Source organism: Ruegeria sp. CF2 (genome assembly GCF_056537385.1).
In genome coordinates this window covers 1-53288 of record NZ_JBQFRL010000006.1, presented here as the reverse complement: position 1 = coordinate 53288, position 53288 = coordinate 1, and the positions used below count along the sequence as shown (strand labels likewise).

Genomic DNA, 53288 nt, shown 5'->3' with positions numbered 1-53288 from the left:
CTTGATCACGCCGAGGAATGCGGCGTTGATGTCTGCTATGAAATTCACCCCGGAGAGGACCTCCACGACGGCGTGACCTACGAGATGTTCCTCGAACGGACAGGCAATCACCCAAGGGCTTGCATGTTGTACGACCCGTCGCACTACGTACTGCAATGCCTCGACTATCTGGACAATATCGACATCTACAAGGATCGGATCCGGATGTTCCATGTCAAAGATGCCGAGTTCAACCCGACCGGGCGGCAAGGGGTTTATTCAGGATACCAAAGCTGGGTGGATCGTGCCGGCCGGTTCCGGTCGCTTGGTGATGGCCAGGTGGATTTCGGGGCAGTCTTCTCAAAAATGGCGGCGAACGACTTTGATGGCTGGGCTGTGGTCGAATGGGAATGCTGTCTCAAACACCCCGAGGATGGAGCGCGTGAGGGCGCTCAGTTTGTGTCGGATCACATCATCCGTGTGACCGAGAAAGCCTTTGATGATTTCGCGGACGGTGGCACTGACGAAGCCGCCAATCGCAAAATGCTGGGGATCGAATAATGGTTACAGGACGCAGTGAAGAAGCCTCGGGTCGCATTCGGCTTGGCATGGTCGGCGGCGGAAATGACGCCTTCATAGGCGGCGTTCATCGCATAGCAGCGCGATTGGATGACAGGTTCGAACTGGTTGCCGGCGCTTTGTCTTCGACGCCCGAAAAATCCATTGAAAGCGGCCGGGCATTGGGTCTCGAACGGGTCTATGAAGACTTCAAACAAATGGCGATCCGGGAAGCCCGGCTCAAATCCGGGATCGAGGCGGTCTCAATCGTCACGCCAAATCACGTCCACTATGCCGCCGCGCGTGAATTCCTGAAACGTGGGATTCACGTCATTTGTGACAAGCCACTCACCTCGACCCTTGCCGATGCAAAAAAACTGGTCAAAGCGGCGGAAAGCGCGAATGCCCTGTTCATACTGACCCACAACTACACGGGCTACCCAATGGTTCGGCAGGCGCGTGAAATGGTTGCCAACGGCGATATTGGCAAAATCCGCGTCGTCCAGGTTGAATACCCGCAGGACTGGCTGACCGAGCAGCAGGATTTCAAACAGGCGGAGTGGCGAACCGATCCCGAACGCTCCGGCGCGGGCGGATCAACCGGTGACATCGGAACCCATGCCTACAACCTCGCTTGTTTTGTGACCGGGCTGAGGGCGGAAAGCCTTGCGGCGGATCTGCAAGCTTTCGTGCCGGGGCGCCAAGTCGATGACAACGCACATGTCTTGCTTCGCTTCGAAGGCGGAGCACGGGGTATGCTGTGGTCCTCTCAGGTGGCTCCCGGCAACGAAAACGCACTTCGGTTGCGGGTCTACGGCGAAAAAGGTGGGCTGGAGTGGGCTCAGGAAGACCCGAACTATCTCTGGTTCACGCCCTACAACGAACCAAAGCGTCTGATCACCCGCAATGGCGCTGGAGCTGGGGACGCTGCCAATCGCTTGAGCAGAGTTCCTCCGGGCCATCCCGAAGGATATCTTGAAGGGTTCGCCAATATTTACGGAGAGGCTGCTGAGGCGATCCAGGCTTTCCGAAATGGGATTTCACCTGAGGCGTCCGTTGTTTACCCAACCGTGCACGACGGGCTAGACGGCGTCAAATTTGTAGCCGCTTGTGTGCAAAGCTCGTCCCGAAACGCGGCTTGGGTCAAGTTGGAGTAACTCTGGCTGTGGGCATCGGGTAGGCACCGGATACTGAGCCAGCCAACCCTTCCCTGCCCCTCGGCTCGTCCAACCACCAGTTTGCCGCAGTATTGAAACTCTGTGGCCGCCAAAAACACAGCCCTACGGCGAAGTAACCCTTCGCCGCATCGTCCACGAATGGCCGCTCTGCGGACGAAGCCGCCAACGCGGCCAGCAAGTACAAGAGGCCGCAAACCGGCCCACAAAGGTACCCTCGGTATGAGCGTCTGTTCAGCACAGCAGCTCAAAGATATCAGCGACCGCTTTTCAGAAAGATCGCCGCAACGGAAGGCGATCAAGGCAAAACTGGATGGGTACGTATAGCCTCTAACCATCACGTATCCGCTGCCGGATTTTGAGGTCTAGGTTTGCGCCTCCTGGCCAAGCAACCGAGCGCGCAAGCCTCCTCGATTTGACGACCCTGTATTTTTTCTGATAGACATCGCGCCCTTTCCCAAAAATAGGAGGACCTGCGGATGTGGGTAGCATTCTCGACGCCCGAGGGTTCGGGCTTTTTCTCAGCCGTTGCCAAGGATGAGGGCGGCAACACCAGCGGGCCTCACATGGGATCCCGCGTCTGCCTGCGGTTTCGCCGCGCACAGGACGCCGAATTGCTGCGCGACTATGGCATGGACGGTCAGGTGATCGAAACACCGGGCGGCGACTACCGTTACCGGGCATTCATACCGCGCAACCACCTCGTGACCGTGCTGATGAACTTGGGCAACCACATGTCTTACCCCAATTTCAAGGCCAGCATCCCAAAAGATGATGTGGCGTTCGAGCGCGCCTGTCACGAGGTTTGGGCGGCATTCGGCGAACTACAGGAAGGCGGACCATATGGAATGGGGTGAAACACCCCATTAAACCCAGCGCGGTTGCCTCGAAGTTGTCTTGAGACAAAACACCTCGGTTTCACCACATGGGCCATACTGACGAAAACACTGTTTTTCGGAAGTTACCAGTGGCGGACCGAGGAGGATTCGAACCCCCGACCCCTTGATTCGTAGTCAAGTACTCTATCCAGCTGAGCTATCGGTCCGCGTTGGTGAGGCGGTATTTAGACCCGGCGTTCGGGACGTGCAACCCGATTCTTCAAAAATAATTCAAAAACCCATCTCCCCCCGTGGGAGCCTTATTTCAAAGACCGTACCCTCGGGGCCGGTGCTGGTCAGCACCAATTCTCCCCCGTGGCCGCGCACCAGTTCCTGCGAAATCGCCAGACCCAGGCCCGAGCCACCTTTGCGCACACCACCCTGAAACGGCGTGAACAGATTCTCCTGCGCTCGTGGCGGCAAACCGGGGCCGGTATCCCGAACCTCGATGACCCATGCGTCCTGATCTTCGCCGGCCGAAATCGTGATTTTTCCTGGTTGGCCGGATGTCATCAGTGCTTGGCGTGCGTTGCGCACAAGGTTCATGATGACCCGGAACATCTGTTCCGGATCGGCCCGAACGACCAGGTCTTCGGGAACGTCGTTGGGAATTTCGATACAGCCACCGTCTACGGCCAGAGCCTCGCTGGACGCTACGTCGGCAGCGATATCGCGCAACCGCACCATGGTCAGGGTGGGCGCGGGCTCTTCGGCCCGCCCGAAGGCCAGCGTACTTTCGCACAGGGACACCGCCCGGGTGATCGAGTTGACCAGCTTGGGCGCCATCCGTCGGACCAGCGGGTCGTCGCTGGCTTCGATCCGGTCAGTGAACAGCTGGGCCGAGGTCAGGATGTTGCGCAGATCGTGGCTGACCTTGGCCACCGCGCCACCCAGCTGAGCCAGCCTCTCGCGCTGTTTCAGGGCCTGGGTCAGGTCGGTCTGCAGCATCTGCAGGGCTTCTTCAGCCTCGCGCAGTTCGGTCACCTTGGATTGGGGCGAGATGATGCCGCGCGCATCTTCGGGTGCACGGGCGTAACGCTGCATGTAGCCCACCACGCTTTTGATCGGGCGCACCAAAACCACCCGCACCGCAAGGAACAGGAAGAACGCGGTGATGATCGAGATGACAAAGGACAGGCCGAGGATGCGCAGGCCGTAATCGATCATCGCCATACGCAGGGGCGCGCTGTCCATGGTGACTTCGATAAGCAGACCCGCATCCCGCACAGGCTGCCCGATGACGCGAATGACCTGGTTCTCGGGCGTGAAGAAACGGATCATCGCGTCCCGAATGAGAACCCAAGGCCCGGCGCCTCGCAGATCATAGGTCTTGGCGACTTGGTCTGGGATAGGGGAAGACAGCATCAGCTGGCGCACCTCGTCCCGGCGCAGCACCACGTTGTAGACCCCGGCATTGGCCAGAAGCTCGGCCTCCAGCTCGTCGGCCAGCATGTCGTCGGCCAGCAGCGCCAGCGAGGCGATCTGGGCGCGTTCCAGCCGGTTCAGCAGGAAATCCTCGCGGAAGCGCGCGATCGACGGCACGAAGATCAGTACCTCGGCCAACATCACGAAGACCGTCGTCAAGATCAGGAAACGACCCGACAGCGAGTTCAAGTGGCGCTCCTTTCCCGATCAGGGGATCCAGCGCTGGATCAGCCTGACCACTCGTTCAACCATCTGATTCTCAAACAGTCTTGGCGAGAAATAGGCGCCCGCCACCCGTTTGTTAAGCTCTCCGATCGTGGGATAGGGCGACACCATCGCTGCGATCTGGCTCATCTTCAGGTTATTGGCCAGCGCCAGAGACCACAAGTTGATCAGTTCGCCCGCCTGATGCCCCACGATTGTGGCCCCCACCGGGCGCCCCTTGACGACCATGACTTTGATGAACCCGGTCGTTTTGCGTTCGGCCACGGCGCGATCGTTGTGGGCATAGTCGAACCGGGCGATCTCGACCCTGTCGCCGTGGCGGTCGCGCGCCTGCGCCTCGGTCAGGCCGACCTGGGCCAGTTCGGGGTCGGTATAGGTCGCCCAGGGGATGTGCGCCGTTTTGGCCTTGGACGGCAGCCCGACCAGGGCCGAACGGATGATGACCCCGGCGTGATACCCCGCCACATGAGTGAACTGCAGCCCGCCCGCGACGTCGCCGATCGCGTAGACCATGCGGTTGGTGGTGCGCAGGCTGTCATCCACCTTGATGCCCGTGCGCGTCTGGTCGATGCCGGCAGCCTGCAGGTTCAGGCGGTCGGTGTTGGCCTTGCGCCCCACCGCCAGCAGCAGGTGCGAGCCCGCATGGACCGCGCCGTCCTCGGTGACGACTTCGACCGCGCCGGCCTTCCCGCGCACCCGGGCCACCATCGCATGTTCCAGAATTTCGACCCCTTCGCCGCGCAGAGCCTCCAATACCACTGCGGCCGCCTCGGGGTCATCCTTGCCCAGCGCCCGCGCGCCTTCGATCACCGTCACCTTGCAGCCCAGCCGGACATGGGCCTGCGCCATTTCCATGCCGATGGGTCCCCCGCCGATGATCAGCAGGTGGTCGGGCTTGTCGCGCAGGTCGAAGATGGTCTCGTTGGTCTCAAACGGCACGCCATCCAGCCCCGGGATCGGCGGAACCAGCGGGGACGAGCCCGTGGCCAGCACCACGCGGCGGGGGGTGATGACGAAATCGCCGGCCTGAACCTGCGTGGGCGACAGAAACGTCCCCCAGTCGCGAATGACGCGCACGCCGAAACCTTCGAACCGTTCCTGGCTGTCCATGGGCTCAATCTGCGCGATCACGTCCCGCACATGATCCTTGGCGGCGGCATAGTCCACCTGCGGCGCGTGGTCGGCAACGCCGAATGGCGCGGCATGGCTCTGTGCATGGGACAGCTTGGCGCTGGCCAGCAGGGCCTTGGACGGGACGCAGCCATAGTTCAGGCAGTCGCCACCCATCTTGTGCCCTTCCAGCAGGATCACGTCGGCGCCCATCTGGCTGGCCCCGGCAGCCACCGACAGGCCGCCCGACCCGGCCCCGATCACCAGGATGTCGGTCTTGAGTTCTTGCATGGATCAAAGGCCCCTTCGGCCGCGAATGAGTTTGAGAAGAATGGGCAGAGCCGCCAGCGCGCACAGCCCCAGTATCGGGCCGATCACGAACGGCTCGGTCAGCAGCGACAGGTCTGGCGTCTCGCCCCGGTCGAACACGCCGCCCAGGCCGACGCCGATCCAGGTATAGACGATGCCGCCCGGAATGATGCCCAGCGCCGTGGTCAGCAGAAAGTTCCGGAACTTCACCCCCACCAGCGCCGGCACCAGATTGGCGACGAAGAACGGCACCACCGGCACCAGCCGCATCAGGAACAGCACCGGGATCTCGTTCTCGCGCAGCCCGTCCTTGATTCGCTTGACGGTACCTTCCGAGGCCTCGAGCCGCGCGGTCAACGCCTCGCCCAACCCCCAGCGGGCCGCCAGAAAGATTGCCAACGCCCCGACGGTTGCGGCAAATACGTTGAACACGGTGCCCGCGAACAAGCCGAACAGGAATCCGCCCGTCATCGAGGCGACGGCCGCACCGGGCAGAGAAAACGTGACGATCAGGACGTAAACCAAGATGAAAACGCCCGCCAACGACCAGTAATTGGCATCGCGCCAGGCCAACAGCGCCTCGCGATTGTCGCGCAGGGTTTCAAAGGTCAGGTAGTCGCCCAGCGCAAAGAATCCGACAGCGGCAACCATCAGGATCACAAGCAAGGGAATATGTCGCGCCAGCCCACTGCGCGGCACCTGGGTAGTTTCGGTCATCTTGTCGTCCGGGTTCGAATGCTTCATCTGCCTCACAAGATGCGCGTTGGGCCTCCTGTGCAACAGGGTCTTCACGCCGGGTTGAACACGCACCGGTTCAATGTGAGAAATCCGCCGTCCTCGGGCTGATTCTGAAACTTTTGCCCAGTCACCCGACAGAATTGTTGCAAAAGGCACGAAAACCGTTGCGATGGGGTTTGACTTGCCCGCCGGTTCCCAGTAGAGGACGGGCTTCGAACACCACGGGCAGGCGAATCCGCGCCGCACCCGACCGCCAAAGATTGGAGACGGAGCGATGAAACGCACCTATCAGCCTTCGAACCTGGTTCGCAAACGCCGCCACGGTTTCCGCGCGCGCATGGCCACCAAGGCCGGCCGCAAGATCCTGAACGCACGCCGTGCCCGCGGCCGCAAGTCGCTGAGCGCATAAACCGCGCGACCTTTCAGGTTTTGAACATGACGCCGCCGGAGGCCCCTGTGGATGGCACTGACCACCCCGGGGATATGCCCCCGGCGGTGTCCGTTTGCGCGCCTGCCCTGTCGGTGCTGCGCAAGCGCAGCGATTTCCTCAGGGCCGCACGGGCGCGCAGACAGGGCACGCCTTCCATGATGGTGCAGGCCCGCAAGCGCGCCCCGGATGAGGCCGAGGGCATTCGTGTCGGATTCACCTGCTCAAAAAAGGTCGGCAATGCCGTAGCCCGCAACCGGGCCAAGCGCCGCCTGCGCGAGGCGGCCCGCGCCGTTCTGCCGGACCACGGCCGGGACGGGTGGGACTATGTCCTGATCGGACGGGCCGAGGTGACCGCCGCCCGCCCTTTTCACGCCCTGCTGGACGATCTGCGCCAGGCCCTGCGCAAGATCCACAGCCCGCGCAAATGACCCTGCTTGCCCATATCCTCGCGCTGCCCGTCCGGGCTTACCGGCTGATCTTCAGCCCGTGGGTGGGGTTCAACTGCCGCTATCAGCCGACCTGCTCGGCCTATGCGCTGGAAGCGCTGGAAAAGCACGGCCCGATCAAGGGCGCATGGCTGGCCGCGCGCCGCATCGGGCGCTGCCATCCCTGGGGCGGCGACGGCTATGACCCGGTGCCCGACGACACCCCCGACGCGCCCTGATCTGACACCCCGTCACGCTTGACCCAAGGGGGGTGCGCCGCTGAACATCGGTTTCAGCAACAACCGTCCGAGGCGCCCATGTCCAGATCCAACGCCCGCCAGTCTCTGCCCACGCATGAGGTGACGAACCAACCGCCCGAGCGCAACGACGTTGACCTGTGGACCTCGGACCCGGTTCTGAGGGACTGCGCCACGCGCGCCGGGGCGCGGGCGGCCTCGCTGGCCGCCTACGGGGCCGCTCTGGGCCGAGCCGAAACGCGCGACGCCGGGCGCGACTCCAACCTGCACCCGCCCGAACTCTGCCTGTTCGACCGGGGCGGCCGCCGCCTGGACGAAGTGCGGTTCCACCCGGCCTATCATCACATGATGGATCTGAGCCAATCGGCAGGCTATGCCGCACTGGCTTGGGACGGAGCGCCGGGCGGTCACGCGACCCATGCCGCGATGGTCTATCTGGCCAGCCAGGTCGAGCCGGGCCATTGCTGCCCGCTGACCATGACCTATGCCGCCGTGCCGGCGCTGGCCGCCAACCCCGAACTGGCCGAAATCTGGCGCCCGAAACTGACCGCCGACACTTATGACCCAGCCCCCCGCCCGATCAGAGAAAAACGCTCGGCGACCTTGGGCATGGCGATGACCGAAAAACAGGGCGGCTCGGACGTGCGCGCCAATACCACCACGGCCACCCGCGACGGCGATGCCTGGCGGCTGCGCGGCCACAAATGGTTCTGCTCGGCCCCGATGTCCGACGGGTTCCTCACGCTGGCGCAGGCGCCGGGCGGCCTGACCTGTTTTCTGCTGCCCCGATGGCTGGAAGGCGAGCGCAACGCCATCCATCTGATGCGCCTCAAGGACAAGCTGGGCAACCGCGCCAATGCCTCGTCCGAGGTCGAGTTCCATGACGCGCTGGCCTATCAGCTGGGGGATGAAGGGGCCGGCGTGCGCACGATCATCGAGATGGTGCATCACACCCGGCTCGACACCGCGATGGCCCCCGCCGGCCTGATGCGCGCAGCCCTGTCCGAAGCACATCACTGGGTCAGCCATCGCAGCGCCTTTCAGCGCCGCCTGATCGACCAGCCTCTGATGCGCGCCGTTCTGGCCGATCTGGTACTGGACTGGGAAGGCGCGCTGACCCTCGGCCTGCGCGTGGCCCGCGCCTTTGACGGGGACACTGCCGAAGACCGCGCCTTTGCCCGGATCGGGGTGGCGCTTGCCAAGTTCCTGTCGAACAAGCGCTGCCCCGTCGTTGCGGTCGAGGCGATGGAGGTGCTGGGCGGCATGGGCTATGTCGACGACACGCCGATGCCGATGATCTATCGCGAAGCGCCCCTGAACGGCATCTGGGAGGGGTCGGGCAACGTGATCTGTCTGGACATTCTGCGCAGCCTTGCGCGCGACCCGCTGGCCGCGCAGACCGTGCAGGCCGAACTGGACGCCGCAACCGGAGCCGACCGCCGCTATGACGCCTCCCTGAAGGCGCATCGCGACCGTTGGCCCACTCTGCCCCCCGAGGCCGAGGCCCGCTGGTTCGCCGAGGCCACCGCGCATCTGCTGACAGCCGGGTTGCTGCTGCGCCACGCGCCCGGTGCGGTGGCCGATGGATACATCGCCACGCGGGTTCTGGGCGAAAGCGGGCGCATACCCGGATCAGTCTCGGGGCTGGACACTGACGCCCTGCTGGGCCGGCTGTCCGGCTAGGCGGGCCTTGCCCGGTCGGCGTATCTGCGGTAGGGGCTGCGCATGTTCGACGAAGCCGACGATATCCATCCGCTGTTTGCCGGTGCGCCCTCGACCACCGAGTTCAAGAAGCTGCGCAAACGCATCGTGCGCCAGACGCGCGAGGCGATCGAGCAATACGGCATGGTTGACCCTTCGGCCCATGACAAGGATGGCAAACCGCCGCGGTGGCTGGTCTGCCTGTCGGGCGGCAAGGACAGCTATACCCTGCTGGCCGTTCTGTACGAGCTGAAGTGGCGCGGCCTGCTGCCCGTGGACCTGCTGGCCTGCAATCTGGATCAGGGGCAGCCGGGCTTTCCTGGCACCGTGCTGCCCAAGTTTCTGGAACGGATGGGCGTGCCGCACCGGATCGAGTATCAGGACACCTATTCCATCGTGGTCGACAAGGTGCCGCAGGGCCGCACCTATTGCGCGTTGTGCTCCCGCCTGCGCCGCGGCAACTTGTACCGGATTGCGCGCGAGGAAGGGTGCTCTGCCGTGGTTCTGGGGCATCACCGCGATGACATCCTGGAAACCTTCTTCATGAACCTGTTCCACGGCGGCCGTCTGGCGACCATGCCCCCGAAACTGGTGAACGAAGAAGGCGACCTGTTCGTCTATCGCCCGCTGGCCCATGTCGCCGAGGCCGATTGCGAGAAATTCGCCAGGGCGATGAACTATCCGATCATTCCCTGCGACCTGTGCGGCAGCCAGGACGGCCTGCAACGCCAGCAGGTCAAACAGATTCTGGACCAATGGGAAAAGAACAGCCCCGGCCGCCGGCAGGTGATGTTCCGCGCGCTGACCAATGCCCGGCCCTCGCACCTTCTGGATTCGAAGCTGTTCGATTTTGCCGGCCTGATGCTGGACCCCGGCAAAAACGGCGAAAATTCGGAAGAAATTCCGCTTCTGCGTTAACGTCTGACTCAGAATGATTTCCTAGCCTCCGATTGGACTCAGTTCGCTCAATTGGAAGGCCGGAATCGATGCTGAAAAGGTTCTCACTCCAGAGTTTTCAGAACGCTCTTCTGACCGTTCTGGCAATGCCGCAGGTGTTGGCATTCGTACCTGCATTGTGCCTCGCTGCTTTCTGGTTGGGCGGCGACACGGCGTTGGTCGTTGTCGCTCTGGGACTGCCTCTGTTGTTTTCGGCTGCCCAACGCCTTCAACCGGGCGCAGGTCTTGGTTCGGCGACGCATATGCGGCCCAGGGGGCTGTTGCCACGTGATGTTTTCTGCACCGAGATGAAGTATTTGCACAGCACATCGCGGGCAACCGGAGAGGATTCAGCCTGCATCGTTGTGTCACTGGATGATTTCGACGATGTCGAAGAGCTGCACGGCACTGCAGCAGCCGACTATGTGGCAGGGCGCTTCTGCGACCGCATTCTGGCGGTGATCCGAAGCGAGGATATTGCAACACGCCTGTCGAGAAACACGTTCCTGATCGGGTTGCGCCCCTCACGGCATCTGGACCTGGAAAGCTGCATCCAAACCTCGGGACGCATACAAAGCACGGTGGAGGAACCGATCCCTTTGGACAATGCCAGCCTCTATCTGTCCTGCTCTGCTGGATTTTGCCTGCACTCTGCCGTTGCCGATGAAGCGCCGGACAGCTGGATCGAGGCCGCTCGGGCCGCGCTGGCCGACGCACAGCGGAACGGGCCTTCCACGATCCGCGCCTACTCCGAGGCCACGCGGCGCAGATCAGTCGTCCATATCAATTTCCGCAAGGAGTTGGAGACTGCTCTGGAAACCGGTCAGATCCGCCCATGGTTTCAGCCACAGGTTTCAACGGACACCGGCGACATCACCGGGTTTGAGGCCCTTGCTCGATGGGAACACCCTTCCAAAGGAGTTGTCGGGCCGCAGGTGTTTCTGCCTTTTTCCGAACAGGCCAAGCTGATGGACAAGCTTGGCCAGACGATCCGCCACCACGCCTTTCGCGCGATGCGTGACTGGGACTGCGCCGATGCCGTCATTCCTCGGATCGGCATCAACTTTTCGTCGGACGAATTGCGGGACCCCTCACTTGTTGACCGGGTGCGATGGGAGTTGGACCAGTTCGACCTTTCGCCGGACCGGCTGGCCGTGGAAATCCTTGAAACCGTTTTTTCGCGCCGCCCCGATGATGTCATCACCCGCAACGTGACCCAGTTGTCCAAGCTCGGCTGTTGCATCGACCTGGACGATTTCGGCACTGGTCACGCATCATTTTCGTCGATCAAACGCTTTGATGTCTCCCGCATCAAGATCGACCGGTCTTTCGTGTCCAATGCGGATCGGGATCCGTCCCAGCAGCAAATGGTCAGCGCCATTCTGATGATGGCCGAGAGGTTGAACCTTGAAACCCTGGCCGAGGGGGTGGAAACCCCCGGCGAGCACGCGCTGATGGCGCAATTGGGGTGTCACCATGTCCAGGGCTTTGGGGTCGGCAAGCCGATGCCGGTCGAGCATACGCTCGACTGGATCAAGGACCGCCGCGTGAAACTAGGAGGCGCACCGCGGATTGGGCGGGAAATGGGCGGGAAATCCTGATTTCGGGGACTGGATTGCCCTACACTCACGATTTCCGGGGCGATTCCGCTTGACCTTTTGGGCTGCACTCTGTTGAACCCTGCGGTGTCTTTCACTGCTCAAGGTGGCTGTCCCAGATGGACGATCAGAACAAGAATCTCATCCTTGCAACCGCGCTTAGTTTCCTTGTGATCCTGGTCTGGTTTGTGCTGTTCCCTCCGCCGGAACCGACCACAACACCTGAGCAGGCTGAAATCAGCGCCTCGGAGGGGGAAGAGATTCAGACGCCCAGCGCCGGAAGCACGACTGTCGGCGAGGCAACCGCCACCGCAGAGGAAACCCTGCCGGAAGCCACCGCGCCGCGGATCCAAATCGACACGCCGCGTCTGTCGGGCAGCCTGTCGCTTTCGGGTGGACGGATCGACGAACTGTATCTGAAAGACTACAAGGTCTCGATCGACGAAGGCGCGCCAATCGTCGAACTGCTGTCGCCCGTCGGGTCCAATTCGGCCTATTACGCCCTCTACGGGTGGGCGCCCGGTGCCGGTTTGGCTGGCTCGGACGTGCCGGGCCCGAATACCATCTGGACGCTGGAACAGGGCGAGACTCTGTCGGTAGACAGCCCCGTAACCCTGAAATGGGAAAATGGCGCGGGCCTGACATTCCGCCGCACGATCGGTGTGGATGCGGATTACATGTTCACCGTGACCCAATCCGTCGAAAACGGCACCGGAGCCGAGGTCGGAATGGCCCCATACGGCATTCTGGCCCGCCACGGCATCGGCGAGGATGGCGATCTGCCGGGGTTGAAAAACTTCTTCATCCTGCATGAAGGTGTGATCGGCATGGCCGACGGGACCCTGTCCGAGGTCGATTATGGCGATGTCCGCGATTTCGACATCGACCCCAACGAACGGGCACAGGCCGAGGTCTATCAGGTCAAGGAAAACGGCTGGATCGGCTTTACCGACCACTATTGGATGACCACGCTGATCCCCGATCCGGGGTCGGCTTTCAAGGCGGCCGCGAAATATGACGCGCGGCGGAAGATCTACCAGGCGGAAACGGTGTTGCCGACGATGACGGTTGCCCCCGGCGAATCCGCCGAGGTTACCACCCGACTGTTTGCCGGGGCTAAGGAATGGGAGACCATCCGCGAATATCAGGCCCAGGGCGTTCAGAAGTTTATCGACAGCATTGACTGGGGTTGGTTCTTCTTCCTGACCAAGCCGATCTTCTGGCTGCTGCACAACATCAACGCCCTGATCGGCAACATGGGTTGGTCGATCATCGGGCTGACCCTGATCATCAAGGCAATCCTGTTCCCGCTGGCGTTCAAATCCTACGTCTCGATGGCGAAGATGAAGGAATTGCAGCCACAGATGGAAGCCCTGAAAGAAGCTGCTGGCGACGACCGTCAGAAGATGCAGCAGGGCATGATGGAGTTGTACAAAAAGGAAAAGGTCAACCCGGCCGCCGGCTGTCTGCCGATCCTGATGCAGATCCCGATCTTCTTTTCTCTCTACAAGGTGATCTTCGTCACCATCGAACTTCGGCAAGCCCCATGGTTCGGTCCTTTCCGGGACCTGAGTGCGCCGGATCCGACGTCGATCATCAACTTCTTCGGCTGGCTGCCATGGGCCGGACCTGAGCCTGGCACGCTGATGGCAACGATTTTCATCGGCATCCTGCCGCTGCTGCTGGGGATCTCGATGTGGCTGCAGCAAAAGCTGAACCCGGCGCCCACCGACGCGACCCAGGCCATGATCTTTGCCTGGATGCCATGGGTATTCATGTTCATGCTGGGCAGCTTTGCCAGCGGGCTGGTCGTTTACTGGATCGCGAACAACACCATCACGTTCACCCAGCAATACCTGATCATGCGCAGCCAGGGCTATACGCCGGATGTGTTTGGCAACATCAAGTCGGGGTTCAAGAAAACCCCCAAGACGGACAAGAAATGACCGGACAAGTCACGCAGATCTGGCGCCATCCGATCAAAAGCCATGGCAGGGACCCCCTGCAGGAAGTCACCGTTATCCCCGGGCAGACCATGCCCGGGGATCGCGTTTGGGCGGTGGCGCATGAAATGTCCAAGGCCGACGGGTCCGAGTGGGCGCCTTGCGCCAATTTCAGCCGCGGCTCGAAGGCGCCCCAGCTGATGGCGATATCGGCTGTTCTGGATGGGGATCGCGTGACCCTCAGCCACCCGGATCGGCCCGACCTGACCTTCCACCCGGACACAGAACAAGACCTGTTTCTGGAGTGGGTCAGCCCGCTGATGCCCGCCGACCGCGCCGCATCTGCACGAATCGTCCGGGTTCCTGGCCGTGGTATGACCGACAGTGATTATCCCTCGGTCAGCCTGTGCAACATGGCCTCGCATCGGGCGGTCGAGCAGCGTCTGGGCCGCGAGCTGTCGATCTGCCGCTGGCGTGGCAACATCTGGTTCGATGGCCTTCCTCTTTGGGAAGAATTTGATTGGCTTGATAAGGATGTGCAGATCGGCGAGGCCGTATTTCACGTACGCGAACGGATTACGCGCTGCATGGCAACGACTGCGAACCCCGACACCGGAGTGCGGGACGCAGATACGCTAGGTGCTCTGCGCAGCTGGGACCATCAGGATTTCGGAGTATACGCCGAAATCATACGCCAAGGCACGATCCGCCCCGGAGACAAGGTGCAGGTTCTATGAAAGCTCTGCCATTTCCCCTGGCGGCCGATCCCGACGAGCACGCAAAAGAGGCCGGCCGCAAGCTGTTTGCCGGGCCGTCCGAATTCGTCAAAGGCGTCGTGGCGATGAACGGCCTGCCCGGCCCCGACCGGATCGAGGTCTGTTTCGCCGGCCGCTCGAACGTGGGCAAATCCAGCCTGATCAATGCTCTGACCGGCACCAAGGGGTTGGCCCGCGCGTCGAACACGCCGGGCCGCACGCAAGAGATCAACTTCTTCACTCAAGGCCCCGAGCTGTATCTGGTTGACCTGCCCGGCTATGGCTATGCCAATGCGCCGGTCAAGGTGGTCGAGAAGTGGCAACGCCTTCTGAAACAGTACCTGAGCGGGCGGCAGACCCTGCGCCGGGCCTTCGTGCTGATCGATTCCCGCCACGGCGTGAAACCCGTGGATGACGAGATCATGAAGCTGCTGGACACCAGCGCCGTGACCTTTCAATGCGTGATGACCAAGGCCGACAAGGTCAAGGCCAAGGACCGCGAAAAGATTCTGGAACAGGTGCGGGGCGCCCTGTCCAAACACCCCGCTGCCTATCCCGAGATCGTGCTGACCTCGTCCGAGAAGGGCGACGGCATCCCGACGCTGCGTTCGATCATCGCCAATCTGGAATGATGCTGCTGATGCGCGTCATTTCGGTGCTGACGCTGGTTGCCGTGATGGTATCCGGTGCAATCCCGATGGGCTGGATGCCCACGCGCAGCTCGGACGGGGCGATTCTGATGGTGATCTGCACCGGCGACGGCCCGGTCGAGCGCTGGATCGACCCGGGCGAGGACGCCCCGGACCACAACGACACCGACGAACGCAGCGCCTGCCCCTATGGCGGGATTGTTCTGGCAGGCCAATTGGCCGAAGTGGGAACGGTACTGCCTGCCGACTGGCCGATTGCCGCGCGTTGGGCGCATGTGGATTTCACTCATCGCAGCGCCGGGTTCCACGCCCGGTATGATGCCCGGGGTCCGCCCCACGTCTCCTGAATCCGCGAACAAGACCTGAAACCTCGGCCGCCCGGCCGGGGATGTTCCGAATTTCTGGAGACTGAAATGGCACAAGACCGCCAAACCGGGGTCGCGCAGGCGGCCCGGCGCGAGCACGCGCAAAAATTCTATAGGGCCGCCTGGCGGTGGCACTTCTATGCGGGGCTTTTTGTTGTCCCCTTCCTGATCATCCTGGCGGTGACTGGCCTGATGATGATGTTCATTACCCAAACCGATGGCCGCGACGGAGAAAAGATCGCGGTCGAGATCACGGGCCAGGCGATGCCCGCATCCGAACTGGCCGATCTAGTGCAGGCCCGCGTTCCGGGCCGCGTGGTCGAATGGATCGGCCCCAAGGCGCCGGATCTGGCAACCCTGTTCCGAGTCAAGGCCGAAACCGGCCAGCGCATGGTGGCGATCGACCAGTATTCCGGCGAGGTGATCCAGGTCTGGGACCGTCGCGCGGGGTGGTACGATCTGGCCGACAGCATCCACTCCACCCTGCTGATGGGCGATACCGGCGATCGCATTCTGGAAATCGCGGCCGGGATGGCGCTGCTGCTGGTGTTTACCGGCCTTTACATGTGGTGGCCGCGCGGGAACGTTGTGGCGGCCCTGTTGCCTGACCTGCGGGCGCGGGGCCGGGCCCTGTGGAAATCTCTGCACGCGGTCACCGGGTTCTGGATGTCGCTGTTGCTGGTCGGGTTCCTGATCTCGGGCATGTCCTGGACCGGGATCTGGGGCGGCAAGTTCGTGCAGGCCTGGAGCAGCTTTCCGGCCGAGAAATGGGACGACGTCCCACTGTCGGACGACCTGCATGCCAGCATGAACCACGGCAGCCAGAACGACGTGCCCTGGGCGCTGGAACAGACACCGATGCCGGCCTCGGGTTCGGAAGCGGGCGTGGCCGGGATACCGGCGGGCGTTGCGGTCAATATCGATGCGATGGTTGCGCTGGGTGAGTCCCTGGGCATGCAGAACCGGTTCCGCGTCGCCTATCCCAACGGTGACACGGGCGTGTGGACCCTGAACCGCGACAGCATGAGCGGCGATTCGACCGACGCCACCGAGGACCGCACCGTCCATATCGACCAGTACACCGGAAAGATTCTGGCCGACGTGCGGTTTCAGGACTACTCGCTGATGGGCAAGGCAATGGCGGTGGGCATTCCTCTGCATATGGGTCTGGCGGGTCTGTGGAACTTTGTCCTGAACGTGGTGTTCTGCCTGTCGGTGATCTTTGTCTGCGTGTCCGGCGTGGTCATGTGGATCAAGCGGCGGCCCTCCGGCGCCAGCCGTCTGGCGGCGCCGCCGATGCCGGCCGAGATGCCCTTGTGGAAGGGCGCGGTGCTGGTCGGGCTGTTCACGGCCATGGCCTTTCCGCTGGTCGGGCTGACGCTGCTTGCGGTGCTGGCCGTCGACCTGCTGGTGTTCAGCAACATACCCGCGGTTCGGCGCGCATTCAACTGACCGGTTCGGGCGGTGCCCCTGTGGTGCCGCCCGTCTGCGTGGCGCGACAGCGTCCCCCTTTTGGCGCGCCACGCAACAAAACCTGTGGCCAGCCCGTTCCGGGCTTGGCAGGTCCGGCCAAAGGCCCTAACAGGGAAGGCCAGAGGGACGACAGCCATGAAGAAACAGGACATGAACCGGGATTGGATAGCCACCGCCGCCACGCTCAACAGCGCCCTGCCCTATCTGCAGCGCTATGACGGAGCGATCGTCGTGATCAAGCTGGGCGGGCACGCCATGGGCAGCGACGAAGCGATGGAGAGCTTTGCCCGCGACGTGGTGCTGATGCGTCAGGTCGGCGTGAACCCGGTGGTCGTGCATGGCGGCGGGCCGATGATCAACGCGATGCTGGACAAGCTGGACATCCAGTCGGACTTCGTGAACGGCAAGCGCGTTACCGATGCCGCAACGGTCGAAGTGGTCGAGATGGTTTTGTCCGGCGTGGTCAACAAGCGCATCGTGCAGGCCATCAATGCCCAGGGTGGAACGGCCGTCGGCCTGTCGGGCAAGGATGCCAACCTGATGACCTGTGACCAGACCGATGCGTCGCTGGGGTATGTCGGCACGCCCGCCGAAATGAACCCCAAGATCCTGCACGACCTGTTCTCGCATGACGTGATCCCGGTGATCGCTCCGCTGGGGGCGGGCCGCAATGGCGAGACGTTCAACGTGAACGGCGACACCGCCGCCGGGGCGATCGCCTCGGCACTGAAGGCCGATCGCCTGCTGCTGCTGACGGACGTGTCCGGCGTCAAGAACGCTGCCGGAGAGGTCGTGACCGAGTTGAAGGCTGGTCAGATCCGCGAGATGACCCGCGAGGGCACCATCGCGGGCGGCATGATCCCCAAGACCGAAACCGCGCTGGATGCGCTGCACAGCGGGGTCCGCGCCGTGGTGATCCTGGATGGCCGCGCGCCCAATGCCGTGCTGCTGGAGTTGTTCACCGAACACGGTGCGGGGTCTCTGATCCGCCCCGACTGACGCGAGCAAGCCCGCCCTTGCAGTTCACATTCACATGCTTAAATTTGAGTGCATGGAGCGTGAACTCATCATCCGCTTGGGCATCTTTCTGACGCTGTTTCTGGCCTTCGCGTTGGCCGAAAGGCTTGCCCCGCGCCGCCCGCTACGCGTGCCTCGATCGCGCCGCTGGCTGACCAACCTGTCGGTCACCCTTTTGAACACACTGACACTGCGGGCGATGGCGATCGGGTTCCCTTTGCTGGCGGTCGGGGCGGCTTTGGATGCCGGCCGGTTGGGCGTCGGAGTTTTTAACACTCTGGACTGGCCCAAATGGGTCGAGGTCACCCTTTGTGTCCTGGTGCTGGATTTCGCAATCTGGGCGCAACATCTGATCACCCACAAGGTGCCGATCCTGTGGCGTCTTCATCGTGTGCACCACGCCGACCGGGATATGGATGTCACCACGGCCGTTCGCTTTCATCCGATCGAAATCGCCTTGTCGATGGGCCTGAAGATCGGTCTCGTCTACCTGCTGGGACCCAGCGCGCTGGCGGTCATCCTGTTCGAAATCCTGCTGAACGGCACAGCTTTGTTCAACCATTCGAACATCCGTCTGCCCGCCGTCGTCGATGCCCCTCTGCGCCGAATACTGGTCACACCGGACATGCACCGGGTCCACCATTCGGTGCTGCGCAGGGAACATGACAGCAATTATGGCTTTGCATTATCCATCTGGGATCGTTTGATGGGGACATATGTGGCACAGCCCGAGGCCGGCCACGACGACATGACGGTGGGGCTGGAATGGCAGGACGATCGACCGACGAAGCTGGGGTGGAGCCTCGCTCTGCCGTTTCGGCGCAAGTGACCTTTGATCAAGTGGTGTCCACATCCGAGGCAGCGGGCCTGATCGTTATGGGCGCGCAACACCCGCGGGTGAGTGGCGCCAAACAGTTAGATGGTGGAACGCTTATTCTGCTCGGGGCAGGCAGCAGCTTTTGGCCGGTCCTCACCGCTTCGGCCGAGTGGTTGGACGGCAAGCCAGACCCGGTCGACCGTTGGTCGCTCCGAGTGGTCGGCACCCTTGCGGAAGACCTGGGCGCCCAGGCGTTGTATCCATTCGGCGGCCCCCCGTATGCGCCATTCATAGATTGGGCGTTGAAATCGGGACGTGCGTTTCAAAGCCCGGTGGGCGCGCTGGTGCACGACACGGTGGGAATGATGATTTCATTGCGTGGAGCCCTGCACTTTGATCACGAGTTCGACATTCCCGTCGCAGACGACCCGTCGCCATGTATCAATTGCCCTGCGCCCTGCGCATCGGCCTGCCCGGTCGGGGCCTTGAACGCCAAAACGTTCTATGACGTCGACGCCTGCCACGGCTACCTGAGAACTCCGCCCGGTCAGGCCTGCATGACACAGGGATGCGCAGCCCGGCTGGCCTGTCCGCTCAGCGCGGGGGCCGGACGTCGGGCCGAGCAATCCGCCCATCACATGAGAGCCTTTCACCCGGAATGACCCGCACGCTTATCCTGACCCGCCACGCAAAATCCAGTTGGGACCATCCCGACCTGCCGGATCATGACCGACCGTTGAACAAGCGCGGGCGAGCTTCGGCCTCCGCCATCGGCGATTGGCTGCGACGCAAGGGGTATAAGCCCGACGAGGTCCTCAGTTCTTCATCCGAACGCACGCGCGAGACCTGGCTTCGGATGGGGCTGAGCGCGCGCAACATCCGGTTCCTCCCCGAACTCTATCATGCCGCTCCCGAGCAGATGCGGCAGGCGCTGTCCAGCGCGACGGGGCAAACGGTCCTACTGCTGGGCCACAATCCGGGGGTCGCGGAGTTTGCGGAACGTATTGTCCAGTCTGCACCGGAGCACCCGCGGTTCCTCGACTATCCGACCTGTGCGACCACGGTTCTTCAATTTGATATGGCGGACTGGTCCGGAATCGGTTGGCACGACGGCCAGGTGATCGAATTCGTCACGCCGCGCGCGTTGCTAGAATGAAAAAAGGGCGGGATCACCCCGCCCTTTCCAACGTCGTATTCAACCCGCGTCAGTGACCCAGAATCTGGCTGAGGAACAGCTTGGTCCGTTCGCTTTGCGGGTTGTTGAAGAACTCTTCCGGCTCGTTCTGTTCCACGATCTGACCGGCATCCATGAATATCACGCGGTTCGCCACCTGGCGGGCAAAGCCCATCTCGTGGGTCACGCAGAGCATGGTCATGCCTTCCTCGGCCAATTCGATCATGGTGTCGAGCACCTCTTTGATCATCTCGGGGTCCAGAGCGGATGTCGGTTCGTCAAACAGCATGATCCGCGGCATCATGCACAGGCTTCGTGCGATCGCCACACGCTGCTGCTGACCACCCGACAGCTGACCGGGATACTTGTCGGCCTGTTCGGGGATCTTGACCTTCTCAAGGAAATGCATCGCGCGCTCTTCGGCCTCTTTCTTGGGCGTTTTACGCACCCAGATCGGGGCCAGCGTGCAGTTTTCCAGAATGGTCAGATGCGGAAACAGGTTGAAGTGCTGGAACACCATGCCAACCTCGGACCGGATCTTGTCGATGTTCTTCAGATCGTTCGACAACTCGGTTCCGTCCACCACGATTTTGCCCTGCTGGTGTTCTTCCAGCGCGTTCAGGCAGCGGATCAGAGTGGATTTGCCCGACCCCGACGGCCCCGCGATCACGATCCGCTCGCCCTGATTGACGGTCAGATTGATGTCGCGCAGCACGTGGAAGGACCCGTACCACTTGTTCATGTTGGTGATTTCGATGGCGACCTCGTCGCTCACCTGCATTTTAGAGCGGTCAATTTCGCGGTCGATTGCAAGTTCAGACATGTGTTGAACTCCTTAGTGATGATCCGTGGCAAGGCGACGCTCGAGCCACTGGGAATATTGAGAGATGCCGTAACAGACGACGAAGAACAGAAGCGCGGCAAAGCCCAGAAGCTCCCAATAGACGCCGTTCCATTCGGTCGACGCCAGGATGGGACCCCGGATCATGCCCACCAGATCGAACATCGAGATGACCGAAACCAGCGTGGTATCTTTGAACAGGCCAACGGCCACGTTTACGATACCAGGGATTGAGATCTTCAAGGCCTGTGGCAGGATGATCAGACGCATCGCCTGCGGGTAGTCCAGACCCAAACTGTCTGCTGCCTCATACTGACCGCGCGGAAGCGCAGCCAGACCGCCGCGGATCACCTCGGCGATATAGGCGGCAGAGAACATGGTGATCATGATCACGACGCGCAGGAACAGGTCGACCGTGCTGTCAGGCGGGAAGAAATAGGCCAGCATCACCGAAGCCACGAACAGCAGCGTGATCAAAGGCACGCCACGGATGAATTCGATGAAGATGACGCAAACCCACTTGATCAGCGGCATATCGGACTGACGACCCAGAGCCAGTGCAATACCCAGGGGCAAGGACAGCGACACACAGGTCACGCCCAGCATCAGGTTCAGCATAAAACCACCCAAGTCACGGCTGGGCACCGCAGTCAGCAGCGCACCTTCGTTGGCGTCTTCGGGAATGAGTGCCCCGCCGACATTCCACACGACCAGCGCCACGACAATGGCCCCAAAGAACCCGGCTGCAAAGCTGTTGCGGCCAAATTTCTGGAACACCACGCCTGCCGCGACACAGCCCAGCAGGGCCACGATGGGCACCATGATGGTTCCACCCCAAATCAGCCAGAAAGCGATAAACGGGTAGAGCGCCGTAAACAGCAGCAACTTACGAGGCAGGTCGAAGAACAGAACAGGTGCCACAGCGACCAGCATCAGCACAAACGCCAGGTTCGGGCGCCAATACGCTTCTACTGGATATTTGAACCCGTAGATCAGTTGATGCCAGCGTTCGGTCAGAACTGCGAAACAGGCCCCGGTCTTGCCGTCCAGAATCTCGCGGCATTGCGCCAGCGAGTCCGCATTCCAAACGCCGTTCAAAATCCACGGCAAGGTGTTCTTGAGAAGCACATAGATCAGCAGAATCGACAGAAGGGTAAGGATCGTGTTTGTGACACCCGAGAAAAGATTCTCACGCAGCCATTTGACGATACCCGTCTGGTTCGCCGGCGGAGGCGACGGAGGAATGGTGCCGTCGGCCACAAATGCGATCGGATTTGTTGTTTGATCAGCCATGGCTCAGCGCTCCTTCAACTTGACGGATGCGTTGTAGATGTTCATCGCCATCGAAATCAGCAGCGAGGCTGTCAGATAGAACAGCATCAGCAGCAAGACGCACTCGATCGCCCGACCGGTTTGGTTCAGCGTGATGCCACCCAGCGTTGCGGTGATATCCGCATAGCCGACTGCAATCGCAAGCGACGAGTTCTTGGTGATGTTCAGATATTGCGAGATCAACGGCGGGATGATGACCCGCAGCGCCTGAGGTAGGATCACAAGATTCATGATCCGACCGGGACGCAGGCCCAACGCGGCCGCAGCCTCGGTCTGGCCTTTTGAAATCGCCTGAATACCCGCACGTACGTTTTCTGCGATGAAGGCGCCGGTATAGATCGACAAAGCGAACCACAATGCGATCAGCGGGCCGCCGACCTTGATACCACCGCTGAAGTTGAAACCTTTCAGTGCGGGGACGTCCCAGGTCAGGCCCATCAAAATCATCAGCAGCGCAAAAGGCACGAGCCAAACTGCAAGTTTCACAAGGCCGGTCTTAGGACGCTCGCCCGTCTGTTCCTGTTTGAGCGTGGCGCGTTTCTCAATTTCACGAGACGCAAACCAGGAAGCGACCAAAACCGCGATGACCAGCAGCCAATTCAGAAAGGTCGAACCGAACAGCCCATTCGCAAACTCGGGGCGCGGGACATAGACGCCGCGGTTGGTAAAGGCGAACAGATCAAACAGCATGCTGGATGTTGGGTTATCGCCGCGGAACTCCCTCGGTCCCGGCAGCACGGCTGTCATGATCGTGAAGATTATGATGATCCAGATCAGGACCGGAATATTCCGGAAGATTTCCACGTAGACCGCCATCAGCTTGGATACAAGCCAGTTGTTTGACAGGCGCAAAACGCCTGCGATCACGCCAAACACCGTCGCAGTGATACAAGCCAGGAATGCAACCAAAAGCGTGTTGAGAATGCCGACGACAGCCGCACGCCCATGCGAGGACTGGCTGTCATATTCGATCAAACGCTGGTTGATGTCATACCCGGACGGATCGCCCAGGAAAGAATAGGAAATGTTGAGCCCTGCGGCCCTAAGGTTCTGGATCAGGTTGTTACCAAGATACCAGATGCTGAGCGCAATAACGATTGCCGCGATCACCTGAAATGTAAGAGAGCGATAGCGTGTATCGTTTATGAGCATCGACAACCGAAAGTCAGCCTTCGGTGGGTCAGTCATAGTCGACATATTTTGGGATCCCCGTGCTTTTCGGACGCTTCCTTCCCGGCAGGGTTTTCCCCGCTCCCGAGCAGCCCGTAGCATTCTGTTCTGCAAAAAAGGGCGCAGGTTACCCTGCGCCCTTTTCCGTGGATTTTAGCGGAACGGCGGCGAGTAAAGCAGACCACCATCGGTCCACTGTGCGTTCAGACCGCGCGCCAGACCGATCGGGGTTTCCTCACCGATGTTCTTGGCAAACACTTCGCCATAGTTACCGCCCGCCTTGATGGCGCTCATGGCCCACTGTGCGTCCAGACCCAGCATCTCGCCCAGGGTGCCTTCGCTACCCAGCAGACGGTTGATTTCCGGGTTCTCGGTGCCAGCAGCCATCTCGTCGATGTTGGCCGAGGTGACGCCCAGCTCTTCGGCCGAGATCAGAGCGTTCAGGGTCCAGCGAACGATGTCGCCCCACTCGTTGTCGCCGTGACGGACCAGCGGGCCCAGCGGCTCTTTCGAGATGATTTCGGGCAGCAGAACGTGATCACCGGGGTTTTCGAACGTGGCGCGGGTTGCGGCCAGGCCAGAAGCGTCGGTGGTGTAAACGTCACAGGCGCCTGCCAAGTACTGCTGCTGCGCTTCGGCGTTGGTTTCGATCGGAACCGGCTCGTAGCTGATGTTGTTCGAGCGGAAGAAGTCCGCCAGGTTCAGCTCGGTCGTGGTGCCGGTCTGGATGCAGACGGTTGCGCCATCCAGTTCCTTGGCCGAGCTGACGCCCAGTGCCTTGGGAACCATGAAGCCCTGACCGTCGTAGTAGTTCACACCCACGAATTCGAACTTCAGGTCGACGTCGCGGCTGAAGGTCCAGGTGGTGTTTCGGGCCAGCATGTCAACTTCGCCCGAAGCCAGAGCGGTGAAGCGGGTTTTGCCGGTGGTGGGAACGAATTCAACAGCGTTCGCGTCACCCAGAACGGCGGCGGCTACTGCGCGGCATACAGCAACGTCAAAGCCCTGCCATTCGCCATTCGCGTCAGGTGCAGCAAAGCCAACCAGACCGGTGGTCACACCGCAGTTCAGCTTGCCGCGCGCTTTGACGTCGTCCATGGTTCCTGCCGCGGCCGCGCCGGCAGCAAGACCGGCAATCGTCGCCGCGCCCAAGATTACGGATTTTTTCATTTTTACCTCTTCCTGATTTCCCGCCCCATCCCGGGACGGATCTTGTCCGACACACAAAGGTAGCCGGATAGGTTACCCCAAAGGTGTCTCCCCTTTAGTGCGCCCGAGTTTGGGCGCATTCATAAACAAACGTCAAGGGTCGGATCAGTGAAAACGATATGTTCCCGGCAAGGCAGCCGCCCAAGCCTCTCAAATCAGGACCAGAAAGGCTCAAACCGATAGATCGTAGAAGGTTTTCGCATGCAAAAAGGCAATCTTCTTGAGTTCGGCGGCTTGGACCGCCTCGTCGTCATCCCCCCATTGCTCGGCCTGCCAAGATTCATCGAGCCGAGAAATGCGCCATATCTCGTCCGGTTTGCGCCAGTTTTGGGCAGCGGCAAAACCCAGAATCAACGAACCCGACAGGCTCACAAGGTCGTGAAACGCCGCCAGACGGAACGCGTCCAGGCCGTGAACCTGCCGACGCAGCCTGTCCAGTGCCTCGGGGGCCTGAGGCTGATGCCGTACGCCTTCGACCGGGATCAGTCTGGCGCCCAGCGTTTCCGCGGCCCAGTCCAGCGCGGGGTCCCATTCGCGGCGCTGACGTTCGATCAGGGCTTTCGGGTGGGTTGCGCGATAGCACAGCAGGTCCGAATCGCCATAGTCCGACAACATGTCGGCAACTTCCGCGTGCTGATGCTGCACCTTGTCGATTGCCGCGTTGGCCGAGCGGGTGAAGGGCATCGCCGCCGGATCGATTTCCTTTTCCTGCGCGTCCCACTCGCGGGCCACCGCCTCGGCCATGGCCCGGGTGGGCAGGACCAGAGCAGCCTTGGCCGGTGTCCGCACCCGGCGGCCATCCAACTCGAGGGTAAAACCGCTATCGGTCGCGACCACGGCACTGGCTGTCCAAAAGCGTTTCGGTTTCCACTCACTCATATCGTTATCCCCAGACTGCGGTCAGGACGCCAGGCAACTGCTCGAACCGGTCGATCACCGCGGTCGCCGCACCCAGCTGCGACCGTTCATGATAGCCCCAGCCCACGCCGATCCCCGCAACCCCGGCGGCCCGCGCCATTTCCATGTCAAAGCTGGTGTCGCCGATCATCACCGCATCACCGGCCGAAACCCCTGTTTCAAAAAGCGCCGTTTCGATCATCGAGGGATGCGGCTTGGAAGGATGATGGTCCGCCACCTGACGGGTAACGAAGACCGAATCCAACTCGTGCGCCTCGAGCAAGGCATCCAACCCCCGCTGCGATTTACCCGTCGCCACGCCCAGAAGGATCTCGGGCACGGCCTGCAACGATCCGATAACCTCGCGCGCGCCGGGATAGAGCGGTGAGCTTGCCGCCCCCATCTCAAGCCGATGAGCGTGATACGCTTCTTTGTAACCCTCGACCAACCGGCGTTGAGTTGCCCGTGACTGATCCGGCGCGAGGCGTGCGATTGCAATCGGCAAGGACAGCCCCACGATCGACAGGATCGCCGCGCGATCCGGCACCGGAAGGGACAGAGCCTGGAAACTGGTGGTCATGGCCGACACGATGCTGGCCTGGCTGTCCACCAGCGTCCCGTCGACATCGAACAGAACAAGGCGCAGAGGCGCGGTCATTGCAACTCCTCGAACGGGTCCTCGGCGGCCAGATCCTCGGTCCAGCCCAAAGTATCCCAGCTGTCCTTCATGTGCGGCGGCAGCGGAGCGTTGATCGTGACCTGCTTGCCGGTCATCGGATGCTTGAACGACGCGGTTCGGGCGTGCAGATGCAGCTTCTTGCTGATGACCCCGCCCAATTGTGCGCCCCAGCCATCGCCCAGATTTTCCTGACCCGAGCCGCCATATTTCCCATCGCCGATGATCGGGTGCCCGATGGCCGCCATATGCGCGCGCAGCTGATGGGTACGGCCGGTGACGGGCTCCATCGCCACCCAGGATGCACGGCTGGCCACCCGATACAGCGTGGCATAGAGCGTGTGCGCCCGCTTGGCGCCCGACGTGCTGTCGATCTCGTTCAGGTGGACGGCGATCATCTTTTCGCCCTCGCCCTGCTTGCCATGACCGGGGGCCTTGACCAGCCCGGTCTTGATCTCGCCCAGATACGGCGTCGGCACACCAGCCACCAGAGCCCAGTAGATCTTGCGCGTATTGCGGTGCCGGAAGGCTGCAGTCAGCCCCTTGGCCGCTTCGCGCGTGCGCGCCATCAGCAGCACGCCCGAGGTGTCCTTGTCGAGCCGGTGCACCAGCCGCGGGTTCTCGTCATAGCCAAAGCGCAGCGCCTCGGCGAAGCCGTCCACATGCCGGGCCTGACCACTGCCGCCCTGAACGGGCAGGCCATGGGGTTTGTTCAGGGCCAGTACGTGGTCGTCGCGATAGATCACGCAGGACTGGATCATTTTCGCATCGGCATCGGTCACGCGCGGGCGGGCCGGGGACGGTTTGTGATCCGGGTCCGGCAGGGGCGGCACGCGCACCACCTGCCCCGCCTGCAGCCGGGTCGAGCCCTTGACCCGCCCCCCGTCCACGCGCAGTTCACCCTTGCGGCACATCTTTTCGATCCGGCCCTGGCTGACATGCGGGAACAGGCGCCGCAACCAGCGGTCCAGCCGCTGGTCGCCGTCGCCCGGCTCGACCGTGATCATCTGTACGCCGCTCATGCCAATACCCCTTGCGACCGGATGCTGCGCGCCCGGAAAATCGCCCGTGTCAGTGCCTCAGAAAACATCCGCGTCTCTCGCGCGCCGCAAGGCAAGAGTCAAGCAGGCTGACGGGTTCGCGGGCCAAGGCCGCTCAGATATCAGTGAAATCCCCGTGCCGCCCGGCCCCATCGCGGAACCGAGCCGCGCCGGATGTGCCCTCACGGCGGATGGCGTCCAGCCCGTTGGCCCACTCGACCTTCAACGCCTCGCGCATCGGCATCCCCCGGGTTTCGATGATCGAGCGGCGGTCGGCGCGGACGGCCTCCTGCGGGAACCGGGCGATCTCGTGCGCCATCGCTTCAGCCGCCTTGCGGGTTTCACCTTGCGGCACGATTTTCTCGGCCAGCCCGATCCGTTCGCACTCGTCAGCCCTGACCTTGCGCCCGGTCAGCGCAATCTCAAGCGCTTTGCCCTGCCCGACCAGCCGTGGCAGCCGCACCGAACCGCCATCCATCAGCGTGATCCCCCAGCGGCGACAATAGACGCCCATATAGGCGTCCTCGGCCATTACCCGGATGTCGCACCACAGGGCCAGTTCCATGCCGCCGGCCACTGCGGCACCCTCGATTGCGCCGATGACCGGCTTTGACAGCTCCAGCCGCGATGGGCCCATCGGCCCAAGCAACGACGGCGCCGCCCCGATCGGAAAAGCGTGCTTGTCGAAATAGGGCTCGCGCAGGTCCGGGTCAGACAGCGTGGCTGCCATCTTGAGGTCCCAGCCCGCGCAGAAATTGCCGCCCTTGCCCCAGAACACGGCAGCTTTGGCCGTGCTGTCCTCGAAGGCGATGAAGGCCTCGGCCAAGGCTGCCGCGTGTTCGGCATCCACGGCGTTTCTGGCCTGGGGCCGATCGTGGATGATGGTCCACACGTCGTCTGTCTTGTCGATGGAAACGGTCATCTGCGCTCCTCCCTGGCGGCATGTTACCTCAGGGAAACCCGGGCGCGCCTTGGGTGTCGCGCAGAACGCGACGGCACGGCCTGATCTGACCTTGCGTCACGACCCGTTGCGTTGACTGCGCAGTTTCGAAAAGTAGTCCAGACGCTTTTTCAACTCGCGCTCGAACCCGCGTTCGACCGGCTGGTACAGGACCGGGCGCTTCATGGTCTCGGGAAAGTAGTTCTGCCCTGAGAACCCGTCCTCGGCATCGTGGTCATAGGCATAGCCCGCGCCGTAACCCTGATCCTTCATCAACCCGGTCGGCGCGTTCAGGATGTGTTTGGGCGGCGGCTCGCTGCCCGATTGCTTGGCCAAGCGCATCGCGGCCTTGTAGCCCACATAGGCCCCGTTGGATTTGGGCGCCAGCGCCAGATACACGACCGCCTGCGCCAGCGCCAACTCACCCTCGGGCGACCCGAGCCGCTCGTACACCTCCCAAGCATGCAGGCAGATCGACTGGGCCTGCGGATCGGCCAGACCGATATCCTCGACCGCCATTCGGGTGATGCGGCGGGCCAGGTACCGCGGATCCTCGCCCCCGGTCAGCATCCGGGCGAACCAGTACAGCGCCGCATCCGGATCGGACCCGCGCACCGATTTGTGCAGCGCCGAAATCAGATTGTAGTGCTCGTCCCCCGACTTGTCGTATTTCGCGGCGCGGCGCATCAGGCGCTTGGCCAGCGCGTCGGGGTCCAGCGGCGCGTCCACCGACCAGGCCGCGATCTGTTCGATCAGGTTCAACAGCGCCCGGCCGTCTCCATCCGCCATTTCCTGCAGCGCGTCCCGCGCCGCGGGTGTCAGGGGCAGCGCCTTGCCCAGCTCTTTTTCGGCACGCTGTGTCAGGCGTTCCAGATCGGCCAGATCCAGCCGTTCCAGCACCAGCACCTGCGCGCGGCTGAGCACGGCGGCGTTCAACTCGAACGAAGGGTTTTCGGTGGTCGCGCCCACCAGAAGGATCGTCCCGTCCTCCATATGCGGCAGGAACCCGTCCTGCTGGGCCTTGTTGAAACGATGGATCTCGTCCACGAACAACAGCGTCCCCTTGCCGTTCCGCCGCCGCAACTTGGCTGCCTCGAACACCTTCTTGAGGTCGGGAACACCGGTGAAGATCGCGCTGATCTGTTCGAAATGCAGGTCGGTTTCCTTGGCCAGCAGCCGCGCGATGGTGGTTTTGCCCACCCCCGGCGGCCCCCAGAAGATCAGGCTGGACAGGCTGCCCGACGCCAGCATCACCCCCAGCGGCGCCTCGGGGCCCAGAACCTGTTGTTGCCCGATCACGTCGGACAGCGCCTGGGGTCGCAGGCGGTCGGCCAGCGGGCGGTTCGGGGCCGGCTCAGAGGGCTGGCCTTCGGTGTCGAACAGGTCACTCATGCGGTCACAGCCTGAACCGCAACGACACGGGTTTGCCACCGCGCACCAGGTCGATCTGCACTCGCCGCCCCGGATCGCGCAGCGCCCGAACGACGTCACGCGGGCGTTCAGCCTTTCGCCCGTTCACGGCATTGATGACATCGCCGGGCCGCAACCCGGCCCGCGCGCCATAGGGACCGGGGTCGACCACGACCACGCCGGTCTGCGACAGCAGCAGACCCATTTTGGCAATCATTGCCGGGTTGATGCGCGCAACCGTCATTCCCGGAAGAACCGTGCGATCGTCCAGAGTGGTTTCCTCGGCCGGAGGCGTCTCGGGCGCGGGGACCAGATCGACGGCGACCTCAGCGCGCCCGCTGCCGCGGAGCCGGGTCAGAACGGATGTCCCACCAACACCCGCCACAGACATGCGGAACTTCATCTCAGCCGGAGAATTCACCTCCTCGCCATCCACGTGGGTCACAATATCGCCAACCCGCAACCCGGCCTCGGCCAACGGGCTGAGCGGATGGAGGTCCGAGATCACAACGCCCTGCGGCAGCGAAAGCCCAAGGGATTCGGCGATGTCGGCGCTCATGGTCTGTCCGGCCATACCCGCCCAAGGGCTGACGAAACCTTCGTTTCCTTCCTGGGCCTGCCGCAGAAACTCTGCGACCAGATTGGCCGGAATGGCGAAGCCAATACCATTGGACCCACCCGACCGCGTCAGGATCGAGGTGTTGATGCCGATCAGGTCACCATTCACGTCGATCAGGGCACCGCCGGAATTGCCCGGGTTGATGGGCGCGTCTGTCTGGATGAAATAGCCCCGTGCATTGCCGGTGGCGGTGCCAGACCGCGCCAGCCCCGAGATGATGCCAGACGACACGGTCTGCCCGACGCCGAACGGATTGCCGATGGCCAGAGCCAGTTCCCCCACCTCGACATGGTCAGAATCCCGCAGACGCAGAAACGGCAGTCCCTGCGCGTCCTGCAGGCGCAGGATGGCGATGTCGCTTTCCTCGTCGCCCAGAACGACCTCGGCCTGGAACTCGCGACGATCCGTTGTCACGACCCGGATCTCGGTCGCGGTGCCGACAACGTGATAGTTCGAGACGACATAGCCGTCCTCGGTCAGGATGACGCCCGACCCCAGCGAGTTTTGAACCCGCGGCCGCGGTGCACCGAACCCACCGCCGAAAAAGTCGCGAAAGAACGGATCCGTGAAAATCGGACTGCTGCGCCCAGGCCGGACGATCTTGGCATAGATGTTCACCACCGCCGGGGCCGCCTTTTTGACCACCGGGGCAAAACCCATGGAAATCTCCACCTGTGACTGAGGAACCCGTGTCTCGGCACCGGCATGGGTGGCCAGTGTCATCAGGCATACGGCCAGGATCGTGCGTATCATGACAGCTCCGTTCATCATCCGCCGAAGATATGCGGAGGTCGGCACGCGAATGCAATAGAGCACGCGAAACCTTGCGGCTGCCATGTCCGCCGTGAGCGAGGCGATCCACAAGAAAAAGCCCCTGACCGGGATATCCGGACAGGGGCCATGAAACGGCAATGCAGCCGGTTCTTATTCTTCGTCAACGTCCACTTCTTCAGCGGCGACGCGGGCCTTGTCCGCTGCGCCTTTGGCGTCGATGTCACGATCAACGAATTCGATGATCGCCATCGGAGCCATGTCGCCATAGCGGAAGCCAGCTTTCAGGATACGGACATAGCCGCCCTGACGGTCCTTGTAGCGCGGGCCCAGAACCTCGAACAGCTTGGCGACGTCCTTGTCTTCCTTCAGCTGAGCTGCGGCCTGACGGCGGGCGTGCAGATCGCCGCGCTTGCCCAAGGTGATCAGTTTTTCAACGATCGGGCGCAGTTCTTTTGCCTTGGGCAGGGTCGTCTTGATCTGTTCGTGCTCGATCAGCGAACCGGCCATGTTCGAGAACAGGGCCTTGCGGTGCTCATGAGTACGGTTCAGGCGGCGGTAACCACGTGCGTGACGCATTTTTCAATTCCTTCTTTCGCGTTTTGCTTTGTCTGGCCGGCGATGCGTGTCACCGGCTCTCCTTGGGGCGGAAATGCCCATACGGTCCCCGGCAGCCCGGGCATTGGCGAAGACGCGTTCAGAACGCGTCTTCGAATTTCTTGGCCAGATCTTCGATGTTGTCGGGCGGCCAATCCTCGACATCCATGCCGAGGTGCAGACCCATGCCGGACAACACTTCCTTGATCTCGTTCAGCGACTTGCGGCCGAAGTTCGGGGTGCGCAGCATCTCGGCTTCGGTCTTCTGGATCAGATCGCCGATATAGACGATGTTGTCGTTCTTCAGGCAGTTTGCCGAACGGACCGACAGTTCCAGCTCGTCCACTTTCTTCAGCAGCAGCGGGTTGAACTCCAGACCATCGTCCTCGTCCTGGCGACCGGCCGATTCCGGCTCGTCGAAGTTGACGAAGATCGACAGCTGATCCTGCAGGATGCGGGCGGCGAAGGCCAGCGCGTCCTCGGGCGTGATCGAGCCGTCGGTTTCGATCTTCATGGTCAGCTTGTCATAGTCCAGAACCTGGCCTTCACGGGTCGGCTGAACGTCATAGGCGACTTTCTTGACCGGCGAGTAGATCGCGTCGATCGGGATCAGGCCGATGGGTGCATCTTCGGGCTTGTTCTTCTCGGCCGAGACATACCCTTTGCCGGTGTTGACGGTCAGTTCCATGAACAGCTCGGCGCCATCGTCCAGGTGGCAGATGACGTGATCACGGTTCAGAACCTCGATGCCGGCGCTTTCGCTGATATCACCGGCGGTGACAACTGCGGGGCCTTTGGCATTGATCGACAGGCGCTTGGGCCCTTCGACTTCCATGCGCAGAGCGACCTGCTTGAGGTTCAGGATGATGTCGGTGACGTCTTCACGAACGCCTGCGACCGAGCTGAACTCGTGCAGGACGTTGTCGATCTGGACGCTGGTGATGGCGGCGCCTTGCAGCGAGCTCATCAGAACACGGCGCAGCGCGTTGCCCAGGGTCAGACCAAAGCCACGCTCAAGCGGCTCCGCAACCAGGGTTGCCTGCCGCGCGGGATCGTTGCCCGGCTTGCCTTCCAGTTGGGTCGGCTTGATCAATTCTGCCCAATTCTTGTGGATCATGTAATCCCTCCATTCCTGTCTGCGCCCCATGACCAATCAGGTGCAGACGCCCGAGGTTTCAAAACGGCGAACCGGGGCCGTGTAAAAACACGGCCCCAGCCTGGTAATTCGATCGGTTAGACGCGGCGGCGCTTCGGCGGGCGGCAGCCATTGTGGGCGATCGGGGTCACATCGCGGATCGACGTGATGTTGAAGCCCACGGCAGCCAGCGCACGCAGAGCCGATTCACGACCCGAACCGGGGCCCTGAACTTCGACTTCCAGCGTCTTGACGCCATGTTCCTGCGCCTTCTTGCCTGCGTCTTCTGCAGCCATCTGAGCGGCGTAGGGGGTCGATTTCCGCGATCCCTTGAAGCCCATGGTACCGGCCGAAGACCACGAAATGGCGTTGCCCTGCACGTCCGAGATCAGGATCTTGGTGTTGTTGAAGGTCGAATTCACATGGGCGACGCCCGATGCGATGTTCTTACGCTCTTTGCGCTTAACGCGTGTCTTGTCACGTGCCATCAGTCAGACCCTCCCTTATTTCTTCTTACCAGCAATGGCCTTTGCGGGGCCTTTGCGGGTACGAGCGTTGGTGTGGGTACGCTGACCGCGAACCGGCAGGTTGCGGCGGTGACGCAGACCGCGATAGCAGCCTAGGTCCATCAGACGCTTGATGTTCATCTGAACTTCGCGACGCAGGTCACCTTCGACGGTGAAGTTGGCGTCGATGTATTCGCGGATGGCCAGAACTTCGGCATCCGACAGTTCATTGACGCGACGGGTCGTGTCGATGCCAACGGCTTCGCAGATCGCTTTGGCCGAGGTGTTGCCGATACCGGTGATATATGTGAGGGCGATTGGTACCCGCTTTGCAGTCGGGATGTTTACGCCGGCAATACGTGCCACGTGTCACTTTCCTTTCGTTGCGGTTCCGTAGTTCCAGAACCTTTTTTCACAACGCCTAACCGTGGCAGTGTGGCCAGAGGGTTCAGCATTATTCGAGGTGGTCTATACATGCGGAACGAATCCCGCGTGCGCGATTGATTCCCCAAAGGGATGGGGGTCGATATGGGCTTTTGGGCTTGGCGTCAAGCCCTTTGCAAGCTTAACCCAATATGGCTGCGATCGAGGCCCGGACTTCCTTGATGTCCGCCAGCCCGTTCACCGGTCGAAGATCGCCCTTGGCATAATAATAGCCAATCAACGGCGAGGTCTTCTTGTAATACTCCATAAGCCGGGTGCGCAGGCTTTCCTCGTTGTCGTCGGCACGACGGACGAAATCGTTTTCCTTACCGCAATTGGTGCATTTACCATCGGCCGGGATCGGTTTGGTCTTGTCATTGTAGACCTCGCCGCAACCGCCACAGGTCGACCGGGCAGTGATCCGTTCAACCAAGGCCTCGTCATCCACGCGCATTTCGATCACGGTGTGCAGCGACTGGCCCAGCTTGGTCAGAAGGGCCGACAAGGCGTCAGCCTGAGCCAAGGTGCGCGGGAAGCCATCGAAGATGAAGCCTGCGCCCTTTTCGGTGGTCAGTTTCTCTTCGATCAGGCCAATCACGATCTCGTCGGTGACAAGCTTGCCCGCGTCCATGATCGCGGCCACCTTCTTGCCCATCTCGGTTCCCGAGCTGCGGGCGTCGCGCAGCATGTCACCGGTGCTGAGCTGAATCATGCCCCGCGTTTCAACCAGGTGACGTGCCTGCGTACCCTTGCCTGCCCCCGGGGGGCCCAGAAGAATGATATTCATCGACGAGCGGGTCCCTTCCTGCCGCGTTTCTTGCCTTTGCCGCGCAACTGGGACTTTTCGATCAGCCCTTCGTATTGATGCGCCAGCAGGTGGCTCTGAACCTGTTGGATCGTGTCCATGGTCACAGAGACGATGATCAGAACCGAGGTGCCGCCGAAATAGAACGGGATGGCGAACTGGCCGCGCAGAATTTCAGGCAGCAGGCAGACCGCCGCCAGATAGGCCGAGCCCAGAACCAGTACGCGGTTGACGACGTATTCCAGGTATTCGGCGGTCTTCTTGCCGGGGCGAATGCCGGGCACGAAACCGTTCTGCTTTTTCAGATTGTCCGCCACGTCATCCGGTTTGAACGACACGTTGAACGTGTAGAAATACGCAAAGAACACGATCATCGAGGCGAAGAACAGCAGATACAGCGGCTGTCCCGGTCCGAAATTGGCCAGCAGCCACGACATTATCGGTCCGTTCGCCGCACCCGACGAGAAGGTCGAGATCGTGACCGGCAGCAGCAGCAGCGAGCTGGCGAAGATCGCCGGAATCACGCCGGCCGGGTTGACCTTGACCGGCAGGTGGCTCGAACCGCCTTCATAGACTTTCATGCCGACATTGCGGCGCGGGTACTGGATGTGGATCTTGCGCAGCGCGCGTTCCATGAACACCACGAAGGTGATAACGGCGATCACCATCACGATCACGCCGACGATCACGGCCGGGCTGATCGCGCCCGAACGGCCCGAGGCAAGGAACTGGGCCAGCGCGGCCGGAACCTCGGCGATGATGCCGACGAAAATGATCAGCGAGATGCCGTTGCCGATGCCGCGCGCGGTGATCTGTTCACCCAGCCACATCAGGAACATGGTGCCACCGACCAGAGTGATCATCGTGGACAGGCGGAAATACAGACCCGGATCGGTAGCCAAATCGCCCGATTCCAGCGAAACCGCCAAGCCATAGGCCTGAACGGTGGCCAGCGCGACGGTTCCGAAACGGGTGTACTGGTTGATCTTCTTGCGGCCCTGCTCGCCCTCTTTCTTGAGCTGTTCGAGCGCGGGCACCATCGAGGTCAGCAGCTGTACGATGATCGATGCCGAGATATAGGGCATGATGCCGAGGGCAAAGATACCCATCCGCCCAAGCGCCCCGCCGGTGAACATCGAAACCATCCCACCGATGCCCTGCCCCGCTTGTTCCATGAACTCGCGCAGCGCCTGACCGTCGATCCCCGGCACCGGAATGAAGGTGCCCAGACGATAGACGATCAGCAAACCCAGCGTGAACAGGATGCGGTTGCGCAGATCGGTGGCCTTGCCCAGAGCAGCCCAGCTTGTGTTGGCTGCCATTTGTTCTGCTGCTGATACCATAAATCGGTCTCTCTTATGAAAACGCCGCCCGGAACCGTTTTCCGGCTCGGGCGGCGTCTTGGAAAACTCTGAGGTCTATGTAAGCGGGTCGGCGCCCGCTCACAAGCGCTTACTCTGCCGCAGCGGCTTTTGTGACCTTCAGTGAACCGCCCGCTTTTTCCACGGCTTCGATCGCCGCTTTCGAGGCGCCGGTCACTTCCAGGTTCAGCTTGGCGCTGATTTCGCCTTTGGCCAGAACGCGGATACCGTCCAGCTTGCGGCGCACCAGACCCGAGGCAACCAGTGCGTCCTCGGTGATGGCCGATTTAACGTCCAGTTTGCCGGCGTCGACGAATTTCTGGATCAGGCCCAGGTTGATGACGGCAAATTCCTTGCGGTTCGGCTTGTTGAAGCCGCGCTTGGGCAGGCGCTGATACAGCGGCATCTGGCCGCCTTCGTAGCCGTTGATGGCCACACCCGAACGAGATTTCTGGCCTTTGATACCGCGGCCACCCATTTTACCCTTGCCAGAGCCGGGACCACGGCCAACGCGGGTGCGTTTCTTGACGGCGCCGGGATTGTCGCGCAATTCGTGCAGTTTCATGTCGCTTCTCCTAAGCCGGATATGACCCCGAAGCGTGATGGGCCAAACACGGCATTTCTTGGTTTTGATTCTCGTGGCAAACACGCCACCGGAGCGCAGTACAGCCTCGCGCCCCGAGTTGCAAGTTTTGATTGCCCTGCCGCAGCGGCTCAGTCGTCGCGGCCTGCAATGGGCGCGTCTTGGGGCACAATTCCATGTTTGGCCACAAGTCGCCCGACCAGGCTGTCGGGATGTGGTATTCCGCCATGGTTCTTGCGCATGATCGCCCGCATCCGGCGCCCGTACAAATGGATCGAGACGGTATCCTCGTGAAAAAACCGGTCAAGATTTTCGTTCGGCCGGGCAAGGGCCCGGCGGCGCAAAAAGTTGATCGGGTAAAATACATGCTCTGGCAGGGCGTATTTTATCTCACCTGTTTCCTTCAGCGCCCAGGTGAATGCCTTTGGTCCCCACACGCCCCACAACGCCTCGGGAACGTTGGTCGGGTTTCCGCTGTCCCGGGCCTCTTCCAACGGTCGACGGTGGCGCCGGGGCAGCCAGGGCGGGACACGGTAGGGATCATTCGTGTACTCGATCAGCTTGGCCAGAGTGTCACTGTCCTGCGGCAGACCCAGAACCCCGATAGCCACCTCACCCTGGAGATAACCGTAGTAGTGACCATTCGCCGTTGAATAGGGTTTTAAACAATAGGCATCGGTATCCGCCCAGATCAGGTCGGGCTCCTGTGCGAGCATTCGGTACCGGAACTTGTCGGAATGCGGCGCGGGGCTTTTGGTACGCTCATGAGTGATAAATTCGGAATCCGGCAGGATCTCGCGGGCATCACGGTGCTCGACACCCTCGGGGATGTTCGTCACATTGCTATAGGTATATAGCCGCACGCTGTGGCCCATATCCAAGTACGACTGGATGCACAGCAGTTCCAAAAAGCTGAGCGGCCCCTCGACCCACAGCATTGCAATCTGGAAGTCCCGTGCCATGTTCTGCCCTCTCTGCCCAATGTGTCCGTGCCTTCACGGCTTGCCTGCATTGGAGTGACCCAATTCCCGGCGCCGCGCAACGTCGCAGTTGTGGTAGCAGCTATTTTCCTGCCCGTGTGGGATCCGTAAACACAAAAGAGGCGCCACTTGGGCGCCTCTGCTTCATATGTTGTCGTCCCGTATCTTACGAGCAGTAGGCGTGCTCGCGGGCGATGTCGGCGATGTCGCACCGGCGGATGCCGATGTCGTTCAACTCGCGGTCGCTCAGACGCTGCAACTCGGTATACGTGCGGGTGTACTCGCTGGCCCGGGCGCGGTTTTCTTTCACGCGCTCGATCAGGTTTGCGATACGGGCGGTCAGGTTGAAGCCGCCATGTGTCAGGGTCGCTGTGTGTGCCATTATCTCATTTCCTTTCGAATGTCGGGGCGTATTCCCCGATGTCGCTTACTTGGTTCCTGTCTTGGACAGGGTTGAGATAGGGACTTAAGTTAACGCTAACAACGATGGTTTTGGACTGGCCGCTATGCATTTTTGGCATGGCGGCGCAAATCAGGAGTGACCGCTACTGGCCGCAAGCCGGGACAGGTTGTCCAAAGCAGCAGACCAGCCACCTTTGTAGTCCTGGAACAGTTCTGGCCCGGCCAGGCTTGTGATCTGCAACGTGACGCGCAGCGTAGTGCCCCGGCCATTCGGCATGATTTCGTGGCCGCACAGCGAGACCGAGACCAACTCTCCTTGAATGACCAGTGTTTCGGTCAATGAAAGAAACTCCGGCGAGACTACGTGGAACAGGCTGGTCGTATTGAACTCGGGCGCCTCTTTCGGTCCACACCGCGTTTCCTCACGGCCTCCGGGTCGACAGTCGAACACATCGATCAAAACTACGCTTTCATCGTCTGGTGCGGCCCACTTCTGGCGCAACTCGCGGTCGGTCAACACCTGAAACAGCCGGTCGGGAGCGCAGGCAATCTCGCGTTCCAGGATCAAAGTTTCGTAATCAGCCATCGTCGGATTCCTTTTCAATTTGCTCGGCAAGTGCGGACAGGCGATCCAGCCGGCCTTCCCAGAGGTGACGTTGTTGTTTCAACCAACCTTCCGCCTCGGCGATCGGGGCGGCTTCGATATGCAACATGCGAACCCGACCGATCTTCTCCGAACGGATCATTCCAGCGGATTCCAGTTTGCCGAGATGCTTCAGAAACGAAGGAAGAGCCATGTCGTGCGCTTCGTGCAGCTCTGACACGGCCGCTGGGCCAGTGATCAGCCGTTCGATCACGGCACGCCGGGTCGGATCGGCCAGCGCAGAAAAAAATGTATCGAGTTTGTTAGCCATTAGGCTAAGTATTTCAACGCGCCGCCCGCGTCAAGAAAAAGTTAGCCGTTTGGCTATGTTTTTAATTTAAAGGTCAGGACAGAGGGCAAAAAAGGTGTCTACCTGTGAGTTCCTGGCCAGGCCTTGGCCAAGTTCAACGCAAAAGGCGGTCTTCCGACATTCCGCGCAGGCGACGGCCAAAAATGAAAACGCCCCCGATCAAATCGGAGGCGTTCATTAGGCTTTCGAAGTTGGCGCTCAGCCGCGCTCTTCGATGATCTCAACCAGATGCGGGATCTTGTTGACCATGCCGCGGATCGACGGAGTGTCTTCCAATTCGCGGGTCTTGTGCATCTTGTTCAGGCCCAGACCGATCAGGGTTGCGCGCTGTTCGGCGGGGCGACGGATCGGGGAACCGATCTGCTTGACGACGATGGTTTTTGCCATTGCTCGCTCTCCTTACGCTTCGGCTTCAGCCGGTGCTTCATCCCGCTTGGGCAGGATATCGGCGACCTTCTTGCCACGACGCGCGGCAACCGAACGCGGGCTCTGTTCTTTCTTCAGGCCGTCGATGGTGGCGCGGATCATGTTGTACGGGTTCTGCGAGCCCAGCGACTTGGACACAACGTCCTTCACGCCCAGCATTTCGAACACAGCACGCATCGGACCACCGGCGATGATACCGGTACCTTCCGGCGCGGTGCGCATGACCACTTTACCGGCGCCGTGACGGCCCTCGATGTCGTGGTGCAGGGTCCGGCCTTCGCGCAGCTGCACGCGGATCATCTGACGCTTGGCTTGCTCGGTCGCCTTGCGGATGGCTTCAGGTACTTCTTTCGCTTTACCTTTGCCAAAGCCCACGCGGCCTTTCTGATCGCCAACAACCACCAGAGCGGCGAAGCCAAAGCGCTTACCACCTTTTACGGTTTTCGACACGCGGTTGATTGCGACCAGACGATCGGCAAATTCCGGTGCTTCTTCACGGTCGCGGCCACGGCCCCGACGGTTTTCACGTTCTGCCATTTGGCATCCCTTTTCTCATGTGGCGCTTGGCGCCGTTTTCTTCAATCCAAGTGAGCCTCGGCTAACGCCGAGGCCCCCGGATCATCGGGGCGGATCGAAACCCGCCCACAGGTCTTAGATTTTCAGGCCGCCTTCACGCGCAGCGTCGGCAACTGCCTTCACCTTGCCGTGGAACAGGAAGCCGCCACGATCGAAATAAGCCTCTTCGACGCCGGCCTTCCTGGCCCGCTCGGCGATGGCTGCGCCCACTTTGGTGGCCGCTTCGACGTTGTTCTTGCCAACAACACCCAGATCCTTTTCCAGGGTCGAGGCCGAGGCCAGGGTCACGCCACGTACGTCGTCGATCAGCTGAACGGAGATGTTCTTGTTCGAACGGTGTACGGACAGACGCGGACGACCCGCGTTGACCTTGCGAAGTTTGTTCCGAACGCGCAGGCGGCGCTTCAGAAACAGGGTTCTTTTGCTGTTTGCCATTGTGTTCGTCCTTACTTCTTCTTGCCTTCCTTGCGGAAGATGAACTCGCCCTTGTAGCGGATGCCTTTGCCTTTGTACGGCTCGGGACGGCGCCACTCGCGGATTTTCGCCGCGGTTTCGCCCACCAGCTGCTGGTCGATGCCTTCCACAACGATCTCGGTCTGCTTCGGCGCGGTGATGGTGACACCTTCCGGAGCAACGAAATCAACATCGTGGCTGTAGCCCAGGTTCAGCTTCAGGGTGTTGCCCTGCATCTGAGCGCGGTAACCCACGCCCTGGATTTCCAGTTCCTTCTTGAAGCCTTCGGTCACACCGGTCACCAGATTGGCGACCATGGTGCGGCTCATGCCCCACTGCTGACGCGCACGCTTGGACGAACCACGCGGGTCGATTTTGACCACGTTGTCTTCGACCGTCAGGGTGACGTCATCGGTTGCGGTGAAGCTGCGGGTGCCTTTCGGACCTTTGACTTCGATGGTCTGACCCGACACAGAGGCGGTAACGCCGCTGGGCAGCTCGACCGGTTTCTTACCAATACGAGACATTGCAGACCTCCTTAGAAGACGGTGCAGAGCACTTCGCCGCCAACATTGTTGGAGCGAGCGTTTGCGTCCGACATCACACCTTTCGGAGTGCTGACAATCGACACGCCCAGGCCCTGACGAACCTGCGGGATGTCATTGACGCCCATGTATACGCGACGGCCGGGCTTCGAGACCCGCTTCAGTTCGCGAATGACAGGAGTGCCTTCGTAGTATTTCAGGCTGATTTCCAGAGCCGGATGACCGTTTTCGCCGGTCGTCTTTTCATAGCCGCGGATATAGCCTTCGTCCGCCAGCACGTCCAGAACCCAGGCGCGCAGTTTCGACGCCGGAGTGATAACGGTGGACTTGCCGCGCATTTGCGCGTTGCGGATGCGGGTGAGCATATCGCCGATAGGATCGTTCATATCTGTCTCTCCCTTACCAGCTCGATTTCACCATGCCGGGGATCTGACCAGCAGAACCCAGCTCGCGCAGCGCGATACGGCTGACCTTCAGCTTACGGTAGTAAGCGTGGGGACGACCGGTCAGCTGACAACGGTTGTGCAGACGGGTAGCCGAGCTGTTGCGCGGCAGTTTCGCCAGTTTCAGACGCGCTTTGAAACGCTCTTCCATCGGCTTGCTCTCGTCATTCGCGATCTCTTTCAGAGCCGCACGCTTTTCGGCATACTGTGCCACCAGGCGTGCGCGCTTCTTCTCGCGTTCGATCATTGCTTTTTTAGCCATGTCTCAATCCTCCCGGCGCTTACGCGTTGAACGGCATGTTGAAAGCTTTCAACAGTGCCTTTGCTTCAGCGTCGGTTTTCGCTGTGGTGGCAATTACGATGTCCATGCCCCAGACCTCGTCGACCTTGTCGAAGTCGATTTCCGGGAACACGATGTGCTCTTTCATGCCCATGGCAAAGTTGCCACGGCCATCGAAGGACGGTTTCACACCGCGGAAGTCACGTACGCGAGGCATCGCGATGGTGATCAGACGGTCCAGGAATTCGTACATCCGGTCGCCGCGCAGGGTCACCTTGGCGCCCAGCGGCATGTCTTCACGGACGCGGAAACCCGCGATCGACTTCTTCGCCTTGGTCGAAACGGCCTTCTGACCGGCGATCGCCGTCAGATCCTCGACCGCGGCTTTCGCCTTCTTCGAGTCCTTCACCGCCTCGGCACCACAGCCGATGTTCAGAACGATCTTCTCCAGCTTGGGGATCTGCATATCGTTCTTGTAGCCGAACTCTTCTTTCAGAGCGGCACGGATGGTTTCAGCGTACTGAGCTTTCAGACGCGGGGTGTAGGTTGCAGCATCAAGCATCGATCACGTCCCCCGTGGTCTTGGCGTAACGAACCTTCTTGTCACCTTCCATGCGGAAGCCGACGCGGGTTGCCTTGCCGTTCTTGTCCAGCAGGGCCAGGTTCGACAGGTCGATCGGCAGAGCTTTGGGCAGGCGGCCACCTTGCGACGTTTGCGACTGGCGGGTGTGGCGAATGGCGATGTTCACGCCATCAACGACAGCTTTGCCGGCTTTGGGGTCGACCGAGGTGATAGTCCCCTCTTTGCCCTTGTCCTTGCCGGCCAGCACGACGACCTTGTCGCCTTTGCGGAGTTTAGCAGCCATGATTACAGCACCTCCGGAGCCAGCGAGATGATCTTCATGAAGTTCTTCGCGCGCAGTTCACGAACAACGGGGCCGAAGATACGGGTACCGACGGGCTCGTTGTTGTTGTTCAGGATGACGGCGGCGTTGCGATCGAAGCGGATCGCGGTGCCGTCTTCGCGACGGACTTCTTTGGCGGTGCGCACGACGACGGCCTTGCGGACGTCACCTTTCTTCACGCGGCCGCGCGGGATGGCTTCCTTCACCGAGACGACAATGATGTCGCCGACGGAGGCGTATTTACGCTTGGAACCACCCAGGACCTTGATGCACTGAACTCGGCGGGCGCCGGAGTTGTCAGCGACATCCAGATTGGTCTGCATCTGGATCATGTGGTTTCTCCCGACCTGTGGGGGCTGGTCTTGTTAAATCCCCCAGGGTTTCGACAAATGGAAAAGTCCCGGAGGCTTAGGCCTCCAGAACCTCCCAACGTTTCGTCTTCGATTTCGGCGCGCATTCGATGATGCGTACGGTGTCGCCGACCTTGAAGGCGTTCTTTTCGTCGTGAGCCCGGTATTTCTTGGACTTACGAACGGTTTTCTGCAGCAGAGGGTGCTTGAAACGGCGCTCGACCAGAACGGTGATGGTCTGTTCGTTGGCGTCGCTGGTCACGGTGCCTTGCAGGATACGCTTGGGCATCTGATTACTCCTCGGATGCCGCGGCAGCGGCCTTTTCGTTCAGAATGGTTTTGACGCGGGCAGCATTGCGGCGGGCCGCTTTGATACCAGCAGTGTTTTCCAGCTGACCGGTGGCCTGTTGAAAGCGCAGGTTGAAGCTTTCTTTCTTCAGGTTGGCCAGTTCCTCGCGGAGCTGGTCCGGGGTCTTTTCACGCAGTTCTTGGGCGTTCATCGCCTTTTCCTTTGCTCAAAACACCAGAAGGCCCCGTACACGGGTCACCTTGGACCTGGTGGATGAATGATAGACATGCGAATCGCCCGACAACGCCGGGAGACCGCAGGATGCCGCCGTATAAGGGTTTGGTGGGTGGGTGGCAAGGGAAAGTTTTGCAACCAGAACCAGGCAACCAACGGGTCACGTCAGAACCTGACCACTTGCGCGTTGTCTTCTGTGGAAACGGGTTTGGCCGAAACTCAAAAGACACGTGAAACCCTTGAAGTATCTTTATCCCGCTGACTTAGGAACGGTAGAAAAAATGGAACTGGTTGTCCTAATTGGGTTCGCGGCACTTCTAGTTGTCTTAATATCAAGAAAACCACGCCTTGTCGCCCGTCATAGAGGCCACCAAAAGCCTCCGCAAGCCTCCACGCGGAAACGCGCAATCCCGCGACAACAGCCGAGTGTTGTTCCCTCCAACCGCGTTCTGACGGGGCGCGCTTATGTGATCGATGGCGACACAATCATTGTCCGTGGAACAAAGATCCGTCTAGCCGGCATTGATGCGCCCGAGATGGACATGCCATGGGGCCTAAAGGCAAAGTGGACGATGGTCGAAATCTGCAAAGGTCAGGAGATTACCGTCAAGCTGAACGGCGAAACATCCTACGACCGGTTAGTTGGAATTGGATACCTACCCAATGGGCAGGACATCGGCGCGGAGCTGGTCAAAAGGGGGCTTGCGCTGGACCTGCCTTTCTTTTCACAGGGAAGGTATAGGCATCTCGAACCGACCGGCGCCAGAGAACGACTGCGGAATGGGGCTTTCGGTCACGCATCGATTTCGGTTCGCAGGACGACGACAGTCGTCGCCTATCGGCGCAGATCAAACCGGCACAATGCGGGCAGTTGAATACGCGCCTAAGGGTTCACTCCCACTTGTAGTTGAAGCTCACCGAAATCCGTTCTTCTTCGGCCATGTTCATCGGCACCTCGTGGCGCAGCCAGCTTTCCCACAGCAGAACGTCGCCGACCTTCGGCTTCATATAAATGAAGGGCTGTAGTTCGCGTCGGGCGCCCTTGCGGCGCACCGGCGCGGCCATCATGCGGCCCGAGCGGGGGTCTTCAAGCTTCAGCGCGCTGGCGCCTTCCGGCATTGACACATAGGTCGTTCCAGAAATCACACTGTGTGGATGGATGTGGCTGGCGTGCATTCCACCCTCGGGCAGGATATTGATCCAAAGATCCTCCAGCTTCAATTCCCGGTCATCCAGATCAAACTCAAGGTCTTTTGCGAATGCAGCCACGTGCTGATCCAACGTCTTCACCAAGTCCTGAAAGATCGGAAACCGCCAGGGCAGATCAGTCAACGAGGCATAGCTGGTGTAACCCGGATAGCCGTTCTTTTCGCACCACTCCTGCCCGGCCTCGTCATCCTCAGCGATGACAAGACACGAGTTCTCCAACTCCTCCGGATCGATCCTTGGTTCGAACTCAGACAGAGCGGCGCGGTAGAGACGGGTAACGAAGAGTGATTCAATCTGTGCCATGGGCGTCCATTACCCCATTCGACGCCAAGGCGCGATAGAGGAACTTTCTTCGAATTTGGAAAACCCCCGCTGCTGTCACAAGTCAATATAGGGCAACGGGTCGCTGTGATGCGCGATCAGCTTCCACGCTCCACCTTCATGGCGATAGACATTCGTGCCGCGCATCCGGATACCGGACCCATCGCCCTGCCCCGACGCCTCGGCGACGTGATGCACAGTGGCAAGCGTATCCCCAACCACAACATGCCGGTTGAGCACTTTGATCGACCCGCCCAGATGCGCCCGACCCTGCGCGACCCAATCCTGATCCGTGACTTTCCACCCGACGTGAAACAGCTCGGGTGACGGCCCCATATAGATGACATCGTCCGCATGCGACCACAGCGCCTCCATCGGCGCAACGTCACCCTCGAACATTGCGTTCAGTGCGGCAAAGAAGCCGTCGTCAATCTTTTCAATCTCTGACGTCGAAACCATTTGAGGCCCCCTGTTCTAGGCTTTTCCGAATATCAAAAGCTGAAGTTCAGCCTAACCCAAACCATCCGAAAAACAAAAAACCCCGCCGGTTCGGCGGGGTTTTCTGAAGTCTTAGCAAGACCGGTTTACCAGTCCTCGCGGACCACCACGCGGGTCTTGATCGGCAGCTTCATCGCAGCCAGGCGCAGAGCCTCGCGCGCGATTTCATCGTTGACGCCGTCGATCTCGAACATCACGCGACCGGGCTTCACTTTGGCTGCCCAGTAGTCGACCGAGCCTTTACCTTTACCCATACGGACTTCGGTAGGCTTCGAAGTCACGGGAGTATCCGGGAAGATCCGGATCCAGACGCGACCTTGACGCTTCATGTGACGGGTCATGGCACGACGCGCAGCTTCGATCTGGCGTGCGGTGACGCGCTCGGGCTGCAGGGCCTTCAGACCGTAGGTGCCAAAGTTCAGATCCGAGCCGCCCTTGGCTTCGCCCTTGATCCGGCCTTTGTGCATCTTGCGGAATTTTGTACGCTTTGGTTGAAGCATATCTTTCCCTCCTTAGCGACGACCGCCACCAGCACCACGAGGTGCAGGGCCGTCCTGGAGTTCCTGTGCTTTACGGTCACGTGCCTGCGGATCGTGCTCCATGATCTCACCTTTGAAGATCCAGACCTTGATCCCGATGATCCCGTAGGGGGTCATCGCTTCGGCATGTGCGTAATCGATGTCGGCACGCAGGGTGTGCAGAGGCACGCGGCCTTCGCGGTACCATTCGGTCCGTGCGATTTCGGCGCCGCCCAGACGACCAGCGACGTTCACCCGGATACCCAGGGCGCCCATGCGCATGGCATTCTGAACCGACCGCTTCATCGCGCGGCGGAACGAAACGCGGCGCTCCAGCTGCTGAGCGATCGACTCGGCAACCAGCTGCGCGTCGAGTTCCGGCTTGCGCACTTCGACGATGTTCAGGTGCAGTTCGCTGTCGGTCATCTGCGCGATCTTCTTGCGCAGAACTTCGATGTCCGCGCCTTTCTTGCCGATGATGACACCGGGACGCGCGGTGTGGATCGTGACGCGGCACTTCTTGTGCGGACGTTCGATGATCACACGGGCGATGCCGGCTTGCTTGCACTCTTTCTTGATGAACTCACGGATCTTGAGGTCTTCCAGCAGAAGATCACCGTAGTCCTTGGTATCTGCGTACCAACGGCTGTCCCAGGTACGGTTGACCTGAAGGCGCATGCCGATCGGATTGACTTTATGTCCCATTAGGCTTGCTCCTCAACTTGACGCACCTTGATGGTGATCTCCGAGAACGGCTTCATGATCTTGCCGAAACGGCCACGGGCACGCGGACGGCCGCGCTTCATGACCAGGTTCTTACCAACCCATGCTTCGGCGACGATCAGCTCGTCCACGTCCAGGTTGTGGTTGTTTTCGGCGTTCGCGATTGCGGACTGCAGGCACTTTTTTACGTCCTGCGCGACACGCTTGTTCGAGAAAGTCAGGTCGGTCAGAGCCTTCTCGACTTTCTTGCCGCGGATCATTTGCGCAACCAGGTTCAGTTTCTGCGGGCTGGTGCGAAGCATACGGGTTTTTGCCATTGCTTCGTTTTCAGCCACGCGGCGGGGGTTCTTTTCCTTGCCCATGACTTACTTCCGCTTCGCTTTTTTGTCTGCGGCATGGCCATAATAGGTCCGGGTCGGCGAGTACTCACCGAACTTCTGACCGATCATGTCTTCCGAGACGTTTACCGGGATATGCTTCTGGCCGTTGTACACACCAAAGGTCAGACCCACGAACTGGGGCAGAATGGTGGAACGACGCGACCAGATCTTGATGACTTCGTTGCGGCCCGACTCGCGCGCAGCTTCGGCTTTTTTCAGCACGTAAGCGTCGACGAAAGGACCCTTCCAAACAGAGCGAGACATGTCTTAACGCCCTTTCTTCTTGGCGTGCCGCGAGCGGATGATCAGCTTCTGGGACGCTTTGTTCTTGTTGCGGGTACGCTTACCCTTGGTGTCCTTACCCCAAGGCGTAACCGGCGTACGGCCACCCGAGGTCCGGCCTTCACCACCACCGTGGGGGTGATCGATCGGGTTCATGGCAACACCACGGACCGACGGACGCACGCCCTTGTGGCGCATACGACCGGCTTTGCCGAGGTTCTGGTTGCTGTTGTCGGGGTTCGACACGGCACCGACGGTGGCCATGCATTCCTGGCGCACCATGCGCAGCTCGCCCGAGCTCAGACGGATCTGGGCATAGCCGCCATCGCGGCCGACGAACTGGGCGTAGGTGCCCGCTGCACGCGCGATCTGACCGCCCTTGCAGGGCTTCATCTCGATGTTGTGCACGATGGTACCGATCGGCATGCCCGAGAACGGCATCGCGTTGCCGGGCTTGATGTCGGCCTTGGCCGAAGCGATGACTTTGTCGCCAACCGCCAGACGCTGCGGCGCCAGGATATAGGCCTGCTCGCCGTCGTCATATTTGATCAGTGCGATGAATGCGGTCCGGTTCGGGTCGTATTCGATCCGCTCGACGGTTGCCGCCACATCCAGTTTGTTTCGTTTGAAGTCAACGATCCGGTAGAGACGCTTTGCGCCACCGCCACGGCGGCGTGAAGTGATCCGTCCGGTGTTGTTCCGGCCGCCCGATTTGGTCAAACCCTCAGTGAGAGACTTGACCGGACGTCCTTTCCAAAGCTCCGAACGGTCGATCAGCACCAGCCCGCGCTGGCCCGGCGTCGTCGGTTTGTACGACTTGAGTGCCATGCTTTCTGTCTTCCGTTTAGCAAGCGCGAGGATCAATCCCCGCTATGTGAGAGGCCCCCGTAGGTGCCCAGGTTATAGGGCCCCGAAGGTCCCCGGTTGCAAATATCAGAGGCCCCGGAACGAATCCGAGGCCGCAAGATTGGGAGCGTTTAGCAGGGTTGGGGGTGGGGGGCAATAGGGGTTTCAAATTTGCTTGCGCGGATATCTTTTGAAGCCGAAACGTACAAGGTGGAACAACCCCAAAGGCAGCCTTGCCGCAGCCACTCAACGAATCTATCTTTTCGGTGTTTGGCATAAGCGGTAAATTATCTGAAAACAGGAGCTTAAGTGAAAATTTTGAAAACGCTATTCAGTAAGCCAGTAGAAGCAGTCGATTTGCTGCAACAGATTTCAAAGCGGGCCGAAGATCTGACGCCTGAAGAACAGGCTAAAAGCTTCGTTTCGATCAGAAGAATAGATGGAGCCCTGAAGAGTCGCGACAGCCGGATAATTTTTGGCCGCAGGGGCACCGGGAAAACACATATTCTTTCTTATGTTGCCAATACGGTGACCGCTAAGGGCGATCTGGCGATATCCATAGACTTGCGGACTTTGGGATCCAACAACTCTATCTATTCCGATAGGAATCTTGATGCCGGGGCGCGGGCCACCAGGCTTGTTCGTGATTTGATTTCGACCGTACACGAAAAGCTGCTCGAAAGAATAACTGATCCGCGTTCTAAGTATGGCGGCAAGGCGATCGAGCATTCTTTGGATAAGCTCGCAAATTGCGTAAAGACAATATTAATCTCCGAAACTCAACAAGTTCGCCGCCAAACAGCAAGCGATCGATCTGTCAAAGCTGAGCTCAAAGGTTCGGGACAAATTAGCCCGACGACGGCAAAGGCTAAGGCTTCCGCAGGCCTTTCTGCCTCATACGACGATCACAATAAAGATGAAGTAACCGTAAACGGCGAACCCAGGCTATCTGTAAATATGGGTGATGCAGCATCCGCGCTCACGGATATAGCTCAACACATTGACGGACGAATTTGGTTGCTTTTGGATGAGTGGAGTTCCCTTCCTGAAGATCTTCAACCATATCTCGCCGATTTTGTCCGCAGAGCTATCCTGCCAATTCAGAACATTTCTGTGGTTATCGCAGCGATTGAGTTCCGATCTATTTTCCGAATTGACTTCGATAATTACAGAGTAGGCTTTGAGCTTGGCTCAGATATCTCCGCAGACATCAATTTGGACGACTATTTTGTCTATGACGTGAGCGCTCAGACTGCCGTTGACTTCTTTAAGAGTCTGCTCTTTCAACACTTGGAAGCTTTTGCGGGCGACCAAGGGTTGAAGGAGAGTAGTCCCAGCCAAGTTGTCAATTCGATATTCTCACAGGATCGCGTATTCGCAGAACTGGTACGAGCATCAGAAGGAGTCGCTCGTGACTTCATTAACATCCTTCAACTTGCTGCAATGCGATCCGACCAAACAAAAATATCCATGAACGAAATTAGAACTGCGGCAAAAGATTGGTTCGAGCGCGACAAACAAAGAAACCTAGACACAAATAAGTTCGCGCAAAGCCTGCTCCACTGGATTCGTGACGAGGTAATCGACCGAAAGCGAGCTCGAGCATTCCTTTTGCGCACAGACACTAGCGACCCAACAATTGAGTTCCTATTTGACGAACGAATGCTTCACATCGCAAGGCGATCATATTCTGCCCAGGATGAACCCGGTGTTCGCTATCAAGTCTGGAAAGTGGACTACGGATGCTACGTAGACCTTATCAATACGGTTAAGTCCCCGACAGGCTTTCTTTTTGAAGGCATGGAAATTTCTGATACCGGAAATATCGAAGTGCCTGATGACGACTATCGCTCGGTGAGAAGAGCTGTGTTAGAACTGCGTGATTTCTACGAGTCTAGTGGATTTTCATAGAAAAACCCCCGCCTTTCGGCGGGGGCTTTCATCTCTCTCCAAAGACGGGTCCGATCAGAGACCGGTGGTCACGTCGATGGTGTTGCCCTCTTCCAGGGTCACATAGGCCTTCTTGACGTCTTTCCGCTTGCCCAGCTGGCCGCGGAACCGCTTAACCTTACCTTTGGTCACGGTGGTGTTCACCGCCTTGACCTTCACACCAAACAGCGCCTCGACGGCCTCTTTGATCTGCGGCTTGTTGCTATCGATCGCCACTTCAAAGACAACCGCGCCGTTTTCAGAGGCCATGGTCGTTTTCTCGGTGATGATCGGCTTGCGGATCACGTCGTAGTGTTCTGCCTTCGCGCTCATTTCAGTCGAGCCTCCAGTGCTTCGACACCCGCTTTGGTGAGCACCAGGGTGTCACGCTTGAGGATGTCATAGACGTTTGCGCCCATCGACGGCAGGATATCCAGACCTTCGATGTTGCGGGCTGCGCGGGCGAACCCTTCGTTCACGGTGGCGCCGTCGATGACCAGAGCGCGCTTCCAGCCCAGGCTTGCAACCTGCTTGGCCAGTGCGGCGGTCTTGCCTTCGGCTTCGGCGCTTTCGATCACGACCAGCTCACCGGCTTTGGCCTTGGCCGACAGTGCGTGGCGCAGGCCCAGCTTGCGGAACTTCTTCGGCAGGTCGTGGCCGTGCGAACGCGGGGTCGGACCCTTGTAGATGCCACCCTTGCGGAAGATCGGCGCGTTGCGGTCACCGTGACGTGCGCCACCGGTGCCCTTCTGGCGATAGATCTTCTTGGTCGAGTAGCTGGTTTCCGAGCGGGTCTTCACCTTGTGGGTGCCGGCCTGCGCGTTGTTGCGCTGCCAACGGACCACACGGTGCAGGATGTCCGCGCGCGGCTCCAGGCCGAACAGGTCCGCATCCAGCTCGATGTTGCCGGCTTTCTTGCCGTCCAGTTTGATTACATCAAGTTTCATGCTTCACCACCTTCCGCGGGTGCTTCTTCCGCAGGTGCTTCGGTTGCAGCCGATTTCACAGCAGCCGGGAAAGGCAGGCCTTCCGGTGCTTTCTTCTTGACGGCGTCCTTGACGGTAACCCAGCCCGATTTCGGTCCGGGAACGGCGCCTTTGATGAAGACCAGACCACGGTCGGCGTCGGTTTTGACAACCTCGAGGTTCTGGGTGGTAACACGGGCAGCACCCATGTGACCGGCCATCTTCTTGCCTTTGAACACCTTGCCCGGGTCCTGACACTGACCGGTCGAACCGTGCGAACGGTGGCTGATCGAAACACCGTGCGAGGCGCGCAGACCACCGAAGTTGTGGCGCTTCATTGCACCGGCAAAACCTTTACCGATCGAGGTGCCCGAAACGTCAACTTTCTGACCAGCCAGGAAGTGATCTGCCGAGATCTCGGCGCCCACTTCGATCAGCGCGTCTTCAGACACGCGGAACTCGGCCAGCTTGCGCTTGGGCTCGACCTTGGCGGCGGCGAAGTGGCCGCGCATGGCCTTCGAGGTGCGTTTTGCCTTGGCGGCACCGGCGCCCAGCTGAACGGCGGTGTAGCCGTCTTTGTCAGCGGTACGCTGTGCAACGACCTGCAGGTTGTCCAGGTGAAGAACGGTCACAGGGATCTGCTTGCCGTCTTCCATGAACAGGCGGGTCATGCCGACTTTTTTTGCGATAATACCAGAGCGCATCATCAATACCCTCCGATCTTACGACTGCAGCTTGATCTCGACGTCCACACCAGCGGCCAGGTCGAGCTTCATCAGCGCGTCCACGGTCTGGGGGGTCGGATCTACGATGTCCAAGAGACGCTTGTGCGTGCGGATCTCGAACTGGTCGCGGGATTTCTTGTCAACGTGAGGGCCACGGAGAACCGTGAACTTCTCGATCTTGTTCGGCAGCGGGATCGGGCCGCGCACGTTCGCGCCGGTCCGCTTTGCAGTGTTGACGATCTCTTGCGTGCTGGCATCCAGGACGCGATAGTCAAATGCCTTCAGCCGAATACGGATGTTTTGGCTTTGCATATTAACAGCCTTTTTTCAGGCGTTGGAGTTGAGAGGAGGACGGGCGCTCATCGCCAACCCTCATCGAACCCAAAAGGCGGGAATCACCCCGCCTTCACGTTCTCACCGAGAACTCGCGCGGTTTAGTGGGGTTGGCGCTGTTTGGCAAGGGGGAAATGCCACCCAGCTCCAAATGCGGATTGTCCAACAAGTGATAGGCCGCCGCGCTGAATCTTGAAGACCCTACCCGGCTTCAGGATCGTTTTGGGATTGCCCCAATTCCGCCAGCTCTGTCCAGACCGCACCCGGGATAGACCAGTCGGCCCATTCGAATGTCTGGTCCACGTGCTGCGGCCATGTCGCGCCGCAGATTGTCGAAGCTATATCTGCGTTTTTGACCGAGAATTGCAACGCTAGCGCCCCCAACGGGACATCGTAGCGGGAACAGATACTCTCGACCGCACGAACTGGGCCCAGAACGGCTTCGGTTGCAGGCTGATATACGTAGAAATGATGAGCGGAACTTCCCTTGGCCAATATTCCTCCGGAATAGGGCGCCGCATTCAGAACGGTCACTCCCTTGGAACGCGCGAGTTCAATCAGCGGAGCGGAATTCACGTTGACGACTGTATGCCTGTTGTGCGTCAGAAGGACGTCGAACTCACGATCGCGCAGCATAGGCATCAGGACGTCAATTCGACCACCGGCAAGCCCCACAGCTTTGGCCAAGCCTTCTTCCTTCATCCGAAACAGCTCGTCAAGCGCGCCGCCCGTGCCGGTCACTTCGGAAAGATCTGCGGCGTATTCAGGGTCATGAAGGTGAAGAATATCCACCTGGTCGACGCCAAGGGCTTCAAGGCTTGCTTCAAGCGACCTTCGCGCTTGTGTCGCATCAAACCTGTTACTCTCCATGTCCCGGTCCAGCTTCGTGGAGAGAACCCGACCCTCGGGCCACCCGCCCAGCTCGCGAATGACTTGCCCGATACGTTCTTCGCTTCGGCCCAACGCATACCCGCGCGCTGTATCAATGAAGCCGTCCGGACGCTGGAGAATTGTCCTAATGGTATCCAGTGCACGGCTTTCGTCTACTTCGTATCCATATATCTGTGGAATGCTTCCCAGCCCTGTTGAACCGAACCCTATTTGCGGCAACCTGACCCCAGTCCGGCCGATTTCAACATGCGTGGTCATCCCACCATCCTCCCCTACTGGACAATTCTGACTGCAATTGTGTCGAGGGGCGCCGCTCAACGCAAGCTTGGCGTATTCGCGTGCAACACCAAGATGTGCGCAACCAATGTTTTGGGGACTTAACGAAAAAGGCCGCCCCGGTTTGGGACGGCCTTCTTTGGTTTCTCACCAAGTTGCTTTCAGCTGGCTTCGCTTTGGAAAACCACCTGCCGCAACCGGGCGCGACAGGCGCGCCTTACTCGATGATTTTGGACACGACGCCTGCGCCGACGGTGCGGCCGCCTTCGCGGATGGCGAAGCGCAGACCGTTTTCCATGGCGA

The 53288-nt window shown here is 60.4% G+C and carries 68 protein-coding genes and 1 tRNA gene (1 of these 69 running past the window's edge); 20 read left to right on the top strand and 49 right to left on the bottom strand.

Features of this window, described 5'->3' with window-relative positions; all coding sequences use genetic code 11:
* From ACR0IR_RS18205 to ACR0IR_RS18195, 3 genes are all read left to right on the top strand, one after another.
* Nucleotides 1-540 carry the 3' portion of a sugar phosphate isomerase/epimerase family protein gene (locus tag ACR0IR_RS18205; RefSeq protein WP_170366380.1) on the top strand. The gene continues 516 nt to the left of window position 1, outside the view, so the window shows 540 of its 1056 coding nt (coding positions 517-1056); its start codon lies off the left edge, out of view; the stop codon is at nt 538-540.
* Nucleotides 540-1694, top strand: a complete 1155-nt coding sequence (locus ACR0IR_RS18200) for a Gfo/Idh/MocA family protein (protein WP_170366381.1) — start codon at nt 540-542, stop codon at nt 1692-1694. Before ACR0IR_RS18205 ends, ACR0IR_RS18200 begins: the two co-directional genes overlap by 1 nt.
* 497 nt (nt 1695-2191) lie before the next feature.
* Nucleotides 2192-2569, top strand: coding sequence for a hypothetical protein (locus tag ACR0IR_RS18195; protein ID WP_170366383.1), 378 nt, complete (start codon nt 2192-2194; stop codon nt 2567-2569).
* 111 nt (nt 2570-2680) lie between these two features.
* Here ACR0IR_RS18195 and ACR0IR_RS18190 read toward each other — a convergent pair.
* The 4 genes from ACR0IR_RS18190 to ACR0IR_RS18175 form a co-directional block, all read right to left on the bottom strand.
* Nucleotides 2681-2757: transfer RNA gene (locus tag ACR0IR_RS18190), tRNA-Arg, on the bottom strand.
* A 64-nt stretch (nt 2758-2821) separates the two neighbouring features.
* Nucleotides 2822-4204, bottom strand: a complete 1383-nt coding sequence (locus ACR0IR_RS18185) for a sensor histidine kinase (RefSeq protein ID WP_254441611.1) — start codon at nt 4202-4204, stop codon at nt 2822-2824.
* An 18-nt stretch (nt 4205-4222) separates the two neighbouring features.
* Nucleotides 4223-5641 (bottom strand): dihydrolipoyl dehydrogenase family protein, encoded by a 1419-nt coding sequence (locus tag ACR0IR_RS18180; RefSeq protein WP_170366385.1) that lies wholly within the window; start codon nt 5639-5641, stop codon nt 4223-4225.
* Nucleotides 5642-5644: 3 nt separating this feature from the next.
* On the bottom strand, nt 5645-6376 hold the full coding sequence (locus ACR0IR_RS18175) for a TVP38/TMEM64 family protein (RefSeq protein WP_170366453.1): 732 nt from the start codon (nt 6374-6376) through the stop codon (nt 5645-5647).
* Nucleotides 6377-6671: 295 nt separating this feature from the next.
* On the opposite strand from ACR0IR_RS18175, the gene rpmH reads away from it, so the two are divergent.
* The 15 genes from rpmH to ACR0IR_RS18100 all read left to right on the top strand — a co-directional run bounded on the left by rpmH (nt 6672) and on the right by ACR0IR_RS18100 (nt 19920).
* Nucleotides 6672-6806, top strand: coding sequence for a 50S ribosomal protein L34 (rpmH, locus tag ACR0IR_RS18170; protein WP_005980833.1), 135 nt, complete (start codon nt 6672-6674; stop codon nt 6804-6806).
* A gap of 26 nt (nt 6807-6832) precedes the next feature.
* A complete protein-coding gene (gene rnpA / locus ACR0IR_RS18165) occupies nt 6833-7255 on the top strand; it encodes a ribonuclease P protein component (RefSeq protein WP_170366387.1) in 423 nt (140 codons plus the stop codon).
* Nucleotides 7252-7491, top strand: a complete 240-nt coding sequence (gene yidD, locus ACR0IR_RS18160; protein WP_170366389.1) for a membrane protein insertion efficiency factor YidD — start codon at nt 7252-7254, stop codon at nt 7489-7491. Before rnpA ends, yidD begins: the two co-directional genes overlap by 4 nt.
* Nucleotides 7492-7569: 78 nt before the next feature.
* On the top strand, nt 7570-9192 hold the full coding sequence (locus ACR0IR_RS18155; protein ID WP_170366391.1) for an acyl-CoA dehydrogenase family protein: 1623 nt from the start codon (nt 7570-7572) through the stop codon (nt 9190-9192).
* A 42-nt stretch (nt 9193-9234) separates the two neighbouring features.
* Nucleotides 9235-10128 carry a tRNA 2-thiocytidine(32) synthetase TtcA gene (gene ttcA, locus ACR0IR_RS18150; protein ID WP_170366393.1) on the top strand — a complete coding sequence of 298 codons (894 nt, stop codon included), beginning with the start codon at nt 9235-9237 and terminating at the stop codon, nt 10126-10128.
* A 68-nt stretch (nt 10129-10196) separates the two neighbouring features.
* Nucleotides 10197-11747, top strand: a complete 1551-nt coding sequence (locus tag ACR0IR_RS18145; RefSeq protein ID WP_170366395.1) for a GGDEF domain-containing phosphodiesterase — start codon at nt 10197-10199, stop codon at nt 11745-11747.
* Nucleotides 11748-11863: 116 nt separating this feature from the next.
* Nucleotides 11864-13690, top strand: a complete 1827-nt coding sequence (yidC, locus tag ACR0IR_RS18140) for a membrane protein insertase YidC (protein ID WP_170366397.1) — start codon at nt 11864-11866, stop codon at nt 13688-13690.
* Entirely contained in the window at nt 13687-14424 is a 738-nt protein-coding gene (locus ACR0IR_RS18135) for an MOSC domain-containing protein (RefSeq protein WP_170366399.1), read from the top strand. The genes yidC and ACR0IR_RS18135 overlap by 4 nt, the downstream gene beginning before the upstream one ends.
* On the top strand, nt 14421-15074 hold the full coding sequence (yihA, locus tag ACR0IR_RS18130) for a ribosome biogenesis GTP-binding protein YihA/YsxC (RefSeq protein ID WP_170366401.1): 654 nt from the start codon (nt 14421-14423) through the stop codon (nt 15072-15074). The genes ACR0IR_RS18135 and yihA overlap by 4 nt, the downstream gene beginning before the upstream one ends.
* An 8-nt stretch (nt 15075-15082) precedes the next feature.
* Nucleotides 15083-15439 carry a DUF2946 family protein gene (locus ACR0IR_RS18125; protein ID WP_254441612.1) on the top strand — a complete coding sequence of 119 codons (357 nt, stop codon included), beginning with the start codon at nt 15083-15085 and terminating at the stop codon, nt 15437-15439.
* A gap of 66 nt (nt 15440-15505) precedes the next feature.
* Complete coding sequence (locus ACR0IR_RS18120) at nt 15506-16909, top strand: PepSY-associated TM helix domain-containing protein (RefSeq protein ID WP_170366403.1); 1404 nt, start codon at nt 15506-15508, stop codon at nt 16907-16909.
* Nucleotides 16910-17065: 156 nt separating this feature from the next.
* The gene (gene argB / locus ACR0IR_RS18115) at nt 17066-17929 is read left to right on the top strand and encodes an acetylglutamate kinase (protein ID WP_093965404.1); all 864 of its coding nucleotides are present in this window, start codon (nt 17066-17068) and stop codon (nt 17927-17929) included.
* A 52-nt stretch (nt 17930-17981) separates the two neighbouring features.
* Complete coding sequence (locus tag ACR0IR_RS18110; RefSeq protein WP_170366405.1) at nt 17982-18776, top strand: sterol desaturase family protein; 795 nt, start codon at nt 17982-17984, stop codon at nt 18774-18776.
* Nucleotides 18713-19426, top strand: coding sequence for a ferredoxin (locus tag ACR0IR_RS18105; protein WP_174825051.1), 714 nt, complete (start codon nt 18713-18715; stop codon nt 19424-19426). The genes ACR0IR_RS18110 and ACR0IR_RS18105 overlap by 64 nt, the downstream gene beginning before the upstream one ends.
* Nucleotides 19423-19920, top strand: a complete 498-nt coding sequence (locus ACR0IR_RS18100) for a SixA phosphatase family protein (protein WP_170366409.1) — start codon at nt 19423-19425, stop codon at nt 19918-19920. The genes ACR0IR_RS18105 and ACR0IR_RS18100 overlap by 4 nt, the downstream gene beginning before the upstream one ends.
* A 49-nt stretch (nt 19921-19969) precedes the next feature.
* Here the strand turns inward: ACR0IR_RS18100 and ACR0IR_RS18095 are convergent, their stop codons facing one another.
* The 32 genes from ACR0IR_RS18095 to rpmC form a co-directional block, all read right to left on the bottom strand.
* On the bottom strand, nt 19970-20761 hold the full coding sequence (locus ACR0IR_RS18095) for an amino acid ABC transporter ATP-binding protein (protein WP_093965397.1): 792 nt from the start codon (nt 20759-20761) through the stop codon (nt 19970-19972).
* Nucleotides 20762-20773: 12 nt separating this feature from the next.
* Complete coding sequence (locus tag ACR0IR_RS18090; RefSeq protein ID WP_170342939.1) at nt 20774-22072, bottom strand: amino acid ABC transporter permease; 1299 nt, start codon at nt 22070-22072, stop codon at nt 20774-20776.
* A gap of 3 nt (nt 22073-22075) precedes the next feature.
* Nucleotides 22076-23308, bottom strand: a complete 1233-nt coding sequence (locus tag ACR0IR_RS18085; RefSeq protein WP_170361668.1) for an amino acid ABC transporter permease — start codon at nt 23306-23308, stop codon at nt 22076-22078.
* Nucleotides 23309-23434: 126 nt separating this feature from the next.
* Nucleotides 23435-24451, bottom strand: coding sequence for an amino acid ABC transporter substrate-binding protein (locus ACR0IR_RS18080; RefSeq protein ID WP_170366411.1), 1017 nt, complete (start codon nt 24449-24451; stop codon nt 23435-23437).
* 210 nt (nt 24452-24661) lie between these two features.
* Nucleotides 24662-25369 carry an ATP12 family chaperone protein gene (locus ACR0IR_RS18075; RefSeq protein ID WP_170366412.1) on the bottom strand — a complete coding sequence of 236 codons (708 nt, stop codon included), beginning with the start codon at nt 25367-25369 and terminating at the stop codon, nt 24662-24664.
* A 4-nt stretch (nt 25370-25373) separates the two neighbouring features.
* Complete coding sequence (locus tag ACR0IR_RS18070; protein ID WP_170366414.1) at nt 25374-26045, bottom strand: HAD-IA family hydrolase; 672 nt, start codon at nt 26043-26045, stop codon at nt 25374-25376.
* The gene (locus ACR0IR_RS18065; RefSeq protein ID WP_170366416.1) at nt 26042-27085 is read right to left on the bottom strand and encodes an RluA family pseudouridine synthase; all 1044 of its coding nucleotides are present in this window, start codon (nt 27083-27085) and stop codon (nt 26042-26044) included. Before ACR0IR_RS18065 ends, ACR0IR_RS18070 begins: the two co-directional genes overlap by 4 nt.
* 133 nt (nt 27086-27218) lie before the next feature.
* Complete coding sequence (locus ACR0IR_RS18060) at nt 27219-28025, bottom strand: crotonase/enoyl-CoA hydratase family protein (RefSeq protein WP_170366418.1); 807 nt, start codon at nt 28023-28025, stop codon at nt 27219-27221.
* Between the two features lie 96 nt (nt 28026-28121).
* Nucleotides 28122-29435, bottom strand: a complete 1314-nt coding sequence (locus ACR0IR_RS18055) for a replication-associated recombination protein A (protein WP_170366420.1) — start codon at nt 29433-29435, stop codon at nt 28122-28124.
* A 4-nt stretch (nt 29436-29439) separates the two neighbouring features.
* A complete protein-coding gene (locus ACR0IR_RS18050; protein ID WP_170366422.1) occupies nt 29440-30825 on the bottom strand; it encodes a trypsin-like peptidase domain-containing protein in 1386 nt (461 codons plus the stop codon).
* 171 nt (nt 30826-30996) lie between these two features.
* The gene (gene rplQ, locus ACR0IR_RS18045; RefSeq protein ID WP_093965383.1) at nt 30997-31422 is read right to left on the bottom strand and encodes a 50S ribosomal protein L17; all 426 of its coding nucleotides are present in this window, start codon (nt 31420-31422) and stop codon (nt 30997-30999) included.
* Nucleotides 31423-31540: 118 nt separating this feature from the next.
* Complete coding sequence (locus ACR0IR_RS18040) at nt 31541-32557, bottom strand: DNA-directed RNA polymerase subunit alpha (RefSeq protein ID WP_170342951.1); 1017 nt, start codon at nt 32555-32557, stop codon at nt 31541-31543.
* Between the two features lie 116 nt (nt 32558-32673).
* Nucleotides 32674-33063, bottom strand: a complete 390-nt coding sequence (gene rpsK / locus ACR0IR_RS18035) for a 30S ribosomal protein S11 (protein ID WP_008757289.1) — start codon at nt 33061-33063, stop codon at nt 32674-32676.
* A gap of 15 nt (nt 33064-33078) precedes the next feature.
* Nucleotides 33079-33447, bottom strand: a complete 369-nt coding sequence (gene rpsM / locus ACR0IR_RS18030) for a 30S ribosomal protein S13 (protein WP_093965378.1) — start codon at nt 33445-33447, stop codon at nt 33079-33081.
* Between the two features lie 199 nt (nt 33448-33646).
* Nucleotides 33647-34291 (bottom strand): adenylate kinase, encoded by a 645-nt coding sequence (locus ACR0IR_RS18025; RefSeq protein WP_170366424.1) that lies wholly within the window; start codon nt 34289-34291, stop codon nt 33647-33649.
* Nucleotides 34288-35652: a preprotein translocase subunit SecY gene (gene secY / locus ACR0IR_RS18020; protein ID WP_093965375.1), complete on the bottom strand. Its 1365-nt coding sequence runs from the start codon at nt 35650-35652 to the stop codon at nt 34288-34290. Before secY ends, ACR0IR_RS18025 begins: the two co-directional genes overlap by 4 nt.
* Nucleotides 35653-35761: 109 nt before the next feature.
* Entirely contained in the window at nt 35762-36235 is a 474-nt protein-coding gene (rplO, locus tag ACR0IR_RS18015; protein WP_170342955.1) for a 50S ribosomal protein L15, read from the bottom strand.
* Between the two features lie 149 nt (nt 36236-36384).
* A complete protein-coding gene (locus ACR0IR_RS18010; protein WP_170366425.1) occupies nt 36385-37215 on the bottom strand; it encodes a hypothetical protein in 831 nt (276 codons plus the stop codon).
* Nucleotides 37216-37399: 184 nt separating this feature from the next.
* Nucleotides 37400-37615, bottom strand: coding sequence for a DUF1127 domain-containing protein (locus ACR0IR_RS18005; RefSeq protein ID WP_170343462.1), 216 nt, complete (start codon nt 37613-37615; stop codon nt 37400-37402).
* Nucleotides 37616-37765: 150 nt separating this feature from the next.
* Entirely contained in the window at nt 37766-38221 is a 456-nt protein-coding gene (locus ACR0IR_RS18000; protein WP_170366427.1) for an SRPBCC domain-containing protein, read from the bottom strand.
* On the bottom strand, nt 38214-38549 hold the full coding sequence (locus ACR0IR_RS17995; protein WP_170342961.1) for an ArsR/SmtB family transcription factor: 336 nt from the start codon (nt 38547-38549) through the stop codon (nt 38214-38216). The genes ACR0IR_RS18000 and ACR0IR_RS17995 overlap by 8 nt, the downstream gene beginning before the upstream one ends.
* A 237-nt stretch (nt 38550-38786) precedes the next feature.
* Nucleotides 38787-38975 (bottom strand): 50S ribosomal protein L30, encoded by a 189-nt coding sequence (rpmD, locus tag ACR0IR_RS17990; protein ID WP_093965366.1) that lies wholly within the window; start codon nt 38973-38975, stop codon nt 38787-38789.
* A gap of 12 nt (nt 38976-38987) precedes the next feature.
* Nucleotides 38988-39551: a 30S ribosomal protein S5 gene (rpsE, locus tag ACR0IR_RS17985; protein ID WP_093965365.1), complete on the bottom strand. Its 564-nt coding sequence runs from the start codon at nt 39549-39551 to the stop codon at nt 38988-38990.
* A 114-nt stretch (nt 39552-39665) separates the two neighbouring features.
* On the bottom strand, nt 39666-40025 hold the full coding sequence (gene rplR, locus ACR0IR_RS17980) for a 50S ribosomal protein L18 (RefSeq protein ID WP_170366431.1): 360 nt from the start codon (nt 40023-40025) through the stop codon (nt 39666-39668).
* An 11-nt stretch (nt 40026-40036) separates the two neighbouring features.
* Nucleotides 40037-40570, bottom strand: coding sequence for a 50S ribosomal protein L6 (rplF, locus tag ACR0IR_RS17975; protein ID WP_093965363.1), 534 nt, complete (start codon nt 40568-40570; stop codon nt 40037-40039).
* Nucleotides 40571-40581: 11 nt separating this feature from the next.
* The gene (gene rpsH / locus ACR0IR_RS17970) at nt 40582-40974 is read right to left on the bottom strand and encodes a 30S ribosomal protein S8 (RefSeq protein ID WP_093965361.1); all 393 of its coding nucleotides are present in this window, start codon (nt 40972-40974) and stop codon (nt 40582-40584) included.
* Nucleotides 40975-40987: 13 nt separating this feature from the next.
* Nucleotides 40988-41293, bottom strand: coding sequence for a 30S ribosomal protein S14 (rpsN, locus tag ACR0IR_RS17965; RefSeq protein WP_093965360.1), 306 nt, complete (start codon nt 41291-41293; stop codon nt 40988-40990).
* Nucleotides 41294-41312: 19 nt separating this feature from the next.
* A complete protein-coding gene (gene rplE, locus ACR0IR_RS17960) occupies nt 41313-41873 on the bottom strand; it encodes a 50S ribosomal protein L5 (protein ID WP_093965358.1) in 561 nt (186 codons plus the stop codon).
* Nucleotides 41866-42177 carry a 50S ribosomal protein L24 gene (gene rplX / locus ACR0IR_RS17955; RefSeq protein ID WP_093965356.1) on the bottom strand — a complete coding sequence of 104 codons (312 nt, stop codon included), beginning with the start codon at nt 42175-42177 and terminating at the stop codon, nt 41866-41868. The genes rplE and rplX overlap by 8 nt, the downstream gene beginning before the upstream one ends.
* Nucleotides 42178-42179: 2 nt before the next feature.
* Nucleotides 42180-42548, bottom strand: a complete 369-nt coding sequence (rplN, locus tag ACR0IR_RS17950) for a 50S ribosomal protein L14 (RefSeq protein WP_005621870.1) — start codon at nt 42546-42548, stop codon at nt 42180-42182.
* A gap of 76 nt (nt 42549-42624) precedes the next feature.
* Nucleotides 42625-42855 (bottom strand): 30S ribosomal protein S17, encoded by a 231-nt coding sequence (gene rpsQ / locus ACR0IR_RS17945; RefSeq protein WP_170342963.1) that lies wholly within the window; start codon nt 42853-42855, stop codon nt 42625-42627.
* A gap of 4 nt (nt 42856-42859) precedes the next feature.
* On the bottom strand, nt 42860-43066 hold the full coding sequence (rpmC, locus tag ACR0IR_RS17940; RefSeq protein WP_093965352.1) for a 50S ribosomal protein L29: 207 nt from the start codon (nt 43064-43066) through the stop codon (nt 42860-42862).
* A 490-nt stretch (nt 43067-43556) separates the two neighbouring features.
* On the opposite strand from rpmC, the gene ACR0IR_RS17935 reads away from it, so the two are divergent.
* The gene (locus tag ACR0IR_RS17935) at nt 43557-43964 is read left to right on the top strand and encodes a thermonuclease family protein (RefSeq protein ID WP_217357167.1); all 408 of its coding nucleotides are present in this window, start codon (nt 43557-43559) and stop codon (nt 43962-43964) included.
* 16 nt (nt 43965-43980) lie between these two features.
* On the opposite strand, the gene ACR0IR_RS17930 is transcribed toward ACR0IR_RS17935, so the two are convergent.
* The 7 genes from ACR0IR_RS17930 to rplB all read right to left on the bottom strand — a co-directional run bounded on the left by ACR0IR_RS17930 (nt 43981) and on the right by rplB (nt 47848).
* Nucleotides 43981-44601 (bottom strand): 2OG-Fe(II) oxygenase family protein, encoded by a 621-nt coding sequence (locus ACR0IR_RS17930; protein WP_170366435.1) that lies wholly within the window; start codon nt 44599-44601, stop codon nt 43981-43983.
* Between the two features lie 75 nt (nt 44602-44676).
* A complete protein-coding gene (locus tag ACR0IR_RS17925; protein WP_480779153.1) occupies nt 44677-45078 on the bottom strand; it encodes a YybH family protein in 402 nt (133 codons plus the stop codon).
* 125 nt (nt 45079-45203) lie between these two features.
* Nucleotides 45204-45617 carry a 50S ribosomal protein L16 gene (gene rplP, locus ACR0IR_RS17920; protein WP_005980704.1) on the bottom strand — a complete coding sequence of 138 codons (414 nt, stop codon included), beginning with the start codon at nt 45615-45617 and terminating at the stop codon, nt 45204-45206.
* A gap of 12 nt (nt 45618-45629) precedes the next feature.
* Nucleotides 45630-46340, bottom strand: a complete 711-nt coding sequence (gene rpsC / locus ACR0IR_RS17915; RefSeq protein WP_093965346.1) for a 30S ribosomal protein S3 — start codon at nt 46338-46340, stop codon at nt 45630-45632.
* The gene (rplV, locus tag ACR0IR_RS17910; protein ID WP_039538267.1) at nt 46340-46720 is read right to left on the bottom strand and encodes a 50S ribosomal protein L22; all 381 of its coding nucleotides are present in this window, start codon (nt 46718-46720) and stop codon (nt 46340-46342) included. The genes rpsC and rplV overlap by 1 nt, the downstream gene beginning before the upstream one ends.
* A gap of 3 nt (nt 46721-46723) precedes the next feature.
* Nucleotides 46724-47002 carry a 30S ribosomal protein S19 gene (gene rpsS / locus ACR0IR_RS17905; RefSeq protein ID WP_005980699.1) on the bottom strand — a complete coding sequence of 93 codons (279 nt, stop codon included), beginning with the start codon at nt 47000-47002 and terminating at the stop codon, nt 46724-46726.
* 3 nt (nt 47003-47005) lie between these two features.
* Nucleotides 47006-47848, bottom strand: a complete 843-nt coding sequence (gene rplB / locus ACR0IR_RS17900) for a 50S ribosomal protein L2 (protein ID WP_170366439.1) — start codon at nt 47846-47848, stop codon at nt 47006-47008.
* Between the two features lie 327 nt (nt 47849-48175).
* On the opposite strand from rplB, the gene ACR0IR_RS17895 reads away from it, so the two are divergent.
* On the top strand, nt 48176-49777 hold the full coding sequence (locus tag ACR0IR_RS17895; protein WP_170366441.1) for an ATP-binding protein: 1602 nt from the start codon (nt 48176-48178) through the stop codon (nt 49775-49777).
* 54 nt (nt 49778-49831) lie between these two features.
* Here ACR0IR_RS17895 and ACR0IR_RS17890 read toward each other — a convergent pair whose 3' ends face one another.
* From ACR0IR_RS17890 to ACR0IR_RS17865, 6 genes are all read right to left on the bottom strand, one after another.
* A complete protein-coding gene (locus tag ACR0IR_RS17890; RefSeq protein WP_093965341.1) occupies nt 49832-50128 on the bottom strand; it encodes a 50S ribosomal protein L23 in 297 nt (98 codons plus the stop codon).
* Nucleotides 50125-50742: a 50S ribosomal protein L4 gene (gene rplD, locus ACR0IR_RS17885; RefSeq protein WP_170366443.1), complete on the bottom strand. Its 618-nt coding sequence runs from the start codon at nt 50740-50742 to the stop codon at nt 50125-50127. The genes ACR0IR_RS17890 and rplD overlap by 4 nt, the downstream gene beginning before the upstream one ends.
* On the bottom strand, nt 50739-51464 hold the full coding sequence (gene rplC / locus ACR0IR_RS17880) for a 50S ribosomal protein L3 (protein ID WP_170343454.1): 726 nt from the start codon (nt 51462-51464) through the stop codon (nt 50739-50741). Before rplC ends, rplD begins: the two co-directional genes overlap by 4 nt.
* Nucleotides 51465-51482: 18 nt before the next feature.
* Nucleotides 51483-51797: a 30S ribosomal protein S10 gene (gene rpsJ / locus ACR0IR_RS17875; RefSeq protein WP_008756422.1), complete on the bottom strand. Its 315-nt coding sequence runs from the start codon at nt 51795-51797 to the stop codon at nt 51483-51485.
* A gap of 222 nt (nt 51798-52019) precedes the next feature.
* A complete protein-coding gene (locus ACR0IR_RS17870) occupies nt 52020-52967 on the bottom strand; it encodes an aldo/keto reductase (protein WP_170366445.1) in 948 nt (315 codons plus the stop codon).
* 235 nt (nt 52968-53202) lie between these two features.
* Nucleotides 53203-53288, bottom strand: an 86-nt coding sequence (locus ACR0IR_RS17865) for an EF-Tu C-terminal domain-related protein (protein ID WP_217359872.1), incomplete at its 5' end; no start/stop codon positions are given.

What these genes read in the sequence shown, in the direction of transcription:
- ACR0IR_RS18200 (WP_170366381.1), top strand. Translation starts at nt 540, where the DNA reads ATGGTTACAGGACGCAGTGAAGAAGCCTCGGGTCGCATTCGGCTTGGC.
- ACR0IR_RS18195 (WP_170366383.1), top strand. Translation starts at nt 2,192, where the DNA reads ATGTGGGTAGCATTCTCGACGCCCGAGGGTTCGGGCTTTTTCTCAGCC.
- ACR0IR_RS18180 (WP_170366385.1), bottom strand. Translation starts at nt 5,641, where the DNA reads ATGCAAGAACTCAAGACCGACATCCTGGTGATCGGGGCCGGGTCGGGC.
- ACR0IR_RS18175 (WP_170366453.1), bottom strand. Translation starts at nt 6,376, where the DNA reads ATGACCGAAACTACCCAGGTGCCGCGCAGTGGGCTGGCGCGACATATT.
- rpmH (WP_005980833.1), top strand. Translation starts at nt 6,672, where the DNA reads ATGAAACGCACCTATCAGCCTTCGAACCTGGTTCGCAAACGCCGCCAC.
- rnpA (WP_170366387.1), top strand. Translation starts at nt 6,833, where the DNA reads ATGACGCCGCCGGAGGCCCCTGTGGATGGCACTGACCACCCCGGGGAT.
- yidD (WP_170366389.1), top strand. Translation starts at nt 7,252, where the DNA reads ATGACCCTGCTTGCCCATATCCTCGCGCTGCCCGTCCGGGCTTACCGG.
- ACR0IR_RS18155 (WP_170366391.1), top strand. Translation starts at nt 7,570, where the DNA reads ATGTCCAGATCCAACGCCCGCCAGTCTCTGCCCACGCATGAGGTGACG.
- ttcA (WP_170366393.1), top strand. Translation starts at nt 9,235, where the DNA reads ATGTTCGACGAAGCCGACGATATCCATCCGCTGTTTGCCGGTGCGCCC.
- ACR0IR_RS18145 (WP_170366395.1), top strand. Translation starts at nt 10,197, where the DNA reads ATGCTGAAAAGGTTCTCACTCCAGAGTTTTCAGAACGCTCTTCTGACC.
- yidC (WP_170366397.1), top strand. Translation starts at nt 11,864, where the DNA reads ATGGACGATCAGAACAAGAATCTCATCCTTGCAACCGCGCTTAGTTTC.
- ACR0IR_RS18135 (WP_170366399.1), top strand. Translation starts at nt 13,687, where the DNA reads ATGACCGGACAAGTCACGCAGATCTGGCGCCATCCGATCAAAAGCCAT.
- yihA (WP_170366401.1), top strand. Translation starts at nt 14,421, where the DNA reads ATGAAAGCTCTGCCATTTCCCCTGGCGGCCGATCCCGACGAGCACGCA.
- ACR0IR_RS18125 (WP_254441612.1), top strand. Translation starts at nt 15,083, where the DNA reads ATGCGCGTCATTTCGGTGCTGACGCTGGTTGCCGTGATGGTATCCGGT.
- ACR0IR_RS18120 (WP_170366403.1), top strand. Translation starts at nt 15,506, where the DNA reads ATGGCACAAGACCGCCAAACCGGGGTCGCGCAGGCGGCCCGGCGCGAG.
- argB (WP_093965404.1), top strand. Translation starts at nt 17,066, where the DNA reads ATGAAGAAACAGGACATGAACCGGGATTGGATAGCCACCGCCGCCACG.
- ACR0IR_RS18110 (WP_170366405.1), top strand. Translation starts at nt 17,982, where the DNA reads ATGGAGCGTGAACTCATCATCCGCTTGGGCATCTTTCTGACGCTGTTT.
- ACR0IR_RS18105 (WP_174825051.1), top strand. Translation starts at nt 18,713, where the DNA reads ATGGCAGGACGATCGACCGACGAAGCTGGGGTGGAGCCTCGCTCTGCC.
- ACR0IR_RS18100 (WP_170366409.1), top strand. Translation starts at nt 19,423, where the DNA reads ATGACCCGCACGCTTATCCTGACCCGCCACGCAAAATCCAGTTGGGAC.
- ACR0IR_RS18095 (WP_093965397.1), bottom strand. Translation starts at nt 20,761, where the DNA reads ATGTCTGAACTTGCAATCGACCGCGAAATTGACCGCTCTAAAATGCAG.
- ACR0IR_RS18090 (WP_170342939.1), bottom strand. Translation starts at nt 22,072, where the DNA reads ATGGCTGATCAAACAACAAATCCGATCGCATTTGTGGCCGACGGCACC.
- ACR0IR_RS18085 (WP_170361668.1), bottom strand. Translation starts at nt 23,308, where the DNA reads ATGTCGACTATGACTGACCCACCGAAGGCTGACTTTCGGTTGTCGATG.
- ACR0IR_RS18080 (WP_170366411.1), bottom strand. Translation starts at nt 24,451, where the DNA reads ATGAAAAAATCCGTAATCTTGGGCGCGGCGACGATTGCCGGTCTTGCT.
- ACR0IR_RS18075 (WP_170366412.1), bottom strand. Translation starts at nt 25,369, where the DNA reads ATGAGTGAGTGGAAACCGAAACGCTTTTGGACAGCCAGTGCCGTGGTC.
- ACR0IR_RS18070 (WP_170366414.1), bottom strand. Translation starts at nt 26,045, where the DNA reads ATGACCGCGCCTCTGCGCCTTGTTCTGTTCGATGTCGACGGGACGCTG.
- ACR0IR_RS18065 (WP_170366416.1), bottom strand. Translation starts at nt 27,085, where the DNA reads ATGAGCGGCGTACAGATGATCACGGTCGAGCCGGGCGACGGCGACCAG.
- ACR0IR_RS18060 (WP_170366418.1), bottom strand. Translation starts at nt 28,025, where the DNA reads ATGACCGTTTCCATCGACAAGACAGACGACGTGTGGACCATCATCCAC.
- ACR0IR_RS18055 (WP_170366420.1), bottom strand. Translation starts at nt 29,435, where the DNA reads ATGAGTGACCTGTTCGACACCGAAGGCCAGCCCTCTGAGCCGGCCCCG.
- ACR0IR_RS18050 (WP_170366422.1), bottom strand. Translation starts at nt 30,825, where the DNA reads ATGATACGCACGATCCTGGCCGTATGCCTGATGACACTGGCCACCCAT.
- rplQ (WP_093965383.1), bottom strand. Translation starts at nt 31,422, where the DNA reads ATGCGTCACGCACGTGGTTACCGCCGCCTGAACCGTACTCATGAGCAC.
- ACR0IR_RS18040 (WP_170342951.1), bottom strand. Translation starts at nt 32,557, where the DNA reads ATGATCCACAAGAATTGGGCAGAATTGATCAAGCCGACCCAACTGGAA.
- rpsK (WP_008757289.1), bottom strand. Translation starts at nt 33,063, where the DNA reads ATGGCACGTGACAAGACACGCGTTAAGCGCAAAGAGCGTAAGAACATC.
- ACR0IR_RS18025 (WP_170366424.1), bottom strand. Translation starts at nt 34,291, where the DNA reads ATGAATATCATTCTTCTGGGCCCCCCGGGGGCAGGCAAGGGTACGCAG.
- secY (WP_093965375.1), bottom strand. Translation starts at nt 35,652, where the DNA reads ATGGTATCAGCAGCAGAACAAATGGCAGCCAACACAAGCTGGGCTGCT.
- rplO (WP_170342955.1), bottom strand. Translation starts at nt 36,235, where the DNA reads ATGAAACTGCACGAATTGCGCGACAATCCCGGCGCCGTCAAGAAACGC.
- ACR0IR_RS18010 (WP_170366425.1), bottom strand. Translation starts at nt 37,215, where the DNA reads ATGGCACGGGACTTCCAGATTGCAATGCTGTGGGTCGAGGGGCCGCTC.
- ACR0IR_RS18005 (WP_170343462.1), bottom strand. Translation starts at nt 37,615, where the DNA reads ATGGCACACACAGCGACCCTGACACATGGCGGCTTCAACCTGACCGCC.
- ACR0IR_RS18000 (WP_170366427.1), bottom strand. Translation starts at nt 38,221, where the DNA reads ATGGCTGATTACGAAACTTTGATCCTGGAACGCGAGATTGCCTGCGCT.
- ACR0IR_RS17995 (WP_170342961.1), bottom strand. Translation starts at nt 38,549, where the DNA reads ATGGCTAACAAACTCGATACATTTTTTTCTGCGCTGGCCGATCCGACC.
- rpmD (WP_093965366.1), bottom strand. Translation starts at nt 38,975, where the DNA reads ATGGCAAAAACCATCGTCGTCAAGCAGATCGGTTCCCCGATCCGTCGC.
- rpsE (WP_093965365.1), bottom strand. Translation starts at nt 39,551, where the DNA reads ATGGCAGAACGTGAAAACCGTCGGGGCCGTGGCCGCGACCGTGAAGAA.
- rplR (WP_170366431.1), bottom strand. Translation starts at nt 40,025, where the DNA reads ATGGCAAACAGCAAAAGAACCCTGTTTCTGAAGCGCCGCCTGCGCGTT.
- rplF (WP_093965363.1), bottom strand. Translation starts at nt 40,570, where the DNA reads ATGTCTCGTATTGGTAAGAAACCGGTCGAGCTGCCCAGCGGCGTTACC.
- rpsH (WP_093965361.1), bottom strand. Translation starts at nt 40,974, where the DNA reads ATGAACGATCCTATCGGCGATATGCTCACCCGCATCCGCAACGCGCAA.
- rpsN (WP_093965360.1), bottom strand. Translation starts at nt 41,293, where the DNA reads ATGGCTAAAAAAGCAATGATCGAACGCGAGAAGAAGCGCGCACGCCTG.
- rplE (WP_093965358.1), bottom strand. Translation starts at nt 41,873, where the DNA reads ATGCTTGATGCTGCAACCTACACCCCGCGTCTGAAAGCTCAGTACGCT.
- rplX (WP_093965356.1), bottom strand. Translation starts at nt 42,177, where the DNA reads ATGGCTGCTAAACTCCGCAAAGGCGACAAGGTCGTCGTGCTGGCCGGC.
- rplN (WP_005621870.1), bottom strand. Translation starts at nt 42,548, where the DNA reads ATGATCCAGATGCAGACCAATCTGGATGTCGCTGACAACTCCGGCGCC.
- rpsQ (WP_170342963.1), bottom strand. Translation starts at nt 42,855, where the DNA reads ATGCCCAAGCGTATCCTGCAAGGCACCGTGACCAGCGACGCCAACGAA.
- rpmC (WP_093965352.1), bottom strand. Translation starts at nt 43,066, where the DNA reads ATGAACGCCCAAGAACTGCGTGAAAAGACCCCGGACCAGCTCCGCGAG.
- ACR0IR_RS17930 (WP_170366435.1), bottom strand. Translation starts at nt 44,601, where the DNA reads ATGGCACAGATTGAATCACTCTTCGTTACCCGTCTCTACCGCGCCGCT.
- ACR0IR_RS17925 (WP_480779153.1), bottom strand. Translation starts at nt 45,078, where the DNA reads ATGGTTTCGACGTCAGAGATTGAAAAGATTGACGACGGCTTCTTTGCC.
- rplP (WP_005980704.1), bottom strand. Translation starts at nt 45,617, where the DNA reads ATGCTTCAACCAAAGCGTACAAAATTCCGCAAGATGCACAAAGGCCGG.
- rpsC (WP_093965346.1), bottom strand. Translation starts at nt 46,340, where the DNA reads ATGGGACATAAAGTCAATCCGATCGGCATGCGCCTTCAGGTCAACCGT.
- rplV (WP_039538267.1), bottom strand. Translation starts at nt 46,720, where the DNA reads ATGGGCAAGGAAAAGAACCCCCGCCGCGTGGCTGAAAACGAAGCAATG.
- rpsS (WP_005980699.1), bottom strand. Translation starts at nt 47,002, where the DNA reads ATGTCTCGCTCTGTTTGGAAGGGTCCTTTCGTCGACGCTTACGTGCTG.
- rplB (WP_170366439.1), bottom strand. Translation starts at nt 47,848, where the DNA reads ATGGCACTCAAGTCGTACAAACCGACGACGCCGGGCCAGCGCGGGCTG.
- ACR0IR_RS17890 (WP_093965341.1), bottom strand. Translation starts at nt 50,128, where the DNA reads ATGAGCGCGAAGGCAGAACACTACGACGTGATCCGCAAGCCGATCATC.
- rplD (WP_170366443.1), bottom strand. Translation starts at nt 50,742, where the DNA reads ATGAAACTTGATGTAATCAAACTGGACGGCAAGAAAGCCGGCAACATC.
- rplC (WP_170343454.1), bottom strand. Translation starts at nt 51,464, where the DNA reads ATGCGCTCTGGTATTATCGCAAAAAAAGTCGGCATGACCCGCCTGTTC.
- rpsJ (WP_008756422.1), bottom strand. Translation starts at nt 51,797, where the DNA reads ATGCAAAGCCAAAACATCCGTATTCGGCTGAAGGCATTTGACTATCGC.
- ACR0IR_RS17870 (WP_170366445.1), bottom strand. Translation starts at nt 52,967, where the DNA reads ATGACCACGCATGTTGAAATCGGCCGGACTGGGGTCAGGTTGCCGCAA.